General features: G+C 59.7%; 58 protein-coding genes and 2 tRNA genes (2 of these 60 only partly in view). 20 read left to right on the forward strand and 40 right to left on the reverse strand.

Features of this window, described 5'->3' with window-relative positions; translation table 11 throughout:
- Window positions 1–21, reverse strand: the start of a protein-coding gene (locus tag KGB27_RS02610) for a TIGR00730 family Rossman fold protein (protein ID WP_008030016.1). 1,098 nt of this gene lie to the left of the window's left edge; the window shows 21 of its 1,119 coding nt (coding positions 1–21); it begins with the start codon at window positions 19–21; its stop codon lies off the left edge, out of view.
- Window positions 22–153: 132 nt separating this feature from the next.
- On the opposite strand from KGB27_RS02610, the gene KGB27_RS31380 reads away from it, so the two are divergent.
- Together KGB27_RS31380 and KGB27_RS02615 are read left to right on the forward strand one after the other, a co-directional pair.
- The gene (locus tag KGB27_RS31380; RefSeq protein WP_259331695.1) at window positions 154–279 is read left to right on the forward strand and encodes a hypothetical protein; all 126 of its coding nucleotides are present in this window, start codon (window positions 154–156) and stop codon (window positions 277–279) included.
- Window positions 280–387: 108 nt separating this feature from the next.
- Window positions 388–582, forward strand: a complete 195-nt coding sequence (locus KGB27_RS02615; protein WP_008030018.1) for a hypothetical protein — start codon at window positions 388–390, stop codon at window positions 580–582.
- Here the strand turns inward: KGB27_RS02615 and KGB27_RS02620 are convergent, their stop codons facing one another.
- On the reverse strand, window positions 583–1,011 hold the full coding sequence (locus KGB27_RS02620) for a PA3611 family quorum-sensing-regulated virulence factor (RefSeq protein ID WP_008030019.1): 429 nt from the start codon (window positions 1,009–1,011) through the stop codon (window positions 583–585).
- Between the two features lie 186 nt (window positions 1,012–1,197).
- On the opposite strand from KGB27_RS02620, the gene KGB27_RS02625 reads away from it, so the two are divergent.
- The 3 genes from KGB27_RS02625 (at window position 1,198) to KGB27_RS02635 (ending at window position 3,239) form a co-directional block, all read left to right on the forward strand.
- Window positions 1,198–1,941 carry a tRNA-uridine aminocarboxypropyltransferase gene (locus tag KGB27_RS02625; protein ID WP_008039290.1) on the forward strand — a complete coding sequence of 248 codons (744 nt, stop codon included), beginning with the start codon at window positions 1,198–1,200 and terminating at the stop codon, window positions 1,939–1,941.
- 209 nt (window positions 1,942–2,150) lie between these two features.
- Window positions 2,151–2,801, forward strand: coding sequence for a response regulator transcription factor ErdR (erdR, locus tag KGB27_RS02630; protein ID WP_192228519.1), 651 nt, complete (start codon window positions 2,151–2,153; stop codon window positions 2,799–2,801).
- A gap of 75 nt (window positions 2,802–2,876) precedes the next feature.
- Complete coding sequence (locus tag KGB27_RS02635) at window positions 2,877–3,239, forward strand: diacylglycerol kinase (RefSeq protein WP_008030027.1); 363 nt, start codon at window positions 2,877–2,879, stop codon at window positions 3,237–3,239.
- Here KGB27_RS02635 and KGB27_RS02640 read toward each other — a convergent pair.
- Window positions 3,236–4,162, reverse strand: coding sequence for a LysR family transcriptional regulator (locus KGB27_RS02640; RefSeq protein ID WP_008030029.1), 927 nt, complete (start codon window positions 4,160–4,162; stop codon window positions 3,236–3,238). The two genes, KGB27_RS02635 and KGB27_RS02640, sit on opposite strands and share 4 nt — an antisense overlap.
- Before the next feature lie 122 nt (window positions 4,163–4,284).
- Between KGB27_RS02640 and fpr the strand changes: the two genes are divergently transcribed.
- A complete protein-coding gene (gene fpr / locus KGB27_RS02645) occupies window positions 4,285–5,064 on the forward strand; it encodes a ferredoxin-NADP reductase (RefSeq protein WP_003443014.1) in 780 nt (259 codons plus the stop codon).
- A 185-nt stretch (window positions 5,065–5,249) separates the two neighbouring features.
- On the opposite strand, the gene tsaA is transcribed toward fpr, so the two are convergent.
- The 6 genes from tsaA to rimO form a co-directional block, all read right to left on the reverse strand.
- Entirely contained in the window at window positions 5,250–5,948 is a 699-nt protein-coding gene (tsaA, locus tag KGB27_RS02650) for a tRNA (N6-threonylcarbamoyladenosine(37)-N6)-methyltransferase TrmO (protein WP_223553058.1), read from the reverse strand.
- Between the two features lie 201 nt (window positions 5,949–6,149).
- Entirely contained in the window at window positions 6,150–6,920 is a 771-nt protein-coding gene (locus tag KGB27_RS02655; RefSeq protein WP_223453223.1) for an SDR family oxidoreductase, read from the reverse strand.
- A 209-nt stretch (window positions 6,921–7,129) separates the two neighbouring features.
- Window positions 7,130–7,600, reverse strand: coding sequence for a DUF1456 family protein (locus KGB27_RS02660; protein WP_008030033.1), 471 nt, complete (start codon window positions 7,598–7,600; stop codon window positions 7,130–7,132).
- A 75-nt stretch (window positions 7,601–7,675) separates the two neighbouring features.
- Entirely contained in the window at window positions 7,676–8,386 is a 711-nt protein-coding gene (locus KGB27_RS02665) for an rRNA pseudouridine synthase (RefSeq protein ID WP_192228521.1), read from the reverse strand.
- Window positions 8,387–8,574: 188 nt separating this feature from the next.
- Complete coding sequence (locus tag KGB27_RS02670; RefSeq protein ID WP_008030037.1) at window positions 8,575–9,048, reverse strand: GNAT family N-acetyltransferase; 474 nt, start codon at window positions 9,046–9,048, stop codon at window positions 8,575–8,577.
- Window positions 9,049–9,161: 113 nt separating this feature from the next.
- Window positions 9,162–10,499: a 30S ribosomal protein S12 methylthiotransferase RimO gene (gene rimO, locus KGB27_RS02675; protein ID WP_008030039.1), complete on the reverse strand. Its 1,338-nt coding sequence runs from the start codon at window positions 10,497–10,499 to the stop codon at window positions 9,162–9,164.
- Window positions 10,500–10,786: 287 nt separating this feature from the next.
- Between rimO and KGB27_RS02680 the strand changes: the two genes are divergently transcribed.
- On the forward strand, window positions 10,787–12,688 hold the full coding sequence (locus KGB27_RS02680; protein ID WP_223414436.1) for a potassium transporter Kup: 1,902 nt from the start codon (window positions 10,787–10,789) through the stop codon (window positions 12,686–12,688).
- 236 nt (window positions 12,689–12,924) lie between these two features.
- Here KGB27_RS02680 and KGB27_RS02685 read toward each other — a convergent pair whose 3' ends face one another.
- Entirely contained in the window at window positions 12,925–13,233 is a 309-nt protein-coding gene (locus tag KGB27_RS02685; RefSeq protein WP_008039277.1) for a DUF3077 domain-containing protein, read from the reverse strand.
- A 476-nt stretch (window positions 13,234–13,709) separates the two neighbouring features.
- Here KGB27_RS02685 and KGB27_RS02690 point away from each other — a divergent pair, with 476 nt between their 5' ends.
- Complete coding sequence (locus KGB27_RS02690; RefSeq protein ID WP_192228523.1) at window positions 13,710–14,000, forward strand: type II toxin-antitoxin system Phd/YefM family antitoxin; 291 nt, start codon at window positions 13,710–13,712, stop codon at window positions 13,998–14,000.
- An 11-nt stretch (window positions 14,001–14,011) separates the two neighbouring features.
- The gene (locus tag KGB27_RS02695; protein WP_192228524.1) at window positions 14,012–14,299 is read left to right on the forward strand and encodes a type II toxin-antitoxin system RelE family toxin; all 288 of its coding nucleotides are present in this window, start codon (window positions 14,012–14,014) and stop codon (window positions 14,297–14,299) included.
- A 250-nt stretch (window positions 14,300–14,549) separates the two neighbouring features.
- Here KGB27_RS02695 and KGB27_RS02700 read toward each other — a convergent pair whose 3' ends face one another.
- The 4 genes from KGB27_RS02700 to KGB27_RS02715 form a co-directional block, all read right to left on the reverse strand.
- On the reverse strand, window positions 14,550–15,845 hold the full coding sequence (locus KGB27_RS02700) for a virulence factor family protein (protein WP_008030041.1): 1,296 nt from the start codon (window positions 15,843–15,845) through the stop codon (window positions 14,550–14,552).
- On the reverse strand, window positions 15,845–18,487 hold the full coding sequence (gene mprF, locus KGB27_RS02705; protein ID WP_008030043.1) for a bifunctional lysylphosphatidylglycerol flippase/synthetase MprF: 2,643 nt from the start codon (window positions 18,485–18,487) through the stop codon (window positions 15,845–15,847). The genes KGB27_RS02700 and mprF overlap by 1 nt, the downstream gene beginning before the upstream one ends.
- A gap of 278 nt (window positions 18,488–18,765) precedes the next feature.
- Window positions 18,766–18,842, reverse strand: a tRNA-Met gene (locus tag KGB27_RS02710).
- A 193-nt stretch (window positions 18,843–19,035) separates the two neighbouring features.
- A tRNA-Met gene (locus KGB27_RS02715) sits at window positions 19,036–19,112 on the reverse strand.
- Window positions 19,113–19,413: 301 nt separating this feature from the next.
- Here KGB27_RS02715 and dinB point away from each other — a divergent pair.
- A complete protein-coding gene (gene dinB, locus KGB27_RS02720; RefSeq protein ID WP_223553062.1) occupies window positions 19,414–20,475 on the forward strand; it encodes a DNA polymerase IV in 1,062 nt (353 codons plus the stop codon).
- Window positions 20,476–20,590: 115 nt separating this feature from the next.
- On the opposite strand, the gene KGB27_RS02725 is transcribed toward dinB, so the two are convergent.
- From KGB27_RS02725 to KGB27_RS02740, 4 genes are all read right to left on the reverse strand, one after another.
- Window positions 20,591–21,544, reverse strand: a complete 954-nt coding sequence (locus KGB27_RS02725; RefSeq protein ID WP_223553065.1) for a hypothetical protein — start codon at window positions 21,542–21,544, stop codon at window positions 20,591–20,593.
- A 17-nt stretch (window positions 21,545–21,561) separates the two neighbouring features.
- Window positions 21,562–23,277 (reverse strand): proline--tRNA ligase, encoded by a 1,716-nt coding sequence (locus KGB27_RS02730; RefSeq protein WP_008039270.1) that lies wholly within the window; start codon window positions 23,275–23,277, stop codon window positions 21,562–21,564.
- A gap of 130 nt (window positions 23,278–23,407) precedes the next feature.
- The gene (locus tag KGB27_RS02735) at window positions 23,408–24,967 is read right to left on the reverse strand and encodes an AmpG family muropeptide MFS transporter (RefSeq protein ID WP_008039268.1); all 1,560 of its coding nucleotides are present in this window, start codon (window positions 24,965–24,967) and stop codon (window positions 23,408–23,410) included.
- Window positions 24,968–25,010: 43 nt separating this feature from the next.
- Window positions 25,011–25,364 carry an MGMT family protein gene (locus KGB27_RS02740; protein ID WP_008030054.1) on the reverse strand — a complete coding sequence of 118 codons (354 nt, stop codon included), beginning with the start codon at window positions 25,362–25,364 and terminating at the stop codon, window positions 25,011–25,013.
- A gap of 258 nt (window positions 25,365–25,622) precedes the next feature.
- Here KGB27_RS02740 and KGB27_RS02745 point away from each other — a divergent pair, with 258 nt between their 5' ends.
- Complete coding sequence (locus KGB27_RS02745) at window positions 25,623–26,630, forward strand: DUF481 domain-containing protein (RefSeq protein ID WP_223553067.1); 1,008 nt, start codon at window positions 25,623–25,625, stop codon at window positions 26,628–26,630.
- Window positions 26,631–26,842: 212 nt separating this feature from the next.
- Here KGB27_RS02745 and KGB27_RS02750 read toward each other — a convergent pair whose 3' ends face one another.
- On the reverse strand, window positions 26,843–27,052 hold the full coding sequence (locus KGB27_RS02750) for a cold-shock protein (RefSeq protein WP_002554837.1): 210 nt from the start codon (window positions 27,050–27,052) through the stop codon (window positions 26,843–26,845).
- Between the two features lie 353 nt (window positions 27,053–27,405).
- On the opposite strand from KGB27_RS02750, the gene dcd reads away from it, so the two are divergent.
- Both dcd and KGB27_RS02760 read left to right on the forward strand, forming a co-directional pair.
- Window positions 27,406–27,972 (forward strand): dCTP deaminase, encoded by a 567-nt coding sequence (gene dcd / locus KGB27_RS02755; RefSeq protein WP_008030058.1) that lies wholly within the window; start codon window positions 27,406–27,408, stop codon window positions 27,970–27,972.
- A 107-nt stretch (window positions 27,973–28,079) separates the two neighbouring features.
- Window positions 28,080–28,289 carry a hypothetical protein gene (locus tag KGB27_RS02760; protein WP_084321795.1) on the forward strand — a complete coding sequence of 70 codons (210 nt, stop codon included), beginning with the start codon at window positions 28,080–28,082 and terminating at the stop codon, window positions 28,287–28,289.
- Window positions 28,290–28,420: 131 nt separating this feature from the next.
- Here the strand turns inward: KGB27_RS02760 and KGB27_RS02765 are convergent, their stop codons facing one another.
- The 13 genes from KGB27_RS02765 to KGB27_RS02825 form a co-directional block, all read right to left on the reverse strand.
- On the reverse strand, window positions 28,421–29,185 hold the full coding sequence (locus tag KGB27_RS02765) for an ABC transporter ATP-binding protein (RefSeq protein WP_008030062.1): 765 nt from the start codon (window positions 29,183–29,185) through the stop codon (window positions 28,421–28,423).
- A gap of 13 nt (window positions 29,186–29,198) precedes the next feature.
- Window positions 29,199–30,317, reverse strand: a complete 1,119-nt coding sequence (locus tag KGB27_RS02770; RefSeq protein ID WP_008039262.1) for a succinylglutamate desuccinylase/aspartoacylase family protein — start codon at window positions 30,315–30,317, stop codon at window positions 29,199–29,201.
- A gap of 12 nt (window positions 30,318–30,329) precedes the next feature.
- On the reverse strand, window positions 30,330–31,040 hold the full coding sequence (locus KGB27_RS02775) for an ABC transporter permease (RefSeq protein WP_008030066.1): 711 nt from the start codon (window positions 31,038–31,040) through the stop codon (window positions 30,330–30,332).
- A complete protein-coding gene (locus KGB27_RS02780) occupies window positions 31,037–31,765 on the reverse strand; it encodes an ABC transporter permease (protein WP_008030068.1) in 729 nt (242 codons plus the stop codon). Before KGB27_RS02780 ends, KGB27_RS02775 begins: the two co-directional genes overlap by 4 nt.
- 56 nt (window positions 31,766–31,821) lie before the next feature.
- Window positions 31,822–32,604 (reverse strand): transporter substrate-binding domain-containing protein, encoded by a 783-nt coding sequence (locus KGB27_RS02785; protein WP_008030070.1) that lies wholly within the window; start codon window positions 32,602–32,604, stop codon window positions 31,822–31,824.
- Between the two features lie 307 nt (window positions 32,605–32,911).
- A complete protein-coding gene (locus KGB27_RS02790) occupies window positions 32,912–34,600 on the reverse strand; it encodes an ATP-dependent DNA ligase (protein WP_223553069.1) in 1,689 nt (562 codons plus the stop codon).
- Window positions 34,597–35,631: a ligase-associated DNA damage response exonuclease gene (locus KGB27_RS02795; RefSeq protein ID WP_223553070.1), complete on the reverse strand. Its 1,035-nt coding sequence runs from the start codon at window positions 35,629–35,631 to the stop codon at window positions 34,597–34,599. The genes KGB27_RS02790 and KGB27_RS02795 overlap by 4 nt, the downstream gene beginning before the upstream one ends.
- 198 nt (window positions 35,632–35,829) lie before the next feature.
- Entirely contained in the window at window positions 35,830–38,280 is a 2,451-nt protein-coding gene (locus KGB27_RS02800) for a penicillin acylase family protein (RefSeq protein ID WP_223553071.1), read from the reverse strand.
- Window positions 38,281–38,888: 608 nt separating this feature from the next.
- Complete coding sequence (locus tag KGB27_RS02805; protein WP_223553072.1) at window positions 38,889–39,158, reverse strand: hypothetical protein; 270 nt, start codon at window positions 39,156–39,158, stop codon at window positions 38,889–38,891.
- A gap of 361 nt (window positions 39,159–39,519) precedes the next feature.
- Window positions 39,520–39,744: a hypothetical protein gene (locus tag KGB27_RS02810; RefSeq protein WP_032832783.1), complete on the reverse strand. Its 225-nt coding sequence runs from the start codon at window positions 39,742–39,744 to the stop codon at window positions 39,520–39,522.
- Between the two features lie 110 nt (window positions 39,745–39,854).
- Entirely contained in the window at window positions 39,855–40,589 is a 735-nt protein-coding gene (locus tag KGB27_RS02815) for a substrate-binding periplasmic protein (protein WP_008043213.1), read from the reverse strand.
- 144 nt (window positions 40,590–40,733) lie between these two features.
- Window positions 40,734–41,171, reverse strand: a complete 438-nt coding sequence (locus KGB27_RS02820) for a hypothetical protein (protein WP_223553073.1) — start codon at window positions 41,169–41,171, stop codon at window positions 40,734–40,736.
- Between the two features lie 199 nt (window positions 41,172–41,370).
- The gene (locus tag KGB27_RS02825; RefSeq protein ID WP_008033593.1) at window positions 41,371–42,111 is read right to left on the reverse strand and encodes a response regulator; all 741 of its coding nucleotides are present in this window, start codon (window positions 42,109–42,111) and stop codon (window positions 41,371–41,373) included.
- A 227-nt stretch (window positions 42,112–42,338) separates the two neighbouring features.
- Between KGB27_RS02825 and KGB27_RS02830 the strand changes: the two genes are divergently transcribed.
- Both KGB27_RS02830 and KGB27_RS02835 read left to right on the forward strand, forming a co-directional pair.
- Window positions 42,339–42,602, forward strand: coding sequence for a DUF2790 domain-containing protein (locus KGB27_RS02830; protein ID WP_008043219.1), 264 nt, complete (start codon window positions 42,339–42,341; stop codon window positions 42,600–42,602).
- Between the two features lie 116 nt (window positions 42,603–42,718).
- Entirely contained in the window at window positions 42,719–43,783 is a 1,065-nt protein-coding gene (locus KGB27_RS02835) for an alpha/beta fold hydrolase (protein ID WP_223553074.1), read from the forward strand.
- Between the two features lie 570 nt (window positions 43,784–44,353).
- Here the strand turns inward: KGB27_RS02835 and ppnN are convergent.
- Complete coding sequence (gene ppnN, locus KGB27_RS02840; RefSeq protein WP_008034560.1) at window positions 44,354–45,727, reverse strand: nucleotide 5'-monophosphate nucleosidase PpnN; 1,374 nt, start codon at window positions 45,725–45,727, stop codon at window positions 44,354–44,356.
- Window positions 45,728–45,940: 213 nt separating this feature from the next.
- Here ppnN and KGB27_RS02845 point away from each other — a divergent pair, with 213 nt between their 5' ends.
- Window positions 45,941–46,468 (forward strand): DUF3087 domain-containing protein, encoded by a 528-nt coding sequence (locus KGB27_RS02845; protein WP_223553076.1) that lies wholly within the window; start codon window positions 45,941–45,943, stop codon window positions 46,466–46,468.
- A 78-nt stretch (window positions 46,469–46,546) separates the two neighbouring features.
- A complete protein-coding gene (locus tag KGB27_RS02850) occupies window positions 46,547–48,124 on the forward strand; it encodes a sensor domain-containing diguanylate cyclase (protein WP_223553079.1) in 1,578 nt (525 codons plus the stop codon).
- 2 nt (window positions 48,125–48,126) lie between these two features.
- Here the strand turns inward: KGB27_RS02850 and KGB27_RS02855 are convergent, their stop codons facing one another.
- The 3 genes from KGB27_RS02855 to dapA all read right to left on the reverse strand — a co-directional run bounded on the left by KGB27_RS02855 (window position 48,127) and on the right by dapA (window position 50,936).
- Window positions 48,127–49,044 (reverse strand): LysR family transcriptional regulator, encoded by a 918-nt coding sequence (locus KGB27_RS02855; protein ID WP_223553081.1) that lies wholly within the window; start codon window positions 49,042–49,044, stop codon window positions 48,127–48,129.
- A 553-nt stretch (window positions 49,045–49,597) separates the two neighbouring features.
- A complete protein-coding gene (locus KGB27_RS02860) occupies window positions 49,598–49,999 on the reverse strand; it encodes a DUF2784 domain-containing protein (RefSeq protein WP_008030239.1) in 402 nt (133 codons plus the stop codon).
- A gap of 64 nt (window positions 50,000–50,063) precedes the next feature.
- A complete protein-coding gene (gene dapA / locus KGB27_RS02865; protein WP_223553084.1) occupies window positions 50,064–50,936 on the reverse strand; it encodes a 4-hydroxy-tetrahydrodipicolinate synthase in 873 nt (290 codons plus the stop codon).
- Between the two features lie 379 nt (window positions 50,937–51,315).
- Between dapA and KGB27_RS02870 the strand changes: the two genes are divergently transcribed.
- From KGB27_RS02870 to KGB27_RS02880, 3 genes are all read left to right on the forward strand, one after another.
- On the forward strand, window positions 51,316–52,014 hold the full coding sequence (locus KGB27_RS02870; RefSeq protein ID WP_032828797.1) for an AzlC family ABC transporter permease: 699 nt from the start codon (window positions 51,316–51,318) through the stop codon (window positions 52,012–52,014).
- On the forward strand, window positions 52,014–52,325 hold the full coding sequence (locus KGB27_RS02875; protein ID WP_167362959.1) for an AzlD domain-containing protein: 312 nt from the start codon (window positions 52,014–52,016) through the stop codon (window positions 52,323–52,325). Before KGB27_RS02870 ends, KGB27_RS02875 begins: the two co-directional genes overlap by 1 nt.
- Before the next feature lie 65 nt (window positions 52,326–52,390).
- Entirely contained in the window at window positions 52,391–52,540 is a 150-nt protein-coding gene (locus tag KGB27_RS02880; protein ID WP_223436500.1) for a hypothetical protein, read from the forward strand.
- A 69-nt stretch (window positions 52,541–52,609) separates the two neighbouring features.
- Here the strand turns inward: KGB27_RS02880 and KGB27_RS02885 are convergent, their stop codons facing one another.
- The 4 genes from KGB27_RS02885 to KGB27_RS02900 all read right to left on the reverse strand — a co-directional run.
- Complete coding sequence (locus KGB27_RS02885) at window positions 52,610–52,837, reverse strand: DUF6555 family protein (RefSeq protein WP_008043230.1); 228 nt, start codon at window positions 52,835–52,837, stop codon at window positions 52,610–52,612.
- Between the two features lie 191 nt (window positions 52,838–53,028).
- A complete protein-coding gene (locus KGB27_RS02890) occupies window positions 53,029–53,301 on the reverse strand; it encodes a hypothetical protein (protein ID WP_192229228.1) in 273 nt (90 codons plus the stop codon).
- A gap of 273 nt (window positions 53,302–53,574) precedes the next feature.
- The gene (locus KGB27_RS02895; RefSeq protein WP_223553086.1) at window positions 53,575–54,255 is read right to left on the reverse strand and encodes an SOS response-associated peptidase; all 681 of its coding nucleotides are present in this window, start codon (window positions 54,253–54,255) and stop codon (window positions 53,575–53,577) included.
- 665 nt (window positions 54,256–54,920) lie between these two features.
- Window positions 54,921–55,140, reverse strand: partial view of an ABC transporter ATP-binding protein gene (locus KGB27_RS02900; RefSeq protein ID WP_223553087.1) — the final stretch only. The gene runs 494 nt beyond the window's last position; 220 of the gene's 714 nt are visible here — the last part of the coding sequence; its start codon lies off the right edge, out of view; it ends in the stop codon at window positions 54,921–54,923.

Here is a 55,140-nt window from a genome sequence, read left to right on the forward strand (position 1 = left end):
GTCATTCGGTTGGTAAGGCATCAACTTCTCCTTCCGTACAGGCTCTGTTGTTCCTTTGGATGAAAGAAACATTCGCATCGGAAAACGCAAACCAGGCAGCCCCTTTTCTGCCCTGAAAAGTGAACGGGAACACTATGAATCTAGACCCTCTAGATGGTTTTCGCTGACTTGATCATTGCGCTGCAAAGTCTTTCCTGGCAACCGCTTATTGACGATTTGCAAGGTGATTTCACCGCTCGTCTGAACCTGCGCCAAGTGTCCGGCACTCTGATTTACTAAATTACAGACGTGACACGACAGCTTTGCGTCAAAGGCAGGGCGCACGGTACAAGCGGTTCAAGGATTTTGTCGCTCAAGCAAGGGCGAAGTGCAAGGAGGCGGGATGCTATGGCCAGAGTCATTCTGGAGATCGATACGCAACTGTATCGATTATTGAAGTCATCGGCCGAGACCAATCATTTGAGTCTCGAAGAGGAGTGTTGCCGGCGTCTGGAGGGAGCCGAGCGGCGTTCGCGCTATTTACAGGCGTTGTTGGCCGAACTGCGCGCCGAGGATGAACAGCGGCGCGCCAATTCCCATTGATTACTTTTTCTTTGCCGGCGGCGTGGCTTTCGGGCAATCCGATTCCTCGAAGCTGGCGGAGCCGACCGCGCGATTGGTTTTCACCTCGGTAAAGTCGTAACGCATGATCGCGCCCTTCTTCATCAGCTTGCGGAACCCCTCGTTTCTGCAGACGGAAGCGCCAAGCTGGAAGTACACCGCTTTCGGATCAGCCCGCATCTTGTTGGCGTGGCTGCTTTGCACGCTCAAGTGGTTGATCAGAACATTGCCTTCGGCGGTGTAGCCCTGGTCGAGAATGTCTTCGTTGATCGCCCGTGGCGTGCCGACGCTGCTTTGTGCGGCGACGTTTCGCAGCTCTCTGTTGAGATTCTGCTCACTCAAGGACGCAGCCTGAGCGCTGAAGGACGACGCCAGCAGGATGGCAGCGGTGGGAACGATAAGGCGCAGCATGAAACTCTCCTGGTTCGGTGACTGGTGGTTCGACCAGCCACAGGGCTGTGCGTTCATTGGCGGCGAATTATAGGGGAGCCCGTCTGGACGGTACAGGCTTGTGCCGGCCGCTCTGGTAAACTGCCGGCCTTTATCGCCCTGAGTGCCGTTCGTGTCGAGTTTTCCTGTCTGCCGGTGTTGCCCACGATGAACCACGCCCCCAACGCCGTAGCCCGCTTGCGCGACCAGCGCGAAGAGGAGGGCATCAAGCCGATTCAGGCCCGAGGCTGGAGGGCGACGCGTTGCCGTGCCTGCCGCGTGATCGAGAGCCATTGCCTGTGTGCCTGGCGTCCGCAGGTCGAGACCCGCTCGGGCGTGTGCCTGATCATGACCAACAAGGAAGTGTTCAAGCCGAGTAACACGGGGTGGCTGATCGCCGATGTGGTGCGCGACAACCATGCGTTCATCTGGTCGCGCACGGAAACCGACCCGCAGCTGCTGGCGTTGCTCGCCGACCCGCAATGGCAGCCGTATCTGGTGTTTCCGGGCGAGTACGTCGAACCTGAGCGCGTGACCAACACCGTCGAGGTGGATAGCAGCAAGCGACCGCTGTTCATTCTGCTGGACGCGACCTGGACCGAAGCCCGGAAGATTTTTCGCAAAAGCCCGTACTTTGAATCATTGCCGATCCTGAGCCTGCTGCCCGAGAAGCTGTCGCGCTATCGTCTGCGCCGGTCGACTCGCAGCGAGCATTTGTGCACGGCGGAAGTAGCGGCGTTGTGCCTCGATCTGGCGGGCGATGTCGACGCCGCGTCGGCACTGGACGCTTATTTCGACGTGTTCAGCCAACATTACCTCGATGCCAAGCATCAGCTGGAAATGAACGTTGCAACACCGGCACATGCCGAGCTGATGCCTTTCGTACCGAAAGCGGCCGTCGTCACGGCCTGATTGTCGCCCATACTGCAAAGAACTGTAGCGGCCAGGCACCTTGACCACCCCGGTTTCGCTGGGCATGCTTGGCGCCGATTGGGGCGCGGCTGTAGTTTCATACGCCGTATTGTTTACGTGATTGCCACGTCATTGGCGTTGAACGTGCCCTGTTGGTGCAGCTCCGTGGCTGCGCCTTGAGCTGTTAGAAGAACAGGATCATTTGAAAAATGGCCACATACGAAATCCTGATTGCCGATGACCACCCTCTTTTTCGTAGCGCCTTGCATCAAGCGTTGACCCTGGGCCTTGGCCCGGAAGTCCGTCTGGTGGAAGTGGCGAGCATCGCCGAGCTGGAAACCCGCCTCGACGAAAAATCCGACTGGGACCTGGTGTTGCTGGACCTGAACATGCCGGGCGCCTACGGTTTTTCCGGGCTGGTGCTGCTGCGTGGTCAGTACCCGCAAATTCCGGTGGTGATGGTGTCGGCCCAGGAAGAAGCCTCGATCATGGTCAAGTCCCGTGAGTTCGGTGCCAGCGGTTTCATTCCTAAATCGAGTGACCTGAGCGTGATCCAGAAAGCCGTACGTTCGGTACTGGATGGCGATGTGTTCTGGCCGCCTCAGGCGTTCGAAGCAGTCAGCGTTTCCGATGAAGCCAAGGCCGCCAGTGAAGGCCTCGCCAGCCTGACACCGCAGCAGTTCCGGGTGCTGACCATGGTCTGCGAAGGCCTGCTGAACAAACAGATTGCCTACGAACTGAGCGTGTCCGAAGCGACGATCAAAGCCCACGTCACGGCGATTTTCCGTAAGCTGAATGTACGGACCCGAACCCAGGCGGCGTTGCTCCTGCAACAACTTGAGTCAATTTCAAGCCACTGAAGGTTGGCGTCTTCACGCTTTTTTGACTTTGGTTGATCTAGCTTTCCCACTCCTTTTTGGTCAGTTGCCACTTTTATGTCCCCTTTCAAAGGCCAGACCGGCCTGAAACGCATCCTTAACGCCTCCGGTTACTCGCTGGACGGCCTGCGCGCAGCCTTCACCGGCGAAGCGGCTTTTCGGCAACTGGTGTTGCTCAATGTCATCCTGATTCCGATTTCGTTCTTTTTGAACGTCAGCCGCGTCGAGCAGGCGCTGTTGATAGCCGTCTGCTTGTTGGCGTTGATCGTCGAGTTGCTCAATTCAGCGGTGGAAGCGGCCATCGACCGCATTTCCCTGGAACTGCACCCACTGTCCAAGAACGCCAAGGACATGGGCAGCGCCGCGCAGCTGGTGGCGTTGACCATGATCGCGCTGGTGTGGGCGGTGATCCTGCTTTAAGCGATGGTGGGCAGCACGATCTCGTCGCTGCGCTGAACCCCGGCGGTGAAAGCGCGGCACAGGTCGAGGAATTCGCGCATCGCCGGTGTCTGAAATTTCTGTTTGTGCCAGATGAAATAGAACTGCCGCGCCAGATCGAGATCCGGCGTCTCCACCGGCACCAGGCTGCCGCGGCGAAACGCGTCGCGCAGTGCCAGCCGTGAAATGCAGCCAATCCCCAATCCTGATTCCACCGCGCGCTTGATCGCTTCGGTGTGTTCCAGCTCCAGGCGGATATTCAACGCGCTGCGATGATGACGCATGGCCTGGTCAAAGGTCAGGCGCGTGCCCGAGCCTTGCTCACGCAGAATCCACGCCTCGTGGCTCAGTTCTTCCATGGTCGCCGTGCCGCGCAGGGCCAGCGGATGCTGCGGCGCGCAGAACACCACCAGCTCATCCTCGACCCAACTCTGCACTTCGATGTCCGGATGGCTGCAGTCGCCTTCGATTAGACCCAGATCAATTTCATAATGCGCAACTTGTTGCACGATGTTGGCAGTGTTTTGCACGTGCAGCTTCACCTGGCTTTCCGGGTGGCGCTGCATGAAGCTGCCGATCAGCAGCGTAGCCAGGTAGTTGCCGATCGTGAGGGTCGCGCCGACCGCCAGCGAGCCGAAACCGGATTTGCCGTTGAGCAGGTCTTCGATTTCCTTGGCCTGGTCGAGCAACGCCACCGCTTGCGGCAACAATTGCTTGCCGAGGGCGTTGAGGCTCAGCCGTTTACCGGCGCGGTCGAACAGCTGGCAGCTGGACTGGCGCTCCAGTTCGGTGATCGAGGTGCTTGCCGCCGATTGCGACAGGTTGAGCAGGCCCGCAGCACGGGATACGCTTTCCTGCTGGGCGACGGCGACGAAGACTTGAAGTTGACGGAGAGTAAATCGCATATCGATATAACCGATAACCCTTATCTTAATAATCCATTTAACAGATATTGTCGCTGCCATTAGAATGCGATGCAATTGCGCAGACCACAGGCGCAGGCAAAATCTCCAGGAGTCCCACGTACATGAGCAACATGAACCACGAGCGTGTCCTCAGTGTTCACCACTGGAACGACACTCTGTTCAGCTTCAAGTGCACCCGCGATCCGGGCCTGCGCTTCGAGAACGGTCAGTTCGTGATGATCGGCCTGCAACAGCCCAACGGCCGGCCGCTCATGCGCGCTTACTCGATTGCCAGCCCGAACTGGGAAGAGCATCTCGAGTTCTTCAGCATCAAGGTGCCTGATGGCCCGCTGACTTCTCAGTTGCAGCACCTGAAGGAAGGCGACGAGATCATCATCAGCAAGAAGCCTACCGGCACGCTGGTACTGGACGACTTGAAGCCTGGCAAACATTTGTACCTGCTCAGCACCGGTACCGGTCTGGCGCCGTTCATGAGCGTCATCCAGGACCCGGAAACCTACGAGCGTTTCGAAAAAGTGATCCTGTGCCACGGCGTACGTTACGTCAACGAAGTCGCTTACCGCGAATTCATCACCGAGCACCTGCCGCAGAACGAGTTCTTCGGCGAGGCCCTGCGTGACAAGTTGATCTACTACCCGACCGTGACCCGCGAGCCGTTCGAGAACGAAGGTCGCCTGACCGACCTGATGCGCAGCGGCAAGCTGTTCAGCGACATCGGTCTGCCACCAATCAACCCGCAGGACGACCGCGCCATGCTGTGCGGCAGCCCGAGCATGCTCGACGAAACCAGCGAAGTGCTGAACAGCTTCGGCCTGAAAGTTTCGCCGCGGATGCGCGAGCCGGGTGATTACCTGATCGAGCGTGCGTTCGTCGAAAAGTGACCGAAGGTCACTTGTGTAGGAGCCGGCTTGCCGGCGATGGACTTGAATGCACCGCGTTTACCCCGGTAAACATGCGTTATCGTTAACGACCATCGCTGGCAAGCCAGCTCCTACAGTAGATATGTAGCGCATGGAAAAGCCCGCATGACCTGAGAAGGTCATGCGGGCTTTTTCGTTTCTGGCGTTTAAACCTGTGCGGGAATGACCTCAAGGACGCAGATCGAATCCGGCGTCGGATAGTGCCACCGCACATCCACATCCCAGAATTGCGCCCCATATTCCCGCTCAGGCGCGGGCGTCTGATAAGCCGGCCGCGGATCCTGCGCTAGGCACTGCTCAACCAGCTCCACCAAAGGCTCTTCCAGCCGCTGAGCGTGCCCATGCGCCTGTTGCAACGCTGAGTCCGTCCACTGCACGGCAATCAGCTGCGGCGCAGCGCTGGCGATGCTATTGGACGCCGTGTCGATGATGTCGGCATAAGGCACGTAGGGTTTGATGTCGAGAATCGGCGTGCCATCCAGCAAGTCGATGCCGGATATCCACAGGCGATTGGCCTCGACCTTGTCCAGCTTCACCACGGATTGGCCGATGCCGTTGGGCCGGTGCGTCGCGCGGGTGGCGAACACGCCCATGGATTTGTTGCCGCCGAGGCGAGGCGGGCGGACTTTCAGGCGTGGCTTTTCTTCCAGGGCCTGATGAAAAAGGAACAGCAGCCAGACGTGGCTGACCTGCTCCAGACCCTGCACGGCGTCGCCCTGATCGAACGGCGCCACCAGTTCCAGCACGCCGCGAGCGGCGGGCGCCAGTTGCGGCTGGCGCGGGATGGCGAACTTCTCCTTGAAACAGGAGCGCACGAAGCCGATGGGGGAAACGCTGTAGGTCATTGGTTTAGGGTCGAAGCAGGATTGAGGCGGGCATGATACCCCGACGGGCCTCAAGACTGGTGGTGGCTGAGCGGGCCTATTCGCGGGCAAGTCGGACTGCCGCACCACTCGCTCCTACAGGGTTCTCGAGCGAACACAGAGTTTGTGTACGCCAAAGAACCTGTAGGAGCGAGGCTTGCCCGCGAAGGCCGCACCGCCGATCTAGAGACTGAACCCACCATCAAGAGGAATGATATTCCCGGTCATGTAAGCCCCCGCCGTACTCGCCAGACTGATCGCCAACGCCGCCATCTCTTCCTCCCGGCCCCAGCGCTTCATCGGAATCAACGCCGTATCCTCCGCCAGCGCCTGCTCATCGTTCCCGATGTGCTGGGTCATCTTGCTCGGAAAGCGCCCCGGTGCGATCACGTTGACGTTGATGTGCTGGCTCACCAGTTCCCGCGCCAGTATCCGCGACAATTGATGCAGAGCCGCCTTGCTCGGCCCGTAGGCATAAGCCTGCTCACCGAAGGAAGAAATCCCCGCCACCGAGCCGATGTTGATGATCCGCGCCGGATTGGCTTCTGACCCGGCCTTGCGCAGCAGCGGCAAGAACTGCTGGATGCAGTTGAACACCGACGTCACGTTGAGCTGCATGACCTTTTCCCAGCCCTTGACCGGATAGCTCTCGAGCGGCGCGCCCCAAGTGGTGCCGGCGTTGTTCACCAGAATATCCAGATGGCCGATCTGCTCGCCCAACTGCGTCGCGAGTTGCAGCACACCTTCTTCAGTGGCCAGGTTGGCGGCCACCGCATGGCACGTACCGAAGGCGCTCAACTCGTCAGCCGTTTGCTGACACGCTTCGGCATCGCGCGCGCAGACGTACACGGTGGCGCCGGCCTCGACATAGGCCTTGGCGATCATTTTGCCGATACCACGGGTGCCGCCGGTCACCAGAGCGGTGCGGCCTTGCAGGGAAAAGTACGGGTGCATGGCGAATCCTGAGAGCTGAGGGTGCATACACCCTAGTCGTCAGCCGCTGGAAGCGGAGCCACTATTTTTGCGCGGAATGGGGATTCATACAGCCAGACCTGCTACCCCGACCTGTAGGAGCCGGCTTGCCGGCGATGGCGTCCTCAAAATCGCCATCGCCAGCAAGCTGGCTCCTACAGGGGGCGGTGGTGGCCCAAGGTCTGTGGGGGTTACTGCGGGCGAACGCGCAGGGTCAGGCCCTTGAGGAAATTGCGCAGCAACTGGTCGCCGCACGGGCGATAATTGGTGTGGCCGAACTTGCGGAACAGCGCGCTCAGCTCAGGCTTGGACACCGGGAACTCGGCGGCCTTGAGGATCGCGTGCATGTCGTCTTCTTTCAGCTCGAAGGCCACGCGCAGTTTTTTCAGGATGATGTTGTTGGTCACCGGCACTTCGATTGGCTGCGGCGGACGGCTTTCGTCCTTGCCGCGCTTGAAGATCACCAGGCCGTCGAGGAAATGCGCCATGACCTCGTCCGGGCAGCGTACGAAGCCTTCCTCGTCCTCTTCTTTCTTGTCGAGGTAGGTCAGCAGGGCTTCCAGGGACACGTCCATGCCGCCGAGCTTGATGATCTCGATGACTTTCTTGTCGCTGATGTCGAGCATGTAGCGCACGCTGCGCAGTACGTCGTTATGAATCATGGTGTGCAATCCTGATAGTCGGCAGTGGGCGCCGCATAAACCGCGGCGCCAGAATGTGTGGCGGCGTGAAAAGTCTTAGAACTTCTCTTTGCCGGACAGGTAGCGCCATTGGCCCAACGGCACTTTGCCGATGGACACGCCGCCGATGCGGATGCGGCGGATAGCGACGACCTTCAGGCCGACGGCCTGGCAGAACAGGGCAATCACGCCCGGTTGTGGGTTCTTCATCGCAAAACGCAGGCGGTTTTCGTTCTGCCAGCTGGCCTTGACCGGCGGCAGTTCCTTGCCCTTGTAGGTGAGGCCATGGTTCAGGCGGTTGAGGCCGTGAGCCACCATCTCGCCTTCAACCTCGACCACATACTCTTGCTCGATTTTCGCGGAGTCGGCGGTGAGTTTGCGCAGGATCTTCCAGTCCTGGGTGAACACCAGCAGACCGCTGGCGTTGGCCTGCAGGTCGGTGCTGGCGGTCAGGCGCTGGAAATGGCCCTTGAGCGGACGTTTGCTGAAGCGATGTTCTTCGCTCAGGGTTTCGGCGCTGATGGTGGCCATCGCGGTGTCCGCGTCCATACCTGCCGGCACGTTGAACAGGATGGTCACCGGCTCTGGTGCGGTGGCCTGGGCCTGCGGGTCGAGCTCGACTTTCTGGGTGTCGACCTTGAACTGCGGCTCGTCGATGACTTCGCCGTCCACGGTGACCCAGCCGCCCTCGATGAACAGCTCAGCCTCCCGACGGGAACAGCCGACGAGTTCGATGAGGCGTTTGGAGAGACGTATCGGGTCAGTCATGACAGGGCCGTAACAAAAAAGGGGTGGGCATTGTACCTGCTGGGCGCCGGTTAATCCCGGCTCCATTTACGCCGTACAGCTATTTGTAGGAGCTGGCTTGCCAGCGATGGAGGTCGGAACACCGCGTTTATCCAGAAAGGACGCGTTATCGTTTACGTCCATCGCCGGCAAGCCGGCTCCTACACAGGTCAGCCGTTGCTCGACTGTTGCCGGGTTTGGCGCAGCCGCATATGCAACAACGGATAAGGCTGCCCCATGCCGTCATGCTCGGTGCGGCCGATCACCTCGAAGCCCTGTTTGAAGTAGAACCCCAGCGCCTGCGGGTTCTGTTCATTGACGTCCAGTTCATCGGCGTTCAGGTGTTCCATGGCATAACGCAGCAACTGCTTGCCCAGGCCCTGGCCACGGTGGGCCGGGTCGATGAAGAGCATTTCAACTTTGCCCGCTGCCACGCCGGCGAACCCGGTGATGCGCTGGCGCGAGTCTTTGGTACAGATCAGCATCACCGCGTCGAGGTAGCGCGTCAGCACAAGATTCTTCAGCAGTTCGATGTAACTGTCCGGCAGAAAGTCATGGGTGGCGCGCACCGAGTCTTCCCAGACCCGAGTCAGTTCCTGGTAGTCGCTCTGTTTCGGCGTGTGGATGACCGAATGTTGGCGCATGGCCGAATGCCCCTTTTGCAGTGGATGGCGCGAGTCCTTTCTCCCACAAAACGATAGACGTAAAAAAGCCCCGCATCTCGTCAAGAGAGCAGGGCTTTTCGTATTTTTTGCGTTTAGATCTGTTCAGCCCACAGGTCGTATTCGTCGGCGTCGGTCACCTTGCACCAGACTTTGTCGCCCGGTTTCAGGTTGCTGCCGTTGTCGATGAACACGTTGCCGTCGATTTCCGGGGCATCGAAGAAGCAACGGCCGACCGCGCCTTGCTCGTCGACTTCATCGACCAGCACTTCGATTTCACGGCCGACGCGCATTTGCAGGCGTGCCGAGCTGATGGCTTGCTGGTGCGCCATGAAGCGGTCCCAACGGTCTTGCTTGACGTCGTCCGGTACGATGTCCAGGTCCAGGTCGTTGGCCGGTGCGCCTTCGACCGGCGAGTACTGGAAGCAGCCGACGCGGTCGAGCTGGGCTTCGGTCAGCCAGTTCAGCAGGTACTGGAAGTCTTCTTCGGTTTCGCCGGGGAAGCCGACGATGAAGGTCGAACGGATGATCAGGTCCGGGCAGATCTCGCGCCAGTTCTTGATGCGCGCCAGGGTCTTGTCTTCGAAGGCCGGGCGTTTCATCGACTTCAGGACTTTCGGGCTGGCGTGCTGGAACGGGATGTCCAGGTACGGCAGGATCTTGCCGGCGGCCATCAGCGGAATCAGCTCGTCGACGTGCGGGTACGGGTAAACGTAGTGCAAACGAACCCAGACGCCGAGGGTGCTCAGGGCTTCGCAGAGTTCGGTCATGCGGGTTTTCACCGGCGCGCCGTTCCAGAAACCGGTGCGGTACTTCACATCGACGCCGTAGGCGCTGGTGTCTTGCGAGATCACCAACAGCTCTTTGACGCCGGCCTTGACCAGGCGCTGGGCCTCGTCGAGCACGTCACCGACCGGACGGCTGACCAGCTTGCCGCGCATCGACGGGATGATGCAGAAGCTGCAGCTGTGGTTGCAGCCTTCGGAAATCTTCAGGTACGCGTAGTGGCGCGGGGTCAGCTTGATGCCTTGCGGCGGCACCAGGTCGATCAGCGGGTTGTGATCCTGACGCGGCGGCACGACGTCGTGCACGGCGTTGACCACTTGCTCGTACTGCTGCGGACCGGTCACGGCCAGCACGCTCGGGTGTACGTTGCGGATGTTGCCTTCTTCGACGCCCATGCAGCCGGTCACGATGACCTTGCCGTTTTCCTTGATGGCTTCGCCGATCACTTCCAAAGATTCTGCCTTGGCCGAGTCGATGAAACCGCAGGTGTTGACCACCACGACATCGGCGTCCTGATAAGTGGACACAACGTCATAACCTTCCATGCGCAGCTGGGTAAGGATGCGCTCGGAGTCGACCAGTGCTTTGGGGCAACCCAGGGATACGAAGCCAACCTTTGGATTGGCCGGCGCAGGAGTGGTGGACATGTCTAACCTCGGTATTTGTGACGCCTCCAGCCGAAGACGGCAAGGCGACAGACGGGCGCTTGTTGCGCCTCTGATCAAAAAGTGCGCAATTCTAGCGATGAGAGACGCACTTGACCAGCTTTATGGAGGGAAATACGACGAGTGCTGCGCTATGCTTCGCGCCGTTACGCGTTACCGATTTTTTACAGTCAACAAAACGTCTGTAACGTCATGTAAAACAGCGCATGCTGCGTGACAAAGCATAGTGCTTCTTCCAAGAAGTCCGGTCTGGGTAGTAGGAGTGTTGGATGGGTCAGGCAAGTAGTCAGGCGGCGGGTGCCGAGCATTCGGCGGCGAAGCCGATCGGTATGCTGGTCGCGGCGGTCGGGGTGGTTTACGGCGATATCGGCACGAGCCCGCTGTACACCCTCAAAGAAGTGTTTTCCGGTGGTTACGGTGTACCGGTCAACCATGACGGCGTGTTGGGCATCCTGGCGCTGATCTTCTGGTCGCTGATCTGGGTCGTCTCGATCAAGTACATGATGTTTGTCCTGCGCGCCGACAACCAGGGCGAAGGCGGGATTATGGCGTTGACCGCGCTGGCGCGGCGGGCAGCGGCGGGGCACAAGAGGTTGCGCACGTTGCTGGTGGTCTGCGGGCTGATCGGCGCGGCGCTGTTCTATGGCGACAGCATGATCACTCCGGCGATCTCCGTGCTTTCGGCGATTGAAGGTCTCGGGCTGGCCTTCGAAGGCATCGACCATTGGGTGGTGCCGCTGTCGTTGATCGTGCTGGTGGCGCTGTTTTTGATCCAGAGCCACGGCACCGCGCGAATCGGCATCCTGTTTGGGCCGATCATGGTCACCTGGTTCCTGGTGCTGGGCGCACTGGGTGTCTACGGCATCATGCAGCATCCGGAAGTGTTGCAAGCGATGAACCCGGTCTGGGGCGTGCGCTTCTTCATCGTTCACCCAGGCATGGGCGTGGCGATCCTCGGCGCGGTGGTGCTGGCGTTGACCGGTGCCGAAGCGCTGTACGCCGACATGGGCCACTTCGGACGCAAGCCGATTGCCCGCGCCTGGTTCATCCTCGTGCTGCCGGCGCTGGTGCTGAACTACTTCGGCCAGGGCGCCTTGCTGCTCGGTGACCCGGAAGCGGCGCGCAACCCGTTTTATCTGTTGGCGCCAAGCTGGGCGTTGATTCCCCTGGTCGGCCTGTCGACCCTGGCCACGGTGATTGCTTCGCAAGCGGTGATTTCGGGCGCGTTCTCCCTGACCCGCCAGGCGATTCAGCTCGGCTACATTCCGCGCATGCACATCCAGCACACCTCCAGCGCCGAGCAAGGCCAGATCTACATCGGTGCGGTGAACTGGGCGCTGATGGTCGGCGTGGTCCTGCTGGTGCTGGGTTTCGAATCTTCCGGCGCCCTGGCCTCGGCTTATGGCGTTGCGGTGACCGGGACCATGCTGATGACCAGCATTCTGGTGTCGGCAGTGATACTGCTGCTATGGAAATGGCCACCGGTCCTTGCGGTGCCGGTCCTGTTGGGATTTTTGCTGGTCGATGGCGTGTACTTCGCCGCCAACGTGCCGAAAATCGTACAGGGCGGGGCCTTCCCGGTGATCGCCGGTATTGCGCTGTTCGTGCTGATGACTACCTGGAAGCGCGGCAAACAACTGTTGGTGGAGCGCATGGACGAAGGCGGGCTGCCGCTGCCGATTTTCATCAGCAGTATCGCCGTGCAACCGCCGCATCGCGTCCAGGGCACCGCCGTGTTCCTCACCGCGCGGCCAGACGCCGTACCCCACGCGTTGTTGCACAACTTGCTGCATAACCAGGTGCTGCACGAGCAAGTGGTGCTGCTGACGGTGGTGTACGAAGACATCCCGCGAGTACCGACGACACGGCGCTTCGAGGTGGAATCCCACGGCGAAGGGTTCTTCCGGGTGATCCTGCACTTTGGCTTTATCGACGAGCCGGACGTGCCGCAAGCGCTGAAGTTGTGTCACCTCGATGATCTGGATTTCAGCCCGATGCGCACCACCTACTTCCTCAGTCGCGAGACGGTCATCGCCTCCAAACTTGAGGGGATGGCGCGTTGGCGTGAGGCGTTGTTTGCGTTCATGTTGAAGAATGCGAATGGCAATTTGCGGTTCTTTAATCTGCCGCTGAACCGGGTGATTGAGTTGGGGACGCAGGTCGAGATGTAACCCCGCGACATCAAAAAGCCCCCGTTGCCGTGAAGGCAGCGGGGGCTTTTTATTGCCTGACGCCTGACGTTGGCTGACAACGATCCCCTGTGGGAGCGAGCCTGCTCGCGATGGCGGACTAACATGCACCATTAATGTTGCCTGACAGATCGCTATCGCGAGCAAGCTTGCTCCTACAGGGACCGTGTTGCTGGCTTTTTTGTGAGTGTGGCCCGTCGTTTTTAGTTGCGCTCAGGTCATTGTTTTTTAGATTCGGTCTTTGTCCAAACCGGCCGCTCCAGCACCTTCACTGCATCATCAACCACGGCCTTGCTCATCGCCGTCAAATAATGCGCGGCCCAGGCGTGTCGGTCGGTGTCTCGGGCGTAGGCAGCATCTTTGGTCAGCTCCTTGGCCAGGTACAGGAAATCGGAGGCCATGGCTAACGCATCGCTGAGGGGTACGTCTCGCGTGACATGGAATAGGGGTTGGTTTGAGCAGTAGAGGACCGGGGTGAGGCCGATGGTTTTTAGTTCTGAGGGGGCAGGTGAATCTGTTTTGCTCATGGTGTATCTCCTAAACTGAGGAGCCGCCACGTTCGTTTCCAAGCGAATGGGTGGCAGCTGTGCGCAGGTTGGAAAACCGGGAGCCTAGGAAACCGGCACGTCCGAAGACGTCCCACGCACAACCGCCATGACACAGAATTGCAGCCGTAAATGTCTGCGGTCATGTTGGGCACGTTGTTGCCTACGCTCGACGGGTTTCCAAGCCCGATCGCTGAATGGTCAGCGACGTCCGGAGACTATCCCGTCAAAGAAAAGCGCAACAAGGCATCAAAGTGCCCAAAAAACACGATTCGGAGTTTGCCTACAAGGTCTGCGGGCGTCATCCGATATCGCGCCGTCTGAAACAAACAAAAACTAAACGCCGCGAGCGATTCTACAAAGCCGAAGAAATGGGCGTGCTTGCGCAATGTGATATTCAACGCAATACTCTGCGTGTAATTGTGCGCGAAATGTTGCGTGATAGTAGAGAGGTAAATATGACGGCATTACTAGAACGTGCTGACCAGGCGATATCGGTGACTGCGATGGTCAGGGGCTTCAGCGCGAGGCTCAAGGAAATTTCCAGCCGCGCCACCGAGCGCCTGGTTATTTTCAAAGACAATCAACCGGCGGCGGTGATTATCAATATCGATGCGTATCAGGAAATGCTCGACGAACTGGATGACCTTCGGATTGAAGTAGCCGCTCGGGAACGCCTGACCGGTTTCGATGAGGCCCAAGCAGTCAGCCATGACGCTATGCGGGCAAGGTACGCCAGGAAAGACTAAAGGAGCTGGGGATGGTTTGGGGCGTTATCTATCACCCGGAGGTTCAGAAGGATCTGGATCTACTGGGAGCTGTTGCGGCGAATCGCATTCTTGATGTGATCGAAGAGCGAATTATCAACGGCGAGCCGGATAAAAGCGGTAAACCCCTTAGAGCCAGCCTTGCAGGTTGTAGAAGAATTCGAACCGGTGACACGCGGATTGTTTACCGAGTCAACGGGAGAGCGATTCAGGTACTGATCGTCGCGGTCGGTGCCCGACGTGATGAAGAGGTCTACGACGCGGCAGAGCGTCGGATCTGAACAATTGCCCTCGCTGCCATTCAGGCAACGAGGGTTTTTTTGTAGCGGAGTGCGCAGCATGAAGGCGGTGAAGACCCTATGTGGGAGCGGGCTTGCTCGCGAAAGCGGTCTTGCATTCAACATTTATGTCGACTGACACACCGCTATCGCGAGCAGGCTCGCTCCCACAGGGGGAGTGTGGTGTGCCGCTGGAATGAAAAAGCCCCCGCTACCGTAAGGCAGCGGGGGCTTTTTTGTGGGCGGGTTCAGGTCACTCCTGAGCCGCCGTCTCCTTCGCCTGGCGCTTCTCGATCACATCCACCAACCGTTGGGCCAGTTTCGGGTAGTTCTCGTCGAAGTGGTGGCCGCCGGGCAGTTTGATGGCTTCGCCTACGGCGGTTTTGTCGGTGCAGCCACTTTCGTCGATTTCTTCTTCACCGAAGATGCACACCACTTTCTCCGGTGGCAGCTTGGCCATTTCCGGGCCGGTGGCGGCTTCTTTGCCGGCGTTGCCGAGCCAGCCTTCGACTTCGATTTCGAAGCTGCCGGTGCGGGCGAAGGCCAGCAGGATGATTGCGTCGACGCGTTGCTGTTCCGAGGCTTCCAGGCGGTTGTAGATCGCCGGCAGGACGTCGGCGCCGAACGAGTAGCCCGTCAGGATGAAGCGCTTGGTGCCCCATTTCTGCCGGTAGTGCTGCATCAGTTCAGCGAGGTCCAGGGCGCTTTGCTCCGGGCTCTTGTGCTGCCAGTAGTAGCGCAGGGTGTCGATGCCGACGACCGGGTAGCCGATCTTGGCCATTTCGCCCGCTACGTCGCGGTCGAGGTCGCGCCAGCCGCCGTCACCGGAAAGGAACAGGGTGACGGTGTCCTTGGCCTGGCCGGCCGGGACTTCAACCACTGGAATCTGCAGGCCGCCAGCGGCTTTGTCGCCACCGACGAGGAGCTTGCGCAGTTCGTTGTTCAGCACTTGCGGCAGGTTGATGTCGTAGTCGCTGATGCTGGTTTCGGCGTTGGGTTGGTCGCGCACGAAGCCGGCGCTGGTGTCGTCCGGGTTGTCGTTCCACGCCACCAGCCAGTGACCGTGAGCAGCGCTTTTCGGCAGCAGGTGGGTGCAGCCAGGTTTTTCCAGGGCCAGGTCCACCGAAACGGCCTGGGACTTGTCGTCCTTCTGCTCGGACAACCAGCGCCATGCCAGCACGGCGCCAGGGCCGATGCCGCTGACCAGCGTCGCCGGGCCTTTGAGTTCTCTCAGGCCGGATTGCAGGGCGCGGCTTTGCAACAGGCAGTCCTTGGGCAGGATCACCTGAACGATCTGCGCCGAGCCGCTGCGGCTCAGGGTCATCAATTGTTTGTCGCTGAGCTTCTGGTCGTCATTGACCGCCACCAGCACCTGGGCGCGCGGCGTGTTGCCGGGGATGACGCGGGTCATCGCGGCGCCGTCGGCCGGTGTCAGCCGTTCGAGCGTCGGTTCTGGCGCCGGGCGTTTGAGGTACCAGTAACCGCCACCGAGAATCAGGGCCAGCACTACCAGTGTGCCCAGTACGTACCGCAAGGAGCGTTGAATCATCAGCGTTTCACCAATCCAGTCAAGCCGCCCGCAATCAGGGCAGCAGTGTCGGCCAGGGCAACCAGCGGATCGAGTCCGGCGGGCACAGCCATATAACGGGGTTCCCAGTCAGGCTGGAACTTGTCTTTGAAGCGGCGCAAGCCTTGGAAGTTGTACAGCTGCTCACCACGGCGGAAAACCATCGAGCCCAGACGCTGGGTCAGTGGCGCGCCACGACGGGGTTGCAACCCCGACAGCGGCACCATGCCCAGGCTGAAACGCGCGTATCCATGATTTTTATAATGTTGAATCAGGCCGACCATCATGAATTCCATGGTCAGTTTGGGGGCATCCGGGTGTGCGCGCATCAGGTCGAGGCTGGCCAGGTCATGGCCGAAAGTCTCGAGCAAATTGGCGAACGCCACCGGGCGCCCTTCGAAACGGATGACAGCGATGCGGAAATGCTTGAGGTAGTCATCACCGAAACGACCGAGGGAGAAGCCTTTCTCGCGCACGTTCTTGCCGGTCAACCAGGCATCGGAAATCACCTTGAGCTCATCCATCGGCGCATGCCCTGGCTCATGGATCTCCAGCGACAGGCCATCACGGGTGCCACGGTTCCAGGTGTAGCGCAGGTCTTTCATCTCTTTGCCCTTGGCTTCGAGATCAAAGCGCTGCAGATCGACCCGGGCTTCTTCGCCGAGTTTGATCGCAGTCAGGCCGATGTCCATGTAGTACGGCAGGTTCTCGGCGCGTACTTGATAGAACACGGGGCGGGCGTGGTGGATGTCACAGAGGTCGCGGAACTGCCAGATCATTTCCGCCCGTTGCTGGGTCGGGCCGATCGGGTCATACAAGGCCACCAGGCTGCGTCCACGGCGGGCGTACATCAGGAACGCTTCGTCGTTAGGGTGAAACAGCAGCGCCTTGTCACCGGTCAGGGCGAGGCCACCGTCCGGTTGGGCGGAAGCCATCAGGATTTTTACCGCGCGGTCCAGTTCGTCCGGCGTGGGCAGGTGGATCACCGGGCGTGCGGTGCGCAGCAGCCAGGTCAGGGACACCACCACCAACAGCACGGCGGCGCCGAGCAGCGAGCGCAAGCCACGCGGGGCGTCGGCATCAAGGGTGAACTGCCACCAGAGTTGATGGCTGTAGGGAACGTCCTGATAAGCGAACAGCAGCAGCCAGATCGACGCACCGAGTACACAAAGGCTCGACACCAGATACAGCGGCGAAAACGGCAGTTCGGTCAGGCGGCTCGGGCGATAGAACGAGCGCCGGAAAACCCCCAGCAGGCTCGCGGTCAGGGTCATCAGGCAGGCTTCTTCCCAGTCGAAACCTTTGAGCAGCGAAAGCACGGCGCCGACCAGCAACAGAATGGTGGTCAGCATCCACGCGGCGGACAGGCGTCGACGCAGGCCTTGGGCCAGCAGCAGGCAAAGCACGCCGACGAGGCTGGCGCCGAAGTGCGAAGCGTCGACCAGTCGATGAGGGATCAGGAAACCGATGTGTTCCAGGCGTGTATCGATTTCCGGGGTCACGCCGGAGAACAGCAGCACCACGCCGGACAGAAACACCAGCACCGCCAGAATCGGAGCGGCCAGGCCGGAGGCTGCACGCAAGGATTGACGCGTTTGAAACAAACGCTGGCCTTCATTGACCAACAGCAGCAAGCACGCGACCAGCAGCGGCAGCACCACGTAGATCAGGCGATAGAGCAGCAACGCGGCGGCCAGCGGCGCGGCACCAAGTTTGTCGGCGAAGGCGGCCAGCAGAATGGCTTCGAATACGCCGACGCCACCGGGAACATGGCTGAGCACACCAGCGGCCAACGCCAGCAGGTACACCAGCAGGAATGCACCGAAGGGCGGAGCTTCCGGCAGCAACAGATACAGCACGGTCGCGGCGGCGGCTACGTCGAGGGCGGTAATGACCAGTTGCAGGAACGTCAGGCGACGGCCCGGAAGGCGCAAGGTGCGACGACCGACCTTGACCAACAGGTTGTCTGCATAAGGCTGCTCTGGCAGGCGCCGGCGATAGATGCCGACGGCCAATACGGTAAACAGTAGCAATACAGCGGCGGCAATCGCACCTAGCAGCATCTGAGAGAGGCCCAGGGCGGCAGAGGCGGCAGGCAGGTTGCTGAGTGTGGCGAGGGCGGCCAGCGGGGGCAGGGCGCAGCCGAGCGAGAGGCTGGCGAACAGCGTCATGTGCGCGACATCGGAAGCCCCCAGGCCATGACGCGCATATAAACGGTAGCGAACCGAGCCTCCCGAGAGCATCGACAGGCCGATGGCATTACCGATGGCAAATGCCGTGAACCCGCCCAGGGCAAGAAGCCGCGGCGCCAGGGTCACGCCGGCATAGCGGCTGGCCGACCATTCGTAGCCAAGCAAGATGATGAAGCCGACCACGGTTGCGGCCAATGCGCCGAGCAGTGCCGGTTTCGGTACGTCGAGAATGGAGTCGTGCAGAGCGTAAAGATCGAGTTCGCTCAGCAGGTGGCGACAGGCAATCAGCGCGATAGCGAACAACAGCAGGGTGACCGCCAGGCCAATGGGCTGACGGTACTTGCTGACCAGATCAAGCAAGCGCAGACGCTCGGCCTTGATCGGTTGTGTCGCTGTGACGGTGTCTTGTGAATCAGACGAGTTGGCGCGCATCAATCACCTCTTGGATTGTGCGCGACAGGATGGGGGTATCCAGCCAAGTTACCAATCCCTGTAGAAAAAAATAATCACAAATATTAACGCCTCTCACCGATCAGCGGCGATGGCATGGCATCCGTCGTAGGGGGTTCTGTCTGCGATTCAGCATAGTCTGAACTCAGAACTCAGGTGATCCCGAACGCTTCCCTACACAGTGACAGGTCATTGTTGCGAAAGGACTTTTTCAACAGATACAAAAAAGGCCACTCTTTCGAGTAGCCTTTTTTGATGTTTGGTTGCGGGAGCCGGATTTGAACCGACGACCTTCGGGTTATGAGCCCGACGAGCTACCAGACTGCTCCATCCCGCGTCTGTGTGGCGGCATTCTATAGAGATACGCCGGTGTGTCAACCGTTAATCCGGCGCCGGGTCAAATAAGCGTAAATAAGCGGCGAACGGTCGCAGGGGAGCGTTAAGTTTCGGAATCAGAACGATTTCTGCTTCCTGCCAAAAACACGCGCGCACAAAAAAGGCCACTCTTTCGAGTAGCCTTTTTTGATGTTTGGTTGCGGGAGCCGGATTTGAACCGACGACCTTCGGGTTATGAGCCCGACGAGCTACCAGACTGCTCCATCCCGCGTCTGTGGGTCGGCATTCTACAGAGGATCGCCGGGCTGTCAACCTTCAATCCAGATAAAACCTGTTCTGGTTCAATCGCTTAGCTCTGATAGAGGGCGGTGTGATCGGCTGTGAGTCAGGCCTGGCAAGGCTTGCAGCTCTATCGCAGGTGCGCTTTCGATTGAGAAAATAAATTCATCTGTAACTTTTCCTACCATTGGGTAAGAACATTCAGACTACTGGTGCTATATACAGGTGTCGGTGAGATACTGCAGATCCGGCAAGCCTTGACTCCAATTCTACGCCATGAACACCGCTTTTATATGAGCCAGCGAAAAATCATCCACGTCGATTGTGACTGCTTCTACGCTGCCATCGAGATGCGCGACGACCCGCGCCTCGCCGGAAAACCCCTGGCGGTGGGTGGTTCGGCGGATCGACGCGGGGTGATCGCCACCTGTAACTATGAAGCGCGGGCGTATGGCGTGCGTTCGGCGATGTCGTCGGGACACGCCTTGAAGTTGTGCCCTGACCTGACCATCGTCAAGCCGCGCATGGACGCCTACCGGGAAGCCTCGAAGGAAATTCACACGATCTTTCGCGATTACACCGACCTGATCGAGCCGCTTTCCCTCGATGAGGCTTACCTCGATGTGTCGGACAGTGCGCACTTCGGCGGCAGCGCCACGCGAATTGCCCAGGACATCCGTCGTCGGGTGTCCAATCAGTTGCACATCACTGTCTCGGCCGGCGTGGCGCCGAACAAATTCCTGGCCAAGATTGCCAGCGACTGGAAGAAGCCCAATGGCTTGTTTGTCATTACGCCGGATCAGGTCGAGGATTTCGTCAGCGGTTTGCCTGTCAGCAAGCTCCATGGCGTTGGCAAAGTGACTGCCGACAAACTGGGCAGGCTCGGCATTGTCGATTGTTCGCATTTGCGCGAATGGGACAAGTTGGCGCTGGTGCGCGAGTTCGGCAGTTTTGGCGAGCGGCTTTGGAGTCTGGCCCGTGGGATCGATGATCGGTTGGTGCACAACGACAGTCGGCGGCAATCGATCAGTGTCGAAAACACCTATGACGTGGATCTGCCGGATCTGGTGAGCTGTCTGGATAAGTTACCCGAGTTGCTGGAAACCCTGGCGGGCCGCATGGCGCGAATCGACAACAGCTATCGGCCGGGCAAGCCGTTCGTCAAAGTGAAATTCCATGACTTTACCCAGACCACGCTGGAGCAGGCCGGGGCAGGGCGGGATCTGGGGAGTTATCAGTTGTTGCTGACCCAGGCGTTCAATCGCGGTGGGAAACCGGTGCGGTTGTTGGGGGTCGGGGTGAGGCTGGAGGATTTGCGCGGAGGGTTTGAGCAGATGGAGTTGTTTGAGCGCTAGATTTGCGGTGGATTTCCGGGCCTCTTCGCGAGCAAGCCCGCTCCCACAGTTGACCGAGTTGTTCAGGTGAACACGGTCAACTGTGGGAGCGGGCTTGCTCGCGAAGCTTTTGCTTTTAGTTCGGTCCCGGATCCGCCACCAATCGCCCGGCATCCTTGGTCAACGACTTGAGGAATTCGGTCTGCAACTCAGGATCGTTACGCGTCAGCTCAATCAAACTCTGTTCAAGCTCACTGGCTTCTTCTTCCAGACCCAGTTCCGACAGGCGCTTGACCCGGTGTACCCACTGGCTCACTTCGTCGTCTTCAAGATCGTCGTAAATCAGCCCGTGGGCTTCAAGCAATTTGCCGCGCAACGAGCTGCTGACCGCCAGGGTCGAGTCCGTGTGCACATCGTCCTGACTATCTTCGACCTTGATCAGCAGGCGACTCAGGTGATTGATGTCATGTTCAGCGAACGGGCTGTCCAGCAGGTTCAAGCGCAACACACCGTTTTTGTCGGTGCTCAGCTCGAAGGTTTCCTTGCCGGCCTTGACCTGCACCGGGCGCTCGCTCCAGGGCAGGCTCGAGTATTCGGTGCGCTTGTCGAGCTGGACTTCGTCGATGCCGGCGAGGTTCTGCTGCGCACGACCGTGGGACGGCGCGTTCATGAACGGGTTGAGCCCGGCGAAACCGTAGCTGAACCAGTCCTTGGTCACGCTATCCGGCAGGTTGCCGAGGGCGAACACGTTGACCACGTTCGCGCCGACACCGGCCACCACGGCCACCGCGCCCAGCGGGATCTCGTAGACCTCCCGCCAGGGTTGGTAAGGCGTGTAGCGATCGTAATGACGGGTGACTTCGAACTCGGTGACTTCGAAGGTCTTCTGCTCGTGGATCTTCACCCGACGTTGCGGCAGCTCAAGCACCTTGGGCTCACCGACATCGATCTGCAGGCTGTGATCGAGCAATTTGCGCTCGACACGAGCCTCGTGCTCGCTGCGTTGCGACATGTGATTGGCGCAGCCGCTGACCAGCAGGGTGCCGCACAGGGCGGCACCACCGAGGCCTAAGGTGTTTCGCTTGAACATGACTTCTCTATCTGGTGTCAGCGGCGGATACGGGCCTGGAGGAAGGACAGCACGTCAGCGACCGGCAGCGCTTGCGCCTCGGGCTCGGTGCGGCTCTTGTATTCCAGATTGCCTTCGGCGAGGCCGCGGTCACTGACCACGATCCGGTGAGGAATGCCGATCAGCTCCATGTCCGCGAACTTGATGCCCGGGCTGGTTTTCTTGTCGCGATCGTCCAGCAGCACTTCGAAGCCGGCCGCAGTCAACTCGGCGTACAGCTTGTCGGTCGCTTCGCGAACCTGTTCGGTTTCGTAGCGCAGCGGCACCAGCGCGATCTGGAATGGCGCCAGTGTGTCGCTCCAGATGATCCCGTTGGCGTCGTTGTTCTGCTCGATGGCCGCCGCTACCACGCGGGAAACGCCGATGCCGTAGCAACCCATTTCCAGGGTGACCGGCTTGCCGTTCTCGCCCAGCACTTCGCACTTCATCGCTTTGCTGTACTTGTTGCCCAGCTGGAAGATGTGCCCGACTTCGATGCCGCGCTTGATTTCCAGGGTGCCTTTGCCGTCCGGGCTCGGATCACCGGCCACGACGTTGCGCAGGTCGGCAACGGTCGGAACCGGCAGGTCACGCTCCCAGTTCACGCCGAAGTAGTGCTTGTCGTCGATGTTCGCACCGATACCGAAGTCGCTCATCAGCTCGACGGAACGGTCGATGATGATCGGCAGCGGCAGGTTCAACGGGCCGAGGGAACCGGCGCCGGCGCCAATGGCGTCGCGCAGTTCGCTTTCGGACGCCATGACCAGCGGGCTGGCAACGCCAGGCTGGTTGGCGGCCTTGATTTCGTTCAGCTCGTGGTCGCCACGGATGATCAGGGCAATCAGCTTGCCTTTCTCTTCAGCGTGAACCACGAGGGTCTTGATGGTCTTTTCAATCGGCAGATTGAATTTTTCCACCAGTGCGGCGATGGTCTTGGTATCTGGCGTGTCGACCAGGCGCATCTCTTCAGTCGGTGCGGCGCGGGAGGTTTCACGCGGTACCGCTTCGGCTTTTTCGATGTTCGCGGCGTAGTCGGAACCGTTGCTGAAGACGATATCGTCTTCGCCGGATTCGGCCAGTACGTGGAATTCGTGGGAGCCGGCGCCGCCGATGGAGCCGTTATCGGCTTCGACAGGGCGGAACTTCAGGCCCAGGCGGGTGAACACGTTGCAGTACGCCTGGTGCATGCGGTCGTAGGTAACCTGCAGCGAAGCCTGGTCAGCGTGGAACGAATAGGCGTCCTTCATGATGAATTCGCGGCCGCGCATCAAACCGAAGCGTGGGCGGATTTCGTCACGGAATTTGGTCTGGATCTGATACAGGTTGATCGGCAGCTGCTTGTAACTGCTCAACTCGTTGCGCATCAGGTCGGTGATCACTTCTTCGTGGGTCGGGCCGGCGCAGAAGTCGCGACCGTGGCGATCCTTGAAGCGCAGCAATTCAGGGCCGTATTCTTCCCAGCGACCGGATTCCTGCCACAGCTCAGCCGGTTGTGTACTCGGCATCAACACTTCAAGAGAGCCTGCGGCGTTCATTTCTTCACGAACGATGGCTTCGACCTTGCGCATTACTCGCAAGCCCATCGGCAGCCAGGTGTACAGGCCCGAGGCGAGTTTGCGGATCATGCCGGCGCGCAGCATCAGCTGATGGCTGATGACGACCGCGTCGGAAGGCGTTTCTTTCTGTGTGGCGAGCAAAAATTGACTGGTGCGCATGGTTGGCCGTTGTCGGTTGCTGATGACGAGAAATGACGGAGCATTGTACGGGCGAGATCTGCTGGCGTACAGGCGCGCGGTCGGTGGTGTGGCAGGAGGGCGGGAATCTCCACGCCCTTTGCGATGCTTCCTACGATTCTTCCGCGACCTGGGCTGGAACCGGCTCAGGCTTTGGGGTTGGGCCTTCGCGGCGGCTCTCCTGGAACCAGTGCAAGGCGATCAACACCAGCGTCGGAACGCCCAGCAGCGCGGTGATCAGGAAGAAATCATGGTAGCCGAATTTTTCCACCATGACCCCGGAATAGCCACCGATCAGGCGCGGCAGCAGGAGCATGATCGAGCTGAGCAGGGCGTATTGGGTGGCGGAGAACTTGAGGTTGGTCAGGCTCGACAGGTAGGCGACGAACGCGGAGGTCGCCAGGCCCGAGCTGAAGTTGTCCAGGGATATGGTCAGGATCAGCATGTTCAGATTGGCGCCCATGTCGGCGAGCATCAGGAACAGCAAATTGGTGCCCGCTGACGCCACGCCGCCGATGAACAGGATCGGCAGGATGCCGAATCGCACGATCAGCAGGCCGCCCATGCCGGCGCCGACCAGCGTCATGATCAGGCCGAAGATTTTGCTGACGCTGGCAATCTGATCCTTGGTGAAGCCCTGGTCGATATAGAACACGTTGGCCATCACGCCCATCACCGTATCCGACATCCGATACGTGGCGATCAGCCCGAGCAGCAGCAGCGCTTGCCAGCGGTAACGCAGAATGAAGTCGTTGACCGGTGTCAGCACCGGCGCCAGGCCACGACGGCCTATGGCCGACAGGCACATCGCGGTGAGCGAGGTGTAGAGGATCGCCCGCAGGAATGCGCGGTCCTGGAGCAGCAGGTCGAGCAGGCTGACGCCGTCAAACAGCACGCTGGCGAAGTCGGTGTTGTAGAGCTGGGTGAACATGGCCGGCACGGAAACCAGCAGCACGATCAGTACGAACACCGAGGCCAGTTGATGCACGAAGCTGTAGCGCCCGGCCTGCAGTTGCGTGCGCAACGGCACCGGCGGTTCGCGCATGAAGAAAGAGGTCAGCAGCGCCGGAACCATCAGGGCGCCGAACAGCAGGTAAGTGCCGGCCCATGCCGAATGCTTGTAGTTGAAACCAGTGGAGCCAAAGCCTTCGGCGAAGAACAGGGCGCCGGCAGTGGCCAGCAGTGCCGCGATCCGATAGCCGGACATGTAGCTGGCGGCCAGGGCAGCCTGGCGGCTGTCCTCGGCGATTTCCAGGCGATAGGCGTCGACCGCGATGTCTTGCGTTGCCGAGGCGAAGGCCACGACTACAGCAATGGCGATCAGCCAGGACAAGTGTTTTTGCGGGTCGCAGAAACCCATCCCGATCAAGCCGAGGATTACCAGTGCCTGGGAAAGTACCAGCCACGAGCGACGGCGACCGAGCTTGCCGAGAAATGGCAGGCGCCATTGGTCCAGCAACGGTGACCAGACCCATTTAAAGGCGTAGGCCAGACCGATCAGGCTTGCATAGCCAATGGTTTCGCGAGCCACACCGGCTTCACGCAACCAGACTGACAGTGTCGAAAACACCAGCATGTAGGGCAGGCCGGCGGCGAAACCAAGCAACAACAGCACAAGTGTCGATGGGCTGGCATAGGCGGCGAGCGCGGCGCGCCAGGTTTTACGGGGCATGGGCTGAAGTCTGCCTCAAGATTACGGAAACAAAGCGCGCACTCTAACCGCTGTGCTCTACCGGGCGCCAGCCATGGCGCTGAATATCAACACGATTGTTCAGGACACTGACGCCTTCGGAGCGCAATCGTGCGCGTTGCTCGTCCCCTGAAGGACTGCCCACGGGCAGGCTGATCCGACCGCCGGCGCCGAGTACCCGGTGCCAGGGTAGTTTGGTGTCGCCGGGCAACTGGCTGAGCGTACGACCGACCCAGCGCGCGGCGCGACCCAGTCCTGCGAGTTCGGCAAGTTGACCATAACTCACGACTTTGCCCTCAGGCACCTGCGCCAGAGTGAGGTACAGCGCCGTGCGTCGGATTTGCGCAGGGCTTTCGGTTTCTGCATCGGCGTCGGTCACATCCGGGATCCCTGTAGGAGCGAGGCCGGCTTGCCGGCGATGGTCGTTAACGATAACGCGAGCTGTCTGGGAAAATGCGTCGATCTTGAGTTTATCGCGAGCAGGCTCGCACCTACAGTGGCTGACCGTCTGTAGGGTAAATCCTCGATCAGTAATTGAGAAATGAACTCAATAGAGATGGGCGGGTCAGTCCTTGTTAGGGCCTTATTCCTATGGATAATGCCGACTTTTTTCGCAAACTTGAGCCTGTCTTTGCTTATGGTGTCCAGAACCCTGTTGTGCCTCGCTGTCCTGAGTGTTTCCACGCCCTTGCTCGCCGATACCGTGTGGTTAAAGAACGGTGACAAGCTGAGTGGCAAGATCACTCTGTTCGACGGCGGCAAGCTGGTGATCCAGACCGAATACGCCGGTTCGGTTCCGATCGACTGGAAGCAAGTCAAAACCCTGGAGAGCGATCAGGAGTTGCTGGTCAAGCAGGATGCCTACAGCGGCGAGAAGGCCAAGTCGCTGCACGCGGCAGACGACGGCAAGGTGACGCTGGAAAACGGCGAGGCACCGAAGACCGTCGAGCTGGCGAGTATCCAGCAGATTCTCAAGCCCAAGCCGGTGGTCGAAGATTTGGTCTGGAAAGGCAATATCGATGCGGCGCTGGATTACCAGCGGGCGGAAAAGGACACCGACGACTACGATGTCGACTTCAAGACCACTGCGCGCCATGGCAGATGGCGGCATATCGCCGAAGGCGAGTACAACCGTGAATTCCAGGATGACGTGGTCACCACCGACAACTGGCGGGGCGAGTACTCGCTCGACCGCTTCCTGACCGAGAAGTGGTTCTGGCAGGGCCGTGCGGTTTATAAGCGCGACAAGGTTGAAGAGCTCTCCCGTCAGCGCACCGTCGGTACCGGTCCGGGTTACCAGTTTTGGGATGACGAGCTAGGCGCATTCTCGCTCGGCTCGCTGTTCAACCACACGGACTACCAGTTCTCCGACGGCAGCAAGGACAACTTCTATTCCCTGGCGATGAAGTGGGATTACAACCGCTACCTGATCGGCAAGAAGGTGGAGTTCTTCACCAATGGCGAAGTGGGCAAGCCGTTGTCGGGTGTGGCGGATTATGCGCTCGATGCCGAAATGGGCTTGCGCTACAAAGTGACCGAGTGGGCGTCGCTTAACCTGAAGGCCGAGCGAGACATCATCAGCGGTACAGACGATGCCGATCTGGACAAGACCCGCTACACCGCAGGGTTCGGCGTGGCCTGGTAAATCCATTCGCGGGCAAGTCGGATCGCCGCACCGCTCGCTCCTACAGGTTTTGCGTCGGGTCGCGATTTCCGATACCGACGCAAAACCTGTAGGAGCGAGGCTTGCCCGCGAAGGCGTCAGTACTATCCATAGCGTTTGGATCACTACAAAACACCCGCCCACAAAAAAGCCCCGCTTTTAAGGGCGGGGCTTTTTACTAAAGCAAGTACAAGTTAGATAACTTGAACTTCTTCAGCTTGCATGCCTTTCTGACCGCGGGTAGCGATGAAAGAAACCTGTTGGCCTTCTTTCAGGCTTTTGAAGCCGTCGGATTGGATAGCTTTGAAGTGAACGAACAGGTCGTCACCGGATTGTGGAGTGATGAAGCCGAAGCCTTTTTCATCGTTGAACCACTTAACGGTACCAGTTTGGCGATTAGACATGGTGTAACTCCTTGAACAAAGATAACTGCGACTCAGGAAGAACCCTGGCCGAGACTGAGTGCAAAGAGCAGGAAAAATTCTTGTAGATGGTTGGATCGAAATTCAACATATCGTGTAGAGATTCTCAGTGACACAAGCAGCACAGTGGCGCCACCTTAACCCTTTTTCCGGAACGTGCCAATGCTTCCTGCGAAGGTTTCTCTGTTTTCGTGACTGACGGTGCATTGTATTGCCGTCGAGGTCCGGAATTTAAGGGGGATCGCCAAGAATTGTGCCCCGGACTTTGAACCGGCGGCGCGCCCCGGTAAGATGCCGGACAGATTTTTTCCACCTCGCTATTCAGGACACCCGCCATGAGCATCAAATCGGACAAGTGGATTCGCCGCATGGCGCAAGAGCAGGGCATGATCGAACCGTTCGTCGAGCGCCAGGTGCGCGGCAGCGACGATAGCCGAGTGATCTCCTACGGCGTGTCGAGTTACGGCTACGACGTTCGCTGCACCAATCACTTCAAAGTGTTCACCAACATCAATTCGGCCATCGTCGACCCGAAAAACTTCGATGCCGGCAGCTTCGTCGATATCCACAGCGACGTCTGCATCATCCCGCCGAACTCCTTCGCCCTGGCCAGCACCGTCGAGTACTTCCGTATTCCGCGCAACGTATTGACCATTTGCCTGGGCAAAAGCACCTATGCCCGCTGCGGCATCATCGTCAACGTCACCCCGCTTGAGCCTGAGTGGGAGGGTCACGTGACCCTGGAATTCTCGAACACCACCAACCTGCCGGCGAAGATCTACGCCAACGAAGGCGTGGCGCAGATGCTGTTCCTTGAGTCCGACGAAGAGTGCGAAGTGTCCTACAAGGACCGTGGCGGCAAGTATCAGGGCCAACGCGGCGTGACGCTGCCACGCACCTGAGTCAACCGTCTGACAAACCGTGGGAATTCCTGGGCGAGCGTACACTCTATGGGGTGTACTGCTCCGATCTGCGCAAGGCGGATCGGGCCATCGCTCAGGAGTGCTATATGAAGATCGACCCGCGTATAAGTGCCGAACTGGCAAGGCTTGAGCCCAATCAGGTTGGCGTTTTGGCCTGGTCGTTGCTGGCACATCCGCCCATCAGCATGGCGGGGGGCATCCCCGGCCAGCCTGATCCCGATACCCCCAACGAACAACCGACCGAACCCGGTGAGCCGACCCTGCCGGATGAGCCGCCTCCCGCGCCGGTTGTGTGATCAACCACGCGAATGAATGGCTTGTATTGGTAGGAGCGAAGCTTGCTCGCGAAGACGGTGGGTCAGCCGACATCTTTCTTCCCTGACCCACCGCTTTCGCGAGCAAGCTTCGCTCCTACAAAGGCTGCGTGTTACTTCAGATTGCCGCTGAGGAACTGCTTCAGCCGTTCACTCTTCGGATTGCCCAGCACGTCTTCCGGCGCGCCTTCTTCCTCGACCAGGCCCTGGTGCAGAAACAGCACCTGACTCGACACTTTGCGGGCGAAGCTCATTTCGTGGGTCACCATGATCATGGTCCGGCCTTCTTCGGCGAGGCCCTGGATCACTCGGAGCACTTCACCCACCAGCTCCGGGTCGAGCGCCGACGTTGGTTCGTCGAACAGCATGACTTCCGGCTCCATGGCCAATGCGCGGGCAATGGCGACCCGCTGTTGCTGGCCCCCGGAAAGAAACGCCGGGTACTGGTCCGCCACGCGTGCGGCCAGGCCAACCTTGTCGAGGTAACGACGTGCGCGGTCCTCGGCTTCCTGCTTGCTGCAACCCAGCACCCGGCGCGGAGCCATGGTGATGTTTTCCAGCACGGTCATGTGGCTCCACAGGTTGAAGTGTTGGAACACCATGGCCAGGCGGGTGCGGATCCGTTGCAGTTCATCGGCGTCGGCCACGTGCATGCCGTGGCGATCCTTGATCATGCGGATGTTCTGGCCGTCCAGGCTCATGGCGCCGTCGTTGGGCTGTTCGAGAAAGTTGATGCAGCGCAGAAAGGTACTTTTGCCCGAGCCGCTGGCGCCGATCAGGCTGATGACGTCGCCGGTGTTGGCCTTGAGTGAAACGCCTTTGAGCACATGATGATCGCCATAGCTTTTATGCAGGCCTTCGATGGTCAGTTTGTACATGGGGCATGCATCCTCAAGGCGAAAGTAGGTAGCCGCTGCGATAGGCTTCGGTGCCCGCGACGTGGGCGATCACCATGCCGGCAGTGGCCATGCGCCGTAGCGAACGGGCGTACATCAGCCCGGCGACAGTGCAGTGAACGGGGGTGACGAGATCGTTGATCGGGTCGACGATTTCGGCGATCAGTTGCCCGGCCTCCAGGTATTCCCCCGGCAGCGCGGTGAACACCAGCAAACCGCCCACGGGCGTGGCCACCGGTTCGACGGCCGCCAGCGGCGTGGCGGGATACGGCAGCTCCGGCAGTGGCGCCGATTCGCCGGCAATCGCGCCGAAGTGAATCAGGTAATCGATCAACGCCTGGCAGTCGAGGCTGGCCAACGGGTGATTGACGTCGCCCTGGCCACGCAATTCGACGGTGACCGAGAAGCTGCCGAGCGGAATGTCGAAGTGTTCGCCGAAGCGCTCTTTCAACTGCCACCAGAGCAGGGTGAAACATTCGTCGAACGACTGACCGCCGGAATCGGTGGCCAGCAGACTCGCTTCGGCACCGATGTAGCGGGCCAGCGGCTCGACCTGTGGCCAGGCCTCGGGCGTGGTGTAGAGGTGCGCGACCGCTTCGAAATCGCAATGCAGGTCCAGCACCATGTCCGCGTCACAGGCCAGTCGTTGCAGGATCAGGCGCTGGGATTGCAGTTGAGTGCTGGCAGTCTGTCGCGCCAGAGCCTGGCGCAGGCTGTTGCGGATCAGTTCGAGGTTGCGCTGCGGATCGTCGCCGAGCTGGCCTTCGATCTCATTGCCGACTTCCTCGCTCAAATCGACGAACCAGCGATTGAAGTTCTGCCCGCTTTCGAGCTCGTAGCGGCCCAGCGGTACATCCATCAGCACTTGTTCGAGACCGACCGGGTTGGCAATCGGCACCAGCACGATTTCGCTGCGCAGGTGGCCGGCGGCTTCCAGCTCGGCCAAGCGTTGTTTGAGGTGCCAGGCGACCAGCATGCCGGGCATTTCATCGGCGTGCAGGGACGCCTGGATGTAGATCTTGCCCTGGGCCGACGTCGGGCCGAAGTGGAAGCTGTGAATCTGTCGTGCGGTCCCCGGCAGCGGGGCCAGCAAGTCATGTATCTGGTGGCGCATGTGCGAAAAGTCCTAGTGGGTCGGCCCGAGGAACGCCAGCCATCGGCGTTCGGCGAGGCGGAACAGGCCGACCAGCGCAAAGGTGACGGTCAGGTAGATCAGCGCGGCGATACCGAACGACTGGAAGGTCAGGAAGGTCGCCGAGTTGGCGTCCCGCGCGACTTTCAGGATGTCCGGGATGGTCGCGGTGAACGCCACGGTGGTCGAGTGCAGCATCAGGATCACTTCGTTGCTGTAATAAGGCAGCGAGCGACGCAGGGCTGACGGCATGATCACGTAGGCATACAGCTTCCAGCCGGTCAGGCCGTAGGCTTTGGCCGCTTCGACTTCACCGTGGGCCATGCTGCGAATCGCCCCGGCGAAAATCTCCGTGGTGTAGGCGCAGGTGTTCAGGGCGAAGGCGAGGATGGTGCAGTTCATCGCGTCGCGAAAGAACGCATCGAGTATCGGCTGCTCTCGCACGGCGGCCAGGCTGTAGATGCCGGTGTAGCAAATCAGCAGCTGGATATACAGCGGCGTCCCGCGAAACAGGTAGGTGTAGAACTGCACCGGCCAGCGAATGTAGAAGTGCGGCGACACCCGGGCGATGGACAGCGGGATCGACACCAGAAAACCGATGAAGATCGAAGCACTGAGCAGCCACAGGGTCATGGCCAGGCCGGTGATGTTGTAGCCGTCGGTGTAAAGGAAGGGTTTCCAGTATTCCTGCAGGAGTTCGATCATCGTACGGCCTCCCGGGAGCCAGCAGCGTAGCGGCGTTCAAGCCAGCGCAGGATGACGTTGGAGGCGCTGGTGATCAGCAGGTAAATCAGCGCAGCCAGCACCAGGAAGTAGAACAGTTGATAACTGCTTTTGCCGGCGTCCTGGGCAGCCTTGACCAGGTCGGCGAGGCCGATGATCGACACCAGCGCGGTGGCCTTGAGCATCACCATCCAGTTGTTACCGATACCCGGCAGGGCGAAACGCATCATTTGCGGGAACACCACGATCCAGAACCGCTGGCCACGTTTGAGGCCATAGGCAGTGGCCGCTTCGACCTGGCCCCGGGGCACCGCGAGAATCGCGCCACGAAAGGTTTCGGTGAAGTACGCGCCATAAATGAAGCCCAGGGTGATGACCCCGGCGCTGAACGGGTTGATCTCGATGTATTCCCATTCCATGAAATCGGTGAACGACGTCAACCAGGTTTGCAGGCTGTAGAAAATCAGCAGCATCAGCACCAGGTCCGGCACGCCGCGAATCAGCGTGGTGTAGACCTGTGCCGGGACGCGCACGAGTTTGACTTTTGACAGTTTGGCACTGGCGCCGAGCAGGCCGAGCAACACGGCCACCAGCAGCGACAACGCCGATAATTTGATGGTCATCCAGGTGCCTTCCATCAGCAGCGGACCGAAGCCCTTGAGGCTGAAGGCTGAGAGCCCCAGATTTTGTAATAGGTTTTCGAACATAAATCAGCAACCTGATCGGATGAAAAAAGCGCCCATCGCGAGATGGGCGCCGGGCATTATTTGCCGCTGTACAGATTCAGATCGCCAAAGTGTTTCTTCTGAATGGTGGCGTAGGTGCCATCATCGTGTAACGCTTTGATACCTTTATCCAAAAGTGCCTTGAGGTCTTTGTTACCTTTAGAGATACCGATAGCTGTTTTGGCTGGCAGCAATTCGCTGTCAACCGGCTTGCTGACTTCGTAGCCTTCGCCCTTTGGCGACTTCAAAAAGCCCAGTTCGGCTTGCAACATGTCCTGGATCGCGGCATCGAGGCGACCGGACATCAGGTCCGAATACACCTGATCCTGGTTCTGATAGGCCTGGGTTTTCACGCCAGCCTTGTCCAGCACGGCCTTGGCATAGGCTTCCTGGATGGTGCCTTGCTCGTAGCCTACGGTCTTGCCTTTCAGGGACGCGACGTCTTCGGTCAGGCCGGAACCTTTCTTGAACACATAAGCGGTTGGGCCGGAGAACAGCTCGCTGGAGAAGTCGATGACTTTTTCGCGGGCCGGGGTGACGGTCATCGAAGAGATCACACCGTCGAATTTGTTGGCCTTCAGGCCCGGAATCATGCCGTCGAAATCGCTTTCGACCCATTTGCACTTGACCTTCAGCTCGGCACAGATGGCATTGCCCAGATCGATATCAAAGCCCACCAGGCTACCGTCGGCCGCTTTCGACTCGAACGGTGCGTAGGAAGGGTCAACGCCAAAACGCAGTTCTTTGTATTCCTTGGCCAGCGCGGAGCCGGCAGCCATGCACAACGCCAGTGCAGAAAGGGTCAGCAATGCTTTTTTCATTATTCAATCCCTAAGAACCAATATGAGCGCTTGTGGCGCAGAATTATTGTTACTGGAAAGCGTAAGACCTATTGAAAGTAGCAATTTCCGAACCAGAGTCCCGAACAAGCGTTTTAAAAGGTGATTCAAGAAATGGCTGGACGGGATTTATGCACGAAAACGGGCGCCGGGAAATAGCTGCACCGTCATTGAACACGTGATCAAGCTTTTCGTAGGAGCCGGCTTGCTGGCGATCGGATCGACGCGGTGATTCAGAATGACCGAGTTATCGTTCATCGCCAGCAAGCCGGCTCCTACAGGGGATTGGTTAACCCAAAAGATTCTGCAGGGTGGCGAGATTGTCAGCCTCGTCAACGCTCTTGTCTTTGCGCCACCGCAGCATCCGCGGAAACCGCACCGCAATCCCGCTCTTGTGGCGCTTGGACAAGGCGATCCCCTCAAACCCCAATTCAAACACCAGGCTCGGTTTTACGCTGCTCACCGGACCGAATGTCTCCACCGTAGTCTTGCGCACGATGCTGTCGACCTGGCGCATTTCCTCGTCGGTGAGCCCTGAATACGCCTTGGCGAATGGCACCAGCGTGCGCTCGCTGGCACCGGGCGGACTGTCCCACACCGCGAACGTGTAATCGCTGTACAGACTGGCTCGGCGACCGTGGCCGCGTTGCGCGTAAATCAGCACGGCGTCGATGCTGAACGGGTCGACTTTCCACTTCCACCAGACGCCCATGTCCTTGGTCCGGCCGACGCCATACAGCGCATCCCGGGCCTTGAGCATCATGCCTTCGACGCCGAGGCGGCGGGAGGCTTCGCGTTGGCGGGCGAGGTCGGGCCAGTCTTTGCCGGTCAACACCGGGGAGGGCAGTAACACCGGGTTGTTGCACTGGGTGATGACCTGTTCCAGTTGGGTGCGCCGCCTGGCTTGAGGCTGGTTGCGCCAGTCTGCGCCTTGCCATTCCAACAAGTCGAAGGCCAGTACAACCACCGGCACCTCATCGAGGATTTTCTTGCCCAGGGTCTTGCGGCCGATCCGCTGTTGCAGCAGGGCGAACGGTTGCACCGCCGGTGGGTTCGGCGCCAGTGGATCGAAGGCATCTTCGGTGCTCGGTGGTGCGGTTTTCCACGCAACGATCTCACCATCGATCACCGTGCCGTCGGGCAAGCCGCAGACCAGGCTGTCAAATTCGGGAAAACGCTCGGTGACCAATTCTTCGCCGCGCGACCAGATCCACAGTCGTCCATCGCGCTTGACCACTTGGGCGCGGATGCCGTCCCACTTCCATTCCACCTGCCAGTTGCTGGCGGGGCCGAGCAGGGTTTCGAATTGCTCCACCGGTTGCGACAACGCGTGGGCGAGAAAAAACGGATACGGCTGGCCGCCCCGTTGTGAGTGTTCATCGGCCGACTCGGCGGCGATCAGTTTCAGGTAACTCGCTGCGCTGGGACGGCTGGAGAGGTCGGTGTAACCCACCAGTCGCTGGGCCACGCGTTTGCTGTCGAGCCGCGCCATCGCTGCCAGGGCGCGGGTCACCAGCAACTTGGAGACGCCGACGCGGAAACTGCCTGTGATCAGTTTGATGCAGAGCATCAGGCCGGGGCGGTCCAGTTGCGACCAGAGTTCGGGCAATCGCTGGGCGAGCACGTCGGGAGATTCGCCGCGCAAGGGCAGCAGTTTGTCTTCGATCCACACCGCCAAACCGTCGGTGGAACTGTGGGGCGCTTCGGGCAGCACCAGCGAGATGGTTTCCGCCAGGTCGCCCACCGCCTGATAACTCTCTTCGAACAACCACGGTGACAGGCCGGAATACGCCTCGGCGAGTTCACGCAGGATGCGCACCGGCACCAGTTGCCGAGGTCGCCCGCCGGACAAAAAGTACACCGCCCACGCGGCGTCTTCCGGGGCGGCCTGAGCGAAGTAATGTTGCATCGCCGCCAGTTTGGCGTTGCTGGACGTTGTCGCGTCGAGCTCGGCGTACAACCGGGCAAAGGCCTTCACGGCAGCACCTCGGCGCTTTGCGGTTCGGTGTCGGTGATGTCTTCCTCGTCGTCGCCGTACTCGGTGGTGAACTCCTGGGCGTCGAGACCTTGTTCGCGCAAATGGCGCACCAGGACCGCGACCGAACCGTGGGTGACCATCACGCGCTCGGCACCGGTCTGTTCGATTGCCCAGAGCAGGCCTGGCCAGTCGGCGTGGTCCGACAGTACAAAACCCCGGTCCACTCCCCGTCGCCGACGCGTGCCACGCAAGCGCATCCAGCCACTGGCGAAGCCATCGCTGTAATCGCCGAAGCGCCGCATCCAGCTGCTGCCGCCCGCCGAGGGCGGGGCCAGGACCAGCGCCTTGCGCATCATCGGGTCGCTCTTTTTCACCTCGCCAGCGTGGATCGTTGGTGGCAGGTAAACGCCGCTTTCTCGATACACCCGGTTGAGCGGCTCGACAGCGCCGTGCACCAGAATGGGGCCGAGGCGCGCGTCGATACCGTGGAGAATCCGCTGCGCCTTGCCGAAGGCATAGCAGAACAGCACGCTGGTCTTGTCTTCGGCGGCATTGGCTTGCCACCACTGATTGATTTCGGCAAACACCTGCGCCTGAGGCGGCCAGCGATAGATCGGCAGGCCAAAGGTCGATTCGGTGATGAATGTGTGGCAGCGCACCGGTTCGAACGGCGCACAGATGCCGTCGGGTTCGATTTTGTAATCCCCGGAGGCGACCCAGACTTCGCCACCATATTCCAGGCGCACCTGCGCCGAACCGAGCACATGGCCGGCAGGGTGGAAGCTCAGGGTGACGCCGTGATGCAGCAACCGCTCGCCATAGGCCAGGGTTTGCAGATTGATGTCCTGGCCCAGTCGCGCGCGCAGGATGCCTTCGCCGGGCGTGGCCGCCAGATAATGCTGGTTGCCGCCTCGGGCATGATCACCGTGGGCGTGAGTGATGACCGAACGTTCGACTGGCCGCCACGGGTCGATATAGAAATCCCCGGCCGGGCAGTACAAACCTTCGGGACGCGCGATAACAAGATCCATGTTGTTACCAATATGGAGGGACTTGTTAGCTATGAGGTTTGGGCGAGGTCAGAAGTTCTATCGAAACTTCACAGTAAATAACATCCCTGTAGGAGCTGGCTTGCCAGCGATGGACTCACATGCACCGCGTTTAACCAGGCAGTGCGCGTAATCGTTAACGACCATCGCTGGCAAGCCAGCTCCTACAGGGGGATTGCGTTATTTACCAGGTGTCAGCGTCAACCGCTTGGTCCCGTAGACCTTGTCGAAGTTCTGCGGCTGCATCGGCAGACTCACGTATTGCCCCTTCAACCACGGATCAACGCTGTCGAGGTAATTCGGGCTGGCCGGGTTACCCGACTGGCCGGTGCCGTTCTGGCCCATCAACGGTTCGGCCTGGCCGAAATCGACGATGAAGCGCATGGCCGGTGCCAGCGTGGTGTTGAAGTCCTGGCCCCAGGCGAACGCCGCCGTGTTCAACGTGGTTTGATCGCCGCCGGCCGCGAGCGGACCGCGCACGGTCTGGCCACTGGCGTTCTTCCATTCATAGCGGTGCAGTTTGCCCCACTGCCAGGCTTTGTGATCGCCGCCCAATTGACTGTCGCCTGCGGTGATGGCCGCCGCGAGGCTGCGGGCGAGAATCGCCGGTTTGTCTTCTTTCTGCGGCGTGCGTGCGTCATCCCAGAACGGGCTGTCTTCACGCCCCAACAGATGATCGGCCTGCGCCGCGTAGGACAACTTGCCGTTGGCGATAAAGGCTTTCCACGCCGGACTGCTTTCCGGGCCCAGTTCGTCGAGGAAGGTTTGCTTGGCGCTTTCCTGCAGGAACAGCTCGTAAATCGCTGCATCGGCGGAGGTCGCGGCGAGTTTGCCGTCGAACGCCATCAGGCGGGTAAACGCTTCGTTCGCCTTGCCGCGATCGGCTACCGGCAGGGCTTCAATGGCCTGCTTGAGCGGCTTGGCCATGCCCGGCGCTGCAAACATCTTTTTCAGTTTGGCGGCGAACGTGGTGGTCTGATCGTATTGCATGGCGATCACACTGCGCGTGTCGTGTTTGCCCACGCCGGCCAGTTCAGCCATGCGTTCGCCACGCTCCGGTGCCGACCACGAATTGGACAACTGCATGCCGTAACCATGGGGAATGACCCGCTGGTTGGCGGTGCCGAGCCAGCCTTGCGCCGGGTCTTGATCGTACGGGTGCAGCATTGCGTCGGCGTAACCGTCCCAGTCATAACGACCTTCCCAGCCGGGCGATGGCAGCAGGCCTTCGCCTTCGCGGCGGTTCGGGTAACGACCAGTGACTTGCCAGCCAATATTGCTGGCGTCGGCAAAGACCAGGTTCAGCGTGATCGCACGGATTTCACGGCTGGCGTCCGAGGCTTTCTCCACGGTTTGTGCGCGAGACAGGTCGAAAAACGCGTCCAGGGATTTGTCATCGGTGAAGTTCGGTGTCTGCAACGCCAGGCCCAAACCGTTGCCCAGCGCCGTGCCTGTGGCGCTGTTGAGCAGCGGCCCGTGGCGCGTTTCGTACACCGCTTCGCGAATCGGCCGCTGGCCTTTGACGAAATAGGTTTCGTTGCGAACGATAACCGGCTGCCATTTGCCGCCGACTTCGTAGGAAAGACCGTTGCCCTGGCGTTGGATTTTTTCCAGGAACAGGTCCTGGTTGTCGCCCATGACCGAGGTCATGCTCCACGCCACTTTGCCGTTGAAACCGCCCAGCACCATCGGTAAACCGGCGATGGTCACGCCGGACGCCTGGTATTTCGGCGCACGAATCTGCACGTAACTGAACAGCGACGGCACGCCCAGCGGCCCATGGCTGTCGCTGGCCAGCAGGCTTTTGCCGCTGCGACTGCGTTGCGGGGCAATCGCCCAGTTGTTCGATGATGTGGCGCCCAGCAGATTCAGGTCGGACAGTTGGCCGGTGGCTTTGCTGATTTCGGCGAGACCTGGAATCGCCCCGTTGAACTTGAGGCCCTGAAGTTTTTCGGCTTCGGCCACCGGCAGTTTTTCGTCGGGGGCGGACGGTGTCAGCCACGGGAGTTTGTCGGTGGTGACCGATTGGGCCAGCACCAACGAGGAAATTTCTTCAGGCAGGTTCGCCGATTGGCTGAAATTCAGCAGGCAGAAAATCAGCGCCGAATCTTCCGGTTTCCAGTATTCGGGCTTGTAGCCGGTGGCGGTGAGATCGGCCGGCAACTTGTCGCGGTAGCGGAACAGGTAGGCGTTGACCCCGCGCGCATAGACTTCGAAGAAGCGTTTGAGGCGCGGCGAAGAGGCCTTGTACAACTCGCCGGCGCTTTTCTTCAGGTTGACGGCGCGCATGTAGCGGTCGGCGTCCAGCAGGTCCGCACCGGACATCTCCGACAACCGGCCTTCGGCCAGCAGGCGCAGGGTGACCATCTGGGTGATGCGGTCGCTCGCGTGTACATAGCCGAGGGTGAACAGCGCGTCGTGGAAGCTGCTGCTTTCGATCAACGGCACGCCCATGGCGTTGCGGCGCACCGAAACGTTTTGCGCCAGACCTTTGAGCGGCTGCACGCCGGTGGTGGGCGGGAGCGTGTCTTGGGCGTTCCAGGTTTGACAACCGGTCAGGCTCAAAACACCGGCCACTGCTGCGGCAACGCCGAACCGGGGAAGAAAATGTGTGAGGGCTGGCGAGGCCATGGCAAAGCTCCTGCGGGGGGGTAGCGTCAGTAAAGGCGCTACGTTAGAGAGCAGGAGGTGGGCGCGCAAGCAGGGTAGGGGGTTATTTCAGGATTTGTCGGATAAACCGTGATGGTTGGGGTTGATGCTGTTGTTTTTTTGTTTGGAGTACATATCCATTTTTGGGGTAACGGCGGCTATTGGTTTCGCTTTTACAGCGAGTCACTTTGGAAAAGCCCCAAAGTAACCAAAGCGCTTTTGCCCCTTTCGTTCGGTGGCTCGCTAATGCTCGCCATGCCTTCGCTCCGGTCCTGCTCCGTGGGCCCGCCGCCATCGGCCATCCCTGGCCGGGGGCGGCTAACCCGGCATCCATGCCGGGTTGCCCACTACGCAGAACCTCCACTCAGCCTCTCGAGGGGGCGTGTACCTCAAGATCAAAAGCTGAAGGCGAGCTAACGCTCGACCTGATGAGTGGTGAAAATCAAAAGCAAACGCGATTCCCTGTAGGAGCCGGCTTGCTGCGGGCGGCGTTCCGACGATGGCGTCCGTCCAGTCAATAAACAGGTTGACTGACCCACCGCCATCGCCAGCAAACCGGCTCCTACAGGGGAATGCGTAAGTGTCCGAAATTAGTGGGCCACCACAAGATCAAATGCCAAAGCCAAAGCCAAAGCCAAAGCCAAAGCCAAAGCCAAAGCCAAAGCCAAAGCCAAAGCGAGGCGGCTTGCCAACCGACCTGTCTCTTTGATCGTACGCATTCCCCTGTAGGAGCCAGCTTGCTGGCGATGGACGCCAACGATAATGCGGGCAATCTGGATGAACGCGGTGTCCAGACGATTTTCGCCGGCAAGCCGGCTCCTACAGGGGATCTGCGTACGCTTTTGATTTTCACCACTCATCAGGCCGAGCGTTAGCTCGCCTTCCGCTTTTGATCTGAGCGCCCCCTCGAGAGGCCGAGTGGAGGTTCTGCGCAGTGGGCAACCCGGCATGGATGCCGGGTTAGCCGCCCCCGGCCATGGATGGCCGATGGCGGCGGGCCCACGGAGCAGGACCGGAGCGAGGGCATGGCGAGCCTTAGCGAGCCACCGAACGAAAGGGGCAAGAGCGCTTGGTTACTTGGCGCTCTTCCAAGTGACCCGCCGTAAGGGCGGAACCAATATCAGCCATCACAAAAAAAACGGATATGCCCCCAAACAAAGAAACCCCGAAAAGACCAAATCCTCTCGGGGTTTCCTATTCAAAGCCGCACAAACCAGCCAATCAATAACGCTGATACTTGGACCCAAACTCAGGACGGTTTTCAGCGACATACAACGTACTCGCTTGGCTGTCTTTACGATCAACACCAACCGTATTCACATTCAACGTAGCCGGCTGACTGACCTTCGCCGCCGCCACCACTGGCAACGTAGCATGCGGGGCAGCGATGGCCGATGTAGCGCCAAGAACCGAAAGGACGAAACCAAGACCGATAATGCTTTTCATGATGTTGCTCCAGAACTGTGGGAAGAAGATGGGCCCACAGTAGTCCTGGAGCATCACGATGAAAAAACACCCTCACGCATAGTCTTTATCGAGAACGTTGATCCACGCCGTCAGCGTGGTGTGCGGTCTGCCAGCCAGCGCTGCTTGAGCTGTTCCAGGCGCCCGTCCTGGCGCATCGTGTTCAGCGCCTGTTGCCAGCGCGCAATCTGACGCGGGTCGGTCAACGGCGAAAAAGCGATATACGTGGCTTCCTTCATCAGCGGTATCTGGTAGTGCAACTGCTCGGGTGGCACTCCTTCTTCACGGGCCATGGTGGCGACGGAAAGGGTATCGGCCACCACGAACTCCGCGCGACCCAGGCGGGCCAGACGCATCATTTGTTCGGGGGTTTCCACGCCGTACAGATTGTTCACATCCTGTTTCTGCAAGTAGCTGTAGACCAGCCATTTTCGCGGAACGGCAATGCGGCCCTGATGACCGGCCTCCAGCAGACTGCGCACCGGTTGCCGGGTGCTTTCAGTGGAATACAAAGCGGTTTCCACCTCCATCAGCGGACCGACCCACTGATACTGGCCATCACGCTCGGCAGTGCGCAACACGGTGAACACCCCCGTGGCGGGCTCGGTGCTGGCCACGTGCAAGGCGCGCAGTAGCGGGACTTGCTGAAAGTGCACCTGGTCGCCAGCCATGTCGGCCAATGCCTGAACCACATCCACGCCAAACCCCACCAGCTGATTACCCTGCTGGAAATGCAGGGGCGGGTGGTTGTCAGTCAGCATGTTCAGGTCTGCCGCGACCGCAGTGAACGTCAAAAGAGACAGCAGGCAAACGGCGATGCGCTTCATGAATCGTCCTTGATCGAATGTGGCGCAAAGCTTAGTACGAGCGTGCAGTCACTGTCCCGCGCAATTGAGCGGGCTTTTGCGTCAGACCTGAGGATTTATGGGTATCACTCCCACAGGGGATCTTTGTTGCGACATAGATCGCGATCAATACCGCTGATATTTCGAACCGAACTCTGCGCGGTTTTCCGCCACGATCACGCCGCCGCGTACGGCGTTGTCCGGGCTGATCAGGGCGACACGTTCACGCAGCTCTTGCAGGCGATCGGCACCGCCTTCGGCGACACGTTCACGCAGCTCTTGCAGGCGATCGGCACCGCCTTCGGCGACACGTTCACGCAGCTCTTGCAGGCGATCGGCGCCACCCTCAGCGACACGTTCGCGCAACTCTTGCAAACGATCGGCGCCGCCTTCAGCCACGCGGTTCTGTTGCAGCCGGTCCGAGCCACCTTCCACCAGCAGTTGCTGGATCTGGCTGTGGGACACCGCGCTCACGGAGCTGGCCGAGGCCAGATTCGACAGGCCGAGACCACCGACCAGTGCCAGACCGAGTGCCAGGGAAGAAACTTTCGAGAAATTGATCATGGTGATTCTCCGTGCGTTTAGTTTGAGTGGGTCGGTAGCTGCTGCTATCCGGTGATCACAGTTAAACGCCAGGGTGTATCGGTGATGTGTGCTCGAACCCGGTGAAATCGCTGTCTGCGTATCTGTCGCGAGTTCTTATACAGACGGATACAAAACCCTTCGGATGTGAAGGGCGGTCGTGTTCAGCGCCAGGCACGCTTCATGATTCTGCGCCGAGCATTTCCACCGGGTAGGAGAACACATAGCCTTCGCTGCGCACGGTCTTGATGTAGGTCGACTCGCGTGAGTCATCCATCAAGCGTTGGCGCAAACGGCTCACCAGCAAATCGATTGAACGATCGAACAGGTCGGCATCGCGTCCCTGCGTCAGGTTGAGCAACTGGTCGCGGCTGAGTACCCGTTGCGGGTGATCGAGGAATACGCGCAACAAGCGGTACTCGGCACCACTGAGGGCGACCATCGTGTTGTCTTCGTCGAGTAGATGGCGGGCAGTCGTGTCGAGGCGCCAGCGGCCGAAACCCAACAGTCGGCCACTTTCGGTGATCAGCAGGTTGGGCGGCAGCATTCGCGTACGGCGCAATACGGCGTTGATCCGTGCCAGCAACTCGCGGGCGGCGAAGGGTTTGGTCAGGTAGTCGTCGGCGCCCATTTCCAGGCCGAGGATGCGATCGGTTTCGTCGTTGCGTGCGGTGAGCATCAGGATCGGCGTCGCTTTATGTTTACCCGAGCGCAACTCGCGGCACAGCACCAGGCCGTCATCGCCGGGCATCATGATGTCCAGCACGATCAGGTCCACCTGATTGGCTTCCAGAAAACTGCGCATCTGCCGGCCGTCGGCAACCACCGTGGTGCGCAGGCCGTTCTTCTTCAGGTAATTGCCGACCAGCTCGCGAATCTCCCGGTCGTCGTCGACGATCAGAATGTGGTTTACATGTTCCATTGCTCAACCCTCTTGTTGTTCGCACGTTGCGCATTCTAGGCAGCCACGGTGCACCTGCCCACAGGCTTTGTATCACAGTGTATCCGCTGCCCTGTTTGACACCTTACGCCTTAATACCGCGGGTTCTAAGACACATGGCAGATACCTCGGGTCGATTAAATGGGCTCCATCGAGACAACACGGTTTGCCTCGCAACCATTGCCCATTGCAACCCTGAGGAATTCATCATGAACTGGAAAAAACTGATTGCCGCCAGCTTCTTCGCCGTCCTGAACGTTGCCGCATTTTCGGCCCATGCCGATGTTCAAGCACCAGCGCAAACCACGGCGTACGGCACGCACCTGGATATCAAGAAAGTCGTATCCATCGTCGACAACGGCGGCGGCACCTGCGGCATTGTCGATGCCCGCCTGACCTACCTCGACTCCAATGGCGCACAGAAAGTCGCCGGGTACAGCAAATTCGCAGACTGCGCGAATCAGGGCGGCTGATCTTTCCACTACGCTCATCGCTGTCGATGTCGAGCAACGCACCGTCTGCTCAGCGCCCCGCGATGGCTGATTCATGTCGTCCAAACACCCGATCAATGACTTGCAGGGATATCACCATGAAGATCAATGTGTTGAGCAGTACTTCCGCCTCGCGTCGTCGCCGTCTCCTTGGCCCCTCGGTCCTCGCGTTCGCGCTGATGCAACTCGGTGCTCTCGGGGTTGCCAGTGCGCAAGCCGCGACTGCCGAGCCCGTGGTGGCGAGTGCTGCGACCCTCAAGGCGGACACGTTCGGCCCGCTCAAGCATGTCAATGCCGGGTTGCTGAGTGTGGCGTACGCCGAAGTCGGCCCCGCCGATGGGCCGGTGGTGATTCTTCTGCACGGCTGGCCGTACGACATTCACAGCTACAGCGAAGTGGCGCCGTTGTTGGCGGCCAAGGGTTACCGGGTATTGATCCCATACGCACGGGGCTACGGTGACACGCATTTCCTGTCCGACAAGACTGTTCGCAACGGCCAGCCTGCGGCGTTGGCCAGTGATGTCATCGACTTCATGGATGCACTGAAGATCAAGAAAGCGGTGCTGGGTGGCTACGACTGGGGCGCGCGCTCGGCGGACATCGTTGCCGCACTTTGGCCGGAGCGGGTCGAGGCGCTGGTCGCCGTCAGCGGCTATCTGATCGGCAATCAGGCTGCGGGCAAGAACCCGTTGCCGCCCAAGGCCGAGTTGCAATGGTGGTACCAGTTCTATTTTGCAACCGAGCGCGGTCAGGCCGGCTACGAAAAGAATCGTCACGACTTCGCCAAGTTGATCTGGGAGCTGGCATCGCCAAAATGGCGCTTCGACGACGCAACGTTCGACCGCAGCGCGGCGGCGCTGGACAACCCGGATCACGTCGCTATCACGATTTTCAACTATCGCTGGCGGTTGGGCATGGTGCAGGGCGAACCCCAGTATGAAGCGCTGGAACAGCAACTGGCCAAGGCCCCGGTGATTACGGTGCCGACCATCACCATGGAAGGCGATGCCAACGGCGCGCCGCATCCGGCCGCCGAGGATTACGCCAAGCGCTTTACTGGCAAATACGAATACCGCCTCATCAGCGGCGGCATCGGCCACAACTTGCCGCAGGAAGATCCGCAAGCCTTTGCCAAGGCTGTGATCGACGCGGACAACCTGTAAAACGGAACCGGCTTGATGCGCAGCGCAAGGCTTTAGGGCCCCATCGCCAGCAAGCTGGCTCCTACAGGAATCGTGGGTGTCGGTAGTTTTTCACACGACACCCAACTGTAGGAGCCGGCTTGCCGGCGATGGCGGCCGGATGAACGATGCACGGTTCGAGGGCCTCATCGCCAGCAAGCTGGCTCCTACAGGAATTCTGGGTGTCGGTAGTTTTTCACACGACGCGGAACTGTAGGAGCCGGCTTGCCGGCGATGGCGGCCGGATGAACGATGCACGGTTCGAGGGCCTCATCGCCAGCAAGCCGGCTCCTACGGGAATTGTGGGTGTCGGTAGTTTTTCACACGACACCAAACTGTAGGAGCCGGCTGGCCGGCGATGGCGGCCGGATGAACGATGCACGGTTCGAGGGCCTCATCGCCAGCAAGCTGGCTCCTACAGGAATGGTGGGTGTCGGTAGTCTTTCACACGACGCGGAACTGTAGGAGCCGGCTTGCCGGCGATGGCGCCCGGATGAGCGATGCACGGCTCGAGGGCCTGATCGCCAGCAAGCTGGCTCCTACAGGGTTTGGTTATGCCACCACGCGATAACACGGCACGTACGCCGCGCCGCCCGGCAGTTTCATCCGGTGCTGGGCCACGAACGCCTTGAGCAACTGATCCAGCGGCTGCATCACCGCCGCATCGCCACGGATCTGGTACGGCCCGTGTTCTTCGATCAGGCGGATGCCCTTGTCTTTGACGTTGCCGGCGACGATGCCGGAGAACGCGCGACGCAGGTTGGCGGCCAGTTCATGGGCCGGCAGGCTGCGGCTCAGTTTCAGGTTGGCCATGTTTTCGTGGGTCGGGTCGAACGGGCGCTGGAAGCCCTCGTCGATCTTCAGCAGCCAGTTGAAATGGAACGCGTCGTTGCGCTCGCGGCGGAACTGTTTCACCGCTTTGAGGCCAGCAGTCATCTGCCGCGCGACTTCAGCCGGGTCGTCGATGATGATCTCGTAATGCTGCTTCGCCGCGTCACCCAGGGTGGCGCCGACGAACGCGTCCAGTTGTTCCAGATACGGCGCCGCGTGTTTCGGCCCGGTGAGGATGACCGGGAAGGGCAGGCCCTTGTTGTCCGGGTGCATCAGGATGCCGAGCAGGTACAGGAACTCTTCAGCCGTGCCCGCGCCGCCGGGGAAAATGATGATGCCATGGCCGACACGCACGAACGCTTCCAGGCGTTTCTCGATGTCCGGCAGAATCACCAGCTCATTGACGATCGGGTTCGGCGCTTCGGCAGCGATGATGCCGGGTTCGGTCAAACCGAGGTAACGGCCACCGTGAATGCGTTGTTTGGCATGGGCGATGGTCGCGCCTTTCATCGGGCCTTTCATTACGCCGGGGCCGCAACCGGTGCAGATGTCGAGGCTGCGCAGGCCCAGTTCGTGGCCGACTTTCTTGGTGTATTTGTATTCTTCGGTGTTGATCGAGTGGCCACCCCAGCACACTACGATCTTGGGCTCGACGCCGGGACGCAGGGTGCGGGCGTTGCGCAGCAGGTGGAACACGTAGTCGCTGATGCCCTGGGAATTGCTCAGGTCGATGCGCTGGCTGTCGAGTTCGTTTTCGGTGTAGACGATGTCGCGCAGGGCGCTGAACAGCATTTCCCGGGTGCTGGCGATCATTTCGCCATCGACGAATGCGTCGGCCGGGGCGTTCAGCAGTTCCAGGCGTACACCGCGGTCTTGTTGGTGAATGCGGATTTCGAAGTCCTTGTAGGCTTCGAGAATGGTCTTGGCGTTATCGACATGGGCGCCGGTATTCAGAATGGCCAGGGCGCACTGGCGGAAGAGGGTATAGGTGCTGCCGGATCCGGCTTCGCTCAGTTGCTGTACTTCACGTTGAGAGAGGGTTTCCAGGCTGCCTTTCGGGCTGACCGAAGCGTTGATTACTTGTCGTTGGGACATTCAATGATCCTTAAAACGATGTCACCCGCCGAGGACGCATGACATCCGAATAGTATGTATCCACGAAAGAAGATGGCACGAACTGCGCAGTATCGCCATGTTCCCCTTTGACGATGAAAAGATGAAAAGGAGCCCCAGCATAGCTAAATCCCTCGCAGAGGCGATAATGCCCCGCAGTCTTTTTGCTCACGCCGCCTGAGGAACCCCGTCGCGATGTTTGAAATCCAGCCGCAGAACCCAGAAATCTACCGAAGCCAGACGCGCCGCAGCACGATCATCATCGCCCTGGTTTTCCTCGCCCTGGCGATGGTTTTGTCCACCGCGGCGGTGGCGATGTTCGGCGAACCGGGGGGCGACAATCTACGCTTCAACGTGGGCGGCGTGTTTGTCGCGGTGCTGTTGATGGCGACGCTGATGCGCGGCAAATTCTGGACCCAGGAGTGGATGGCGCCGGCGGTCTACGGCTGGCAGCTCAAACGCAGCCTGATGAGCATCACCAACGTCATGCACCAGGTGACGGCGGCGGTGGACGCGGGTGATCCGAGTGCCATGAAGCTGCTGCGTTTTTATCACCTGGGGCTGAGCCAGATGCACCAACTGGACGGTAACTCCAGTGATCACAGCCAATTGATACGTGAAATGGACCTGCACAAGGCACGAATGGAAGCGCTGGGCATCGAGACCGAACAGACACAATTGAACCCGGCGTGGCTTGAGGCCGTGAAACAGACGCCACGCTAACCGGTACAGGACCAAGGCACATTGATAATAAAAAGGCGAACGGGATCAGTCGCCATTCATCAGGATTCAGGGAGCGTCATGGGTAACCCGTCTGTCAAAGACCGAATTGAACAATTGCGCCACAGCGTGCCTTTGGTCACCGAACAGGCCGGTGCCAGGATCAAGGTACGCTCCGCGGTGGTACTGCTTGTTGCAGTGTGCCTGTCCATGATTGTCATCGTGATCTGGGAAGCGTGGAGTTCGCGCCAGTACCATCTGCATGACAAGGAAGTGGCGATGTCCAACCTTGCGCAGACCCTGGCCTCGCAAGCGCAGGCGACGATCAAGCAGGCCGATACGCTGCTGTTTACGTTGGTGGAACGCCTCGAAAGCGACGGCTTCGACCCGGCCGGGCTGCCACATCTGGAGCGCTTGCTCAGCGCCCAGCGCAGTGAGTTGAGTCAGTTGCATGGCCTGTTCGTCTATGACGAAACGGGGCGCTGGATTGCCAATTCCAACGGCGCCGCCCTGACCGATGCCAACAATGCCGACCGTGAATATTTCATCTTCCATCGCAATCATCCCGACCGTGGGCCTCATATCGGCCCGTCGATCAAAAGCCGCTCCAGCGGCGAATGGATCATGACGGTGTCGCGCCGGATCAATCATGCCGATGGGAGTTTTGCCGGTGTGGCGCTGGCGACGATTTATCTCAATCATTTCCTGTTCCTGTACGACAGCATCGACATGGGCCGCAACGGCGTAATCAACCTGATCGCCGACGATGCCACCATCATCGTTCGCCGGCCGTTCAACGAAGCGGATATCGGCACCAGCCTCGCCAACAGCCCGCTGTTCAAGCAGTTGTTGCCCTCGGGGAGTTCAGGGACGGCAACATTCAAATCCATGGTGGATGGCGTTGTGCGGGTGGTGGGGTTTCGCCGGGTCGAGGGGTATCCGCTGGTTGTTTTCGCCGCGCTCGACAAGGAGGAAGTCCTGGCTGGCTGGCGTGAGGAATCCATGCTCAGTGCTGGCATCGTTACGCTTTTGCTGGGTTTTGTCGGTGTACTGGGTTTTCGCCTGATCAATCTGATGAAGCAGCAGAACCGCATTCAGAACCAACTGCTGGACGCTCAGGACAAACTGCTCGAGGTCAATCGCGGCCTGGAATTGCTGGCCCTGGAAGACGCGCTGACGGGGCTGTCCAACCGGCGTCAGTTCGATCTGTTCATCCACTCGGAAATGGGTCGCGCCCGGCGCAGCCTGAGCGGCCTCGCGCTGCTGATGATCGATGTCGATCACTTCAAACTGTTCAACGACCACTACGGTCATGTGGCCGGCGACGAATGTTTGCGCAACATCAGCGCGATCATCACCGACAACATCAAGCGGCCCGGGGATCTGGCGGCGCGCTACGGCGGTGAAGAGTTTGCGGCGGTGCTGCCAGGGACTGACTATGTGGGGGCGTTTCTGGTGGCGGAAAAAATCCGTCGTGCGGTGTTGCAGGCCGGTATTCCCCACCGTGAAGGCGCAGAGGGCATGGTGACGGTCAGTATCGGCGTCGCCGCTTACGATCCTGCCTCACAGGCCCAGCCGAACGACCTGGTGGGCGCTGCGGACAAGGCGCTTTACGTGGCCAAGGCCAGCGGCAGGAACATGAGCGTCATTGCCAACTGACTTCAAACAAACCCACCGCTGCCCTGAACCAGTTGGGTCGCCAGGTACGATTGCTTGAGTTTTTCCAGCCACCAACCCAGGGCGCGACCGTCATGGTCGCCACGCCAGCCGGCATACAGAATGTTCGGCTCGCGCGGGTCGGCCATCTGTTTTTCGACCAGCGTTCCGTTTTTCAGTAACGAGCCGACCCGATGTTTGGGCAGCCACCCCACGCCCAGGCCGTCGCACTGGGCGAGGATTTTGGCGCGCATGGTCGGCACGGCGAGCACGGGTTGTCCGCCGGAGACGCCATAAGTGCTGCCTTCGGTGACTCTGGAGGAGTCGGCCACGACAATCGCCCGGTGTTGCGTCACCGTTGCCCGAGAGATCGGTTCCTTGGCCTTGGCCAGCGGGTGCTTCGGTGAGACCGCAAACACCCATTCCATTTCCCCCAACTGCATCCAGCGCAAGGAAGGGATGGCCGGCGGTTCGTTGGTGGCGCCGATGATCAGGTCCGCCCGGCCTTCGCGCAGGGCTTCCCAGACACCTTTGAGCACTTCCTGGGTGATGCGCAACGGTACGCCGGATTCCAGCGCATCAAACTCGTGAATCACCGGGATCAGGGTTTCGAACTCCAGCAGTTCGTCGGTGACGATCCACAGCCGACTCTCCCAACCATTGGCCACTTGCTGCACCCGTTGGGTCAGGCGCGAGACGTCCTGCATCAGCCGCGCCGCCTCGTTCACCAGCAATTCCCCGGCCAGGGTGAGCTGCAAGCGGTAACGGCGGCGATCGAAGAGCAAGGCGTCGAAACGCTCTTCCAGTTGCCGCGCCGCATACGACACGGTCGATGGCGCCTTGCCCAGGTGCACCGCCGCGCGCGACAGGCTACCGGTTTCCCGAATGGCCTCCAGCAACGCCAGGTCTTCAATCGACAACATGTTCTGAATCCTCGAACGAACGGCCTGGAAATGAATGTCTGGAGCAACGAAAACAAAATCGCGGCCACCTGAAATGTATAGGCCAACCACAACCCCTGTAGGAGCTGGCTTGCCAGCGATGAGGCCCTCGAACACTACGTTGAATTTGAGGCCGCCATCGCCGGCAAGCCGGCTCCTACAAAATCGCGGGCTGTCTGAAATTTATCGGCCAATCCCAACCCCTGTAGGAGCTGGCTTGCCAGCGATGGGACCCTTGAACGCTGCGTTGAATTTGAGGCCGCCATCGCCGGCAAGCCGGCTCCTACAAAATTGCGGGCTGTTTGAAATTTATCGGCCAACCCCACCCCCTGTAGGAGCTGGCTTGCCAGCGATGAGGCCCTTGAGCACTGCGTTGAATTTGAGGCCGCCATCGCCGGCAAGCCGGCTCCTACAAAATCGCGGGCTGTCTGAAATTTATCGGCCAATCCCAACCCCTGTAGGAGCTGGCTTGCCAGCGATGAGGCCCTCGAACACTACGTTGAATTTGAGGCCGCCATCGCCGGCAAGCCGGCTCCTACAGGGATCGTGTGGTATTTGAAAGGGTGGACGTCCGGCGTGACTTGCGCTGCCTGAACACCCGAACGTAGACCAACACGTTGATCACCAGCACCACGCCGCCGAGTCCCAGCTGGATACTCGGGGTCAACCCGGCCGGGTAAATCACCGGCCACACATAATGCTCGATGAAACCACCGCCATAGCCGGTCTGCCCGGCCGCGCTGCGCATGAGGTTTTCCCACTGTGTCAGCGGGCAGGTCAGGTGGAACACCTCGACCGCAATCCCCCACGTTGCGGCCGGCAGGTGCCACCAGGCCAGGTGGCGCCATTTGAGCACCAGCAGCCCGCCGAACAGCACGAACAGAATGAACAGCAGGTGAAACAGCACCAGCCCATCGGCGGCGATCCGGTAAAGCATGGCGACTCCCTGACGCGTGATGCGAATCACTCCATGGTACTCGGGCGGGGCGTCGGCGCTCTATCTATTGTTTGCTGCCCAACCCGGCGAGCACGGTCTTCAGACGCAGCACCATGGCCTCACTGCTGCGTTGCATCGGCGCGCGCAGTTCGTCGTCGATCAAGCCTTCAAGGGCCAGTGCGGTTTTCACCGGGGCAGGATTGGGTTCAATGAACAGGCTTTGAATCAGCGGCAGCAACCGGAAAAACGTCGCCCGTCCTTCCGCCAGCCGCTGGTCGCGGATCTGTTGATACAGCGTCACGAACAACTCCGGATGCACATGCGCCGAGGCGGCAATCGCCCCTTTGGCGCCGAGGCACAGGGCGCTGAATATCTGGTTGTCTTCGCCGCACAACACGTCGACCTGGCCGCTGGTCAGCAGTGCCAGGGTGTTGGCCTGATTGCCGCCGCAATCCTTGATCGCGACGATTCGCTCGTGGGCCACAATGTTGAGCAACGTCGCCTGTTCGAAGGCGATGCCGGTGCGATACGGGATGTCGTACAGAATGATCGGCACAGTGGACGCATCGGCAACCGTTTTGAAAAACGCTTCAAGGCCTGCCTGGGACGGGCGAATGTAGTACGGCGGCGGCACCAGCAACCCGGTCAGTGGCCGCTTGAGGATTTCGCTCTGCAATTGCAGCAGTTCGGTCAGGTTGTTGCCGGCCAGCCCCATGACCACCTGATCCGCAGGCACTAACTCAAGCACGGCATCCAGCACCGCCAGTTGTTCATGTTTGCTCAGTGCCGCCGCTTCAGCGGTAGTGCCGCAGACCACCAGGCCATCGACGCCTTTGTCCAGCAAATGGCTGACGAGCCGGCGCAACCCGACGAAATCGATCGCACCGTGTTGAAACGGCGTTACGAGCGGAACCCAGATACCTTGAAACGATGACATGCACTTACTCCTGAAAGTTGACCGATTTCGTCACCGTCAGAAGCGTAGAAGGAAGTAAGCAGGGGGAGGGTGCCCGTCGCGCTCAATGTCCTGTCAGCTCATCTGACGGGACAGCGCGCCCCGGTCACATGAGCGACTGTTTCTTCGATTTGAGGGCGTGCGCAACGCAACCTTGCGCCTTGGCAATCAAGCCAATGGCGTCAATGTTGAGGTTGAAGGTTGCGGACATGTTTGCTTACACCCTGAATGAGGCGCTCAGTTTTAAGAGTCGGCGGGATTTTTGTCAATCACCAAAATCGGCACAAGTGCGCAAGATTGTTCAAGCCATCGGGCGCGACTGCTGGCACAGTCAGGCGTCTTTTCCTGTTTGTAGAGCGTTATGACTCACTCACTCATGCCGCGCAGCGCCTTTCTTCGCGGCGCCGCGGCGATCATGCCATTGTCCCTGGCGACCGCGCCGTGGGGATTGCTGGCCGGCTCCATGGCCATCGAAGCCAACCTCACGCCGCTGCAAGGCCAGGGGTTGTCGAGCATCGTGTTTGCCGGGGCGGCGCAATTGGTGGCCATCGGCATGCTCAAGGGCGGTGCGGGTATTTTTTCGATTCTGCTGACCACATTATTGCTGACGTCCCAGCATTTGCTCTACGGCATGAGCATGCGCTCGGTAATTTCCCCGCTGCCGGGTCGCTGGCGTGCCGGGCTGGGTTTTTTGCTCACCGACGAGCTGTTCGCCTTGACCAGCCAGCATGACAAACAGCAATTCAACCGCTGGTATGCCCTGGGCGTCGGCCTGACGTTTTACATCGCCTGGAACCTCTTCACGCTGGCCGGCATCGTGCTGGGCAGCAGCATTCCCGGTCTGGAACATCTGGGCCTGGATTTCTCCATCGCCGCGACCTTCATTGCCCTGATCACCCCGGTGGTGCGCAATGTACCGACCGTGGTCTGCGTGGCGGTTTCGCTGTTTTGCTCGGTGTTGTTCAGTTATTGGCAATGGGGCTCGGCGCTGGTGTTGTCGGGGTTGGCGGGCATGACGGCGGGCTTCATCTGCAACAAATTCTACGGTGGACGCACATGATGGTCTGGGCGGTGATTGTCGGTATGGGGATTCTGGTGTTCCTCAACCGTTATGTATTTCTCGAGCCACGGCTGCCGCTACGCCTGAGCAGCAATGCCCGGCAATTCCTCGGCTTTGCGGTGCCGGGCATGTTGACCGCCATCTGCGGCCCGATTGTGTTCATGCCGGATAAACAGCTGAACCTGCAATGGGACAACCCGTACCTGATCAGTTCGCTGGTGGCGGTGGGGCTGGTGCTGTACACCCGCAACACCTTGCTCAGCATGTTGTTGAGCATGGGGTTCTTCTTTTTGCTGCGCTGGTGGCTCTGAGCCGGGAGCGCGAAACTGTTCTACGCTTAAAGTTGATGACTGATCCCTTAGGGAGAGAGGTGAGCATGGCAACTGAACAAAAGCGTCCTGATCCGGAAGATGAAGACATGGATGAACCGACGGAAGAAGAGATCGAGCGGCAGAAACGTTCGACGCCTGACTGGAAGCATCCCGACGACGGGAAGGAACTGTCAGAACTTGATAAAAAGTTTTAGCAGGTGTTCTGACCGATCTGCGCATACAACAAAGCCCCGCCAGTGCGCGGGGCTTTTTTTGCTGGTCAATCAGATCGACACGTTCCAGCGAATCTGGGTAATGCCCAATTGCTGTGCTTTGATCCGTGCCGCTTCGAGGGTGGCGTGTTCGGCGATCTTGCGGCCGGATTCAGGGTAAGCATGCGCAGACGCCGAATGAATCGCTTCGACATCGGAAAAATGCACGGCCATCTTGAAAAAGTGCTGTCGCACGCCGTCGAATAAGTAATGCACGGCATAGGGAATGAGTTCACTCATCTATCTCTCGTGGAGCCAGCCAGGTCAGTGGCTTAGTCGTCGAATAAAAATTCAGAGAGATCTGCGGTGAAAGTGTGATGCAGAAATAGGACTGCTGAAAAAGGAGGAGGCTCAGTGAGCCTCTACCGTTCAGAGTGCGGCGACGACGGGTTCGTTCAGTTCTTTTGCCAAACGTAGGCCTGCGCGTCGTTTCAAGCGTCGTCGAGTTGCAATTCGTCGGGATGTGAGGCCCGATAGCCCAAGGTCTTGTCGATCCATGCGTTCACTTCGTTGACCATGACCGGCGGCTTGCCGGGATAGTGTATGAGCGTTGAACGCAAGGTGCCGTCAATCCCCGGAACCGATCGCAGGTTACGGGTCTTTATGTATTGCTCTATGAAACAGTCCAGCCGATAGTGCTCTGTCGTCGAAAGATAAACGCACTCCAGACCAACGACTTGATTGATTGCAAAATCGTCGCGCATTTAATTCTCTGCAAGGCTTGTTGTAGTTGGGATTTCCTTAGTTGTTGACTCTTTGGTCAACTGGGCGATGCCAATGGAAATGCGGCGCGCATGCTATCCGTAGTTATTCTAAATGTATGTATGACGATCAAATTGTCGGACAAGCGGTTGATACAGCCAAACGCCCTCTATCAGTAAGTGTTACTTGGGTGAAACAGTCTGTGTAACGTTTAAGTTATTGGTCTGCATAACTAACAGTTATTGGCTGCCGTCAGGCTGTTGGTATTGATAAATTCATGCACTCTCGTCAATCAGCGACGCGTCTTGATTCCTCACGTTGCCTACAGCCTTGCCAACCTTGTACCACTCGAAAACTTCGCTGCCTTCGCCTTGAAACAAGGCCATCTGTTCGGCGCGTTCCGGGGGCGTGGCGGGATCGAGCCATTCCCGTGCCAGTTCCGGCGACAACACCACCGGCCGCCGGTCGTGAATGTCGAGCATGCCACCGGCGCTGTCCGCGGTAATGATCACGAAACCGTTGTCGTCTCTCGGTTCCTCGCCATCGGTGGGAAACCGGCCAATCGCGGCACAGAAAATCGGATCGCGGTCCTGTCGCCGGATGAGCCATGGCTGTCTCGTTGAGTCCGGCGTATCGACCCATTCGAACCAGTTGTCGATCGGCACAATCGCGCGGTGCGGCCAGATTGCGCGAAAGAACGGGCCGTGGGCGACTTTCTCCACCCGTGCATTGATCGGCGCCGCACGATCCTTCGCCCAGTGCGGCCGCCATCCCCAGCGCACCTTGTCGGCCTGGAGCCCATTGCTTTGCCGATGAAACAACGCGAGTTGATTCGTCGGTGCGGCGTTGTACCTGGCCAGCGGTTCATAGCCAACATGGTTGATCAGCGCGTCGGGAATACTCAACACCGCCACGAAGTCATGAATGCCCCGATATTGCGAGAGTCTTCCGCACATCGAAAGAAACCTCTTACTGGAACCTTCAGCTTAGACGCTTCACCTGTAGGAGCCCGGCTTGCCGGCGATGGCGATCTTACGGACGCCTTCGCCGGCAAGCCTGGCTCCTACGGATCGTCAGGATGTTCGGGATCGGGGATTCACACGAACCCTGTAGGAGCCGGCTTGCTGGCGATGGCGATTTTACGGGCGCCATCGCCAGCAAGCTGGCTCCTACGGATCGCGGGGATGTTCGGGATTGGGGATTCACGCGAACCCTGTAGGAGCCGGCTTGCTGGCGATGGCGATCTTACGGACGCCTTCGCCGGCAAGCCTGGCTCCTACGGATCGTCAGGATGTTCGGGATTGGGGATTCACGCGAACCCTGTAGGAGCCGGCTTGCTGGCGATGGCGATCTTACGGACGCCTTCGCCGGCAAGCCTGGCTCCTACGGATTGGGAGATGTTCGGGATTGGGGATTCACGCGACCCCTGTAGGAGCCGGCTTGCTGGCGATGGCGATCTTACGGACGCCTTCGCCGGCAAGCCTGGCTCCTACGGATTGGGAGATGTCCGGGATCGGGGATTCACACGAACCCTGTAGGAGCCGGCTTGCCGGCGATGGCGATCTTGCGGACGCCTTCGCCAGCAAGCCGGGCTCCTACGGATCGGGGAACGCTGGGCGATTCAAATGACGTGCGCCCGTTGCAGTTCGGTCAACGACAGGGCCTTCAATTGCGCCAGCTGCGGGTCACTCCGATCACGCGGATGGGGCAGTTGCACCGCCAGTTCCTGGCGAATGCTGCTGGGGCGATTGTCCATGACCAGGACGCGGTCGCTGAGGTACAGCGCTTCATCGACATCGTGGGTCACCAGCAGCAGGGCGATGGCGTGACGCTCGGCCAGT

The sequence above is a fragment of the Pseudomonas sp. BF-R-01 genome, assembly GCF_019946615.1.
GTDB lineage: Bacteria > Pseudomonadota > Gammaproteobacteria > Pseudomonadales > Pseudomonadaceae > Aquipseudomonas > Aquipseudomonas migulae.

Coding starts and splice junctions, on each gene's coding strand:
- KGB27_RS31380 (WP_259331695.1), top strand. CDS start 154: ATGGTTTTCGCTGACTTGATCATTGCGCTGCAAAGTCTTTCCTGGCAA.
- KGB27_RS02615 (WP_008030018.1), top strand. CDS start 388: ATGGCCAGAGTCATTCTGGAGATCGATACGCAACTGTATCGATTATTG.
- KGB27_RS02620 (WP_008030019.1), bottom strand. CDS start 1,011: ATGCTGCGCCTTATCGTTCCCACCGCTGCCATCCTGCTGGCGTCGTCC.
- KGB27_RS02625 (WP_008039290.1), top strand. CDS start 1,198: ATGAACCACGCCCCCAACGCCGTAGCCCGCTTGCGCGACCAGCGCGAA.
- erdR (WP_192228519.1), top strand. CDS start 2,151: ATGGCCACATACGAAATCCTGATTGCCGATGACCACCCTCTTTTTCGT.
- KGB27_RS02635 (WP_008030027.1), top strand. CDS start 2,877: ATGTCCCCTTTCAAAGGCCAGACCGGCCTGAAACGCATCCTTAACGCC.
- KGB27_RS02640 (WP_008030029.1), bottom strand. CDS start 4,162: ATGCGATTTACTCTCCGTCAACTTCAAGTCTTCGTCGCCGTCGCCCAG.
- fpr (WP_003443014.1), top strand. CDS start 4,285: ATGAGCAACATGAACCACGAGCGTGTCCTCAGTGTTCACCACTGGAAC.
- tsaA (WP_223553058.1), bottom strand. CDS start 5,948: ATGACCTACAGCGTTTCCCCCATCGGCTTCGTGCGCTCCTGTTTCAAG.
- KGB27_RS02655 (WP_223453223.1), bottom strand. CDS start 6,920: ATGCACCCGTACTTTTCCCTGCAAGGCCGCACCGCTCTGGTGACCGGC.
- KGB27_RS02660 (WP_008030033.1), bottom strand. CDS start 7,600: ATGATTCATAACGACGTACTGCGCAGCGTGCGCTACATGCTCGACATC.
- KGB27_RS02665 (WP_192228521.1), bottom strand. CDS start 8,386: ATGACTGACCCGATACGTCTCTCCAAACGCCTCATCGAACTCGTCGGC.
- KGB27_RS02670 (WP_008030037.1), bottom strand. CDS start 9,048: ATGCGCCAACATTCGGTCATCCACACGCCGAAACAGAGCGACTACCAG.
- rimO (WP_008030039.1), bottom strand. CDS start 10,499: ATGTCCACCACTCCTGCGCCGGCCAATCCAAAGGTTGGCTTCGTATCC.
- KGB27_RS02680 (WP_223414436.1), top strand. CDS start 10,787: ATGGGTCAGGCAAGTAGTCAGGCGGCGGGTGCCGAGCATTCGGCGGCG.
- KGB27_RS02685 (WP_008039277.1), bottom strand. CDS start 13,233: ATGAGCAAAACAGATTCACCTGCCCCCTCAGAACTAAAAACCATCGGC.
- KGB27_RS02690 (WP_192228523.1), top strand. CDS start 13,710: ATGACGGCATTACTAGAACGTGCTGACCAGGCGATATCGGTGACTGCG.
- KGB27_RS02695 (WP_192228524.1), top strand. CDS start 14,012: ATGGTTTGGGGCGTTATCTATCACCCGGAGGTTCAGAAGGATCTGGAT.
- KGB27_RS02700 (WP_008030041.1), bottom strand. CDS start 15,845: ATGATTCAACGCTCCTTGCGGTACGTACTGGGCACACTGGTAGTGCTG.
- mprF (WP_008030043.1), bottom strand. CDS start 18,487: ATGCGCGCCAACTCGTCTGATTCACAAGACACCGTCACAGCGACACAA.
- dinB (WP_223553062.1), top strand. CDS start 19,414: ATGAGCCAGCGAAAAATCATCCACGTCGATTGTGACTGCTTCTACGCT.
- KGB27_RS02725 (WP_223553065.1), bottom strand. CDS start 21,544: ATGTTCAAGCGAAACACCTTAGGCCTCGGTGGTGCCGCCCTGTGCGGC.
- KGB27_RS02730 (WP_008039270.1), bottom strand. CDS start 23,277: ATGCGCACCAGTCAATTTTTGCTCGCCACACAGAAAGAAACGCCTTCC.
- KGB27_RS02735 (WP_008039268.1), bottom strand. CDS start 24,967: ATGCCCCGTAAAACCTGGCGCGCCGCGCTCGCCGCCTATGCCAGCCCA.
- KGB27_RS02745 (WP_223553067.1), top strand. CDS start 25,623: ATGGTGTCCAGAACCCTGTTGTGCCTCGCTGTCCTGAGTGTTTCCACG.
- KGB27_RS02750 (WP_002554837.1), bottom strand. CDS start 27,052: ATGTCTAATCGCCAAACTGGTACCGTTAAGTGGTTCAACGATGAAAAA.
- dcd (WP_008030058.1), top strand. CDS start 27,406: ATGAGCATCAAATCGGACAAGTGGATTCGCCGCATGGCGCAAGAGCAG.
- KGB27_RS02760 (WP_084321795.1), top strand. CDS start 28,080: ATGAAGATCGACCCGCGTATAAGTGCCGAACTGGCAAGGCTTGAGCCC.
- KGB27_RS02765 (WP_008030062.1), bottom strand. CDS start 29,185: ATGTACAAACTGACCATCGAAGGCCTGCATAAAAGCTATGGCGATCAT.
- KGB27_RS02770 (WP_008039262.1), bottom strand. CDS start 30,317: ATGCGCCACCAGATACATGACTTGCTGGCCCCGCTGCCGGGGACCGCA.
- KGB27_RS02775 (WP_008030066.1), bottom strand. CDS start 31,040: ATGATCGAACTCCTGCAGGAATACTGGAAACCCTTCCTTTACACCGAC.
- KGB27_RS02780 (WP_008030068.1), bottom strand. CDS start 31,765: ATGTTCGAAAACCTATTACAAAATCTGGGGCTCTCAGCCTTCAGCCTC.
- KGB27_RS02785 (WP_008030070.1), bottom strand. CDS start 32,604: ATGAAAAAAGCATTGCTGACCCTTTCTGCACTGGCGTTGTGCATGGCT.
- KGB27_RS02795 (WP_223553070.1), bottom strand. CDS start 35,631: ATGGATCTTGTTATCGCGCGTCCCGAAGGTTTGTACTGCCCGGCCGGG.
- KGB27_RS02800 (WP_223553071.1), bottom strand. CDS start 38,280: ATGGCCTCGCCAGCCCTCACACATTTTCTTCCCCGGTTCGGCGTTGCC.
- KGB27_RS02805 (WP_223553072.1), bottom strand. CDS start 39,158: ATGAGTGGTGAAAATCAAAAGCGTACGCAGATCCCCTGTAGGAGCCGG.
- KGB27_RS02810 (WP_032832783.1), bottom strand. CDS start 39,744: ATGAAAAGCATTATCGGTCTTGGTTTCGTCCTTTCGGTTCTTGGCGCT.
- KGB27_RS02815 (WP_008043213.1), bottom strand. CDS start 40,589: ATGAAGCGCATCGCCGTTTGCCTGCTGTCTCTTTTGACGTTCACTGCG.
- KGB27_RS02820 (WP_223553073.1), bottom strand. CDS start 41,171: ATGATCAATTTCTCGAAAGTTTCTTCCCTGGCACTCGGTCTGGCACTG.
- KGB27_RS02825 (WP_008033593.1), bottom strand. CDS start 42,111: ATGGAACATGTAAACCACATTCTGATCGTCGACGACGACCGGGAGATT.
- KGB27_RS02830 (WP_008043219.1), top strand. CDS start 42,339: ATGAACTGGAAAAAACTGATTGCCGCCAGCTTCTTCGCCGTCCTGAAC.
- KGB27_RS02835 (WP_223553074.1), top strand. CDS start 42,719: ATGAAGATCAATGTGTTGAGCAGTACTTCCGCCTCGCGTCGTCGCCGT.
- ppnN (WP_008034560.1), bottom strand. CDS start 45,727: ATGTCCCAACGACAAGTAATCAACGCTTCGGTCAGCCCGAAAGGCAGC.
- KGB27_RS02845 (WP_223553076.1), top strand. CDS start 45,941: ATGTTTGAAATCCAGCCGCAGAACCCAGAAATCTACCGAAGCCAGACG.
- KGB27_RS02850 (WP_223553079.1), top strand. CDS start 46,547: ATGGGTAACCCGTCTGTCAAAGACCGAATTGAACAATTGCGCCACAGC.
- KGB27_RS02855 (WP_223553081.1), bottom strand. CDS start 49,044: ATGTTGTCGATTGAAGACCTGGCGTTGCTGGAGGCCATTCGGGAAACC.
- KGB27_RS02860 (WP_008030239.1), bottom strand. CDS start 49,999: ATGCTTTACCGGATCGCCGCCGATGGGCTGGTGCTGTTTCACCTGCTG.
- dapA (WP_223553084.1), bottom strand. CDS start 50,936: ATGTCATCGTTTCAAGGTATCTGGGTTCCGCTCGTAACGCCGTTTCAA.
- KGB27_RS02870 (WP_032828797.1), top strand. CDS start 51,316: ATGACTCACTCACTCATGCCGCGCAGCGCCTTTCTTCGCGGCGCCGCG.
- KGB27_RS02875 (WP_167362959.1), top strand. CDS start 52,014: ATGGTCTGGGCGGTGATTGTCGGTATGGGGATTCTGGTGTTCCTCAAC.
- KGB27_RS02880 (WP_223436500.1), top strand. CDS start 52,391: ATGGCAACTGAACAAAAGCGTCCTGATCCGGAAGATGAAGACATGGAT.
- KGB27_RS02885 (WP_008043230.1), bottom strand. CDS start 52,837: ATGAGTGAACTCATTCCCTATGCCGTGCATTACTTATTCGACGGCGTG.
- KGB27_RS02890 (WP_192229228.1), bottom strand. CDS start 53,301: ATGCGCGACGATTTTGCAATCAATCAAGTCGTTGGTCTGGAGTGCGTT.
- KGB27_RS02895 (WP_223553086.1), bottom strand. CDS start 54,255: ATGTGCGGAAGACTCTCGCAATATCGGGGCATTCATGACTTCGTGGCG.